We start from the raw sequence: 57,671 nt of genomic DNA, 5'->3' as shown, positions 1-57,671 counted from the left end.
CTTCTGCATGTCCGTCGTATACTTCAAGGGTAGTTTGAAACAATAGCGCCAGTAAACCGCCCGTTAGGATGCTCGCTTTTTCGTTAACGCCACTCCACCGCATCAGCTCATAGCCTCCCCGACTCATGCAATAGGCCGTTGCCGCGTGGCCCACTTTATCCATCTGAAGCCACTCAGCATTATCGTTAAAGCTATGAAACGGTACTTTTTTCTTATACCACTGCTTTCGAAGCATTAATAAGGTAACGGTATAAAATGCGGCTGTACCCACCAAAACGCCAATAAATCGCCCTTGATTAATCCCCCCATGATCGGCTACGACAGGCGTTGGTGGCAGAGGTTGTGCCTGCCCCGCTTGCCAAAGCATAAGCCAACATAATACAACCCAACCCGTACGCCGAATCTGATTTTTCATTCGCCAAAAGTACCCAGAAAATCATTTCACTAACGACGTCCATGCAGGATCATGTAACTTGCAGCGAAATTCACCGCTATTCATGAATCTCGTTCCATCTCCCCCCCTTACTCGCGCTCAGGAGTCGCGCGTTGCTATCGAGCGATTATACATTACCATGCGTCATTTGTTCAATCGGGGGTTTTATAAACCTTCGGGTGTATCAGGTGAAGAAATTCGTCGGGCTCTGCTAACGCTTCAGCCTGAAATTTATGGCCTCGTCGGTGATCCTCAACGGGTTGAATTAGATGGATTGGTCTACGTAATGGATCGGCTTCCCAAAGGAATTGAAGCTTGTCGAGTAATTACGTTAGCCTCCCGCGAAGGTTTCGAACATTCCCATTTCCCGGTACTGGTACCCGCAAAACGTCGTCGAAACTGCTATCGAATTGATAGTGAACAGATGGTAATTGAAGTAACCAATGGCCGCAGCGAAATTTACGATATCCTGACGCACCTGACGTTCATGTTTATGGAAGCCGACAAAATCCGTCGCAACGCATTTCAGGAACGGGGTAGCCGCACCCGCGAATGGGAAAAACTGGAAGCCATTGTGCAATCAGGCGGAACCGTAAACGACGATGAACGGGAACTAGCCCTTATGTATCTCAGCTCGATTTTGGGTCGGACATTTGAAGAGACACAACAGGCGTATCAACGATTTGAGGAAACGGCAGGTACCAATAGTGGTCTATTCCAAATTGTATACGGCCTGGGTAGCGTATCGATACGCGAGATTGGCGAACCGAAACTTGGCCGTGAGATCAATTTTACACCGATGCTCCGCGAACGAATCGGCCAACATCTGTATGGTGAGCGTTGGGCCACCCGTTTGAAGCAATATATCTGGGAGCATAAACTTCAAGATCGCCCGATTCACATCATCAGCGCCAACCCGCATAGTGTGATGAACTCGCTTTATGCGTCGGCGGCTTTGGCGAGTACAACGTCCTGGGACAACCTATACGATCTGGCGTTAAAACTCAGTCAGCCAGGTGGGCGCGACCTTCGGAAACAGGTAAATACTTACGCCCATGAGCACGGCATGCATACGGTGGAAGATCTGGGTGGTACCAGTTTATTAGTTCAACTGATAGACACCGCTCAGTTAGATGCCAAACAATTGCCCCCCGAAATTCCGCATAATGCAAAACACATTCGGGAAACAAAGCCATTGCTGCTCGTTATGGATTATGCATTCGGCGAACAAGCGTTTGAAACGATGGACGAATTATTGAAGCCCTACGAACACAGTGAGGGAACGGCCCCACTAAATGTAGCCTCAATTTCAGTCATTGGGAAAGCCGGAATTTTGACGGGGGGCAAAGGCGACTTAATGATACCGACTGCCCATATTTTTGAAGGTACTGCCGACAATTATCCACTCGAAAATGATTTTAGTAAAGCTGACTTTGATGGAAATGGTATTCCGGTCTATGAAGGGGCAATGATTACTGTATTGGGCACATCACTGCAAAACAAGGATGTACTAAGCTATTTCCGCAATTCGTCCTGGAACGCGATTGGTCTCGAAATGGAAGGCGCACATTACCAAAAAGCGATACAGGCTCAGTCAAAAATCAGAGGTAGTATTCCGGCCTCTGTCAAAGTTCGATACGCTTATTATGCTTCTGATAATCCACTACTGACTGGCGCAACCCTTGCTTCGGGAAGCCTTGGCACTTTAGGCGTCAAACCAACGTATCTGATAACTGTTAAATGTCTGGAAAAGATATTTCAGGCAGATTAGCGGTTTCAACTCATTGCCCTTCAAGGATTAAATGGGATTTATACATGAATAATGAGACGATGAACATCCTGTTTACCAACTTTGCAATTAGTAACGAATACATACCTGCCAATTAGTCGTATGGCGAAACGTAAAAAATCTACTCAAAAAGGTTCCGATGTAGTTTTAATCGGAGCGGGCATCATGAGTGCTACATTGGGCGTGTTGCTGAAAGAACTGCAACCCGACCTGACTATTGATATTTATGAACGGTTGGACAGCGCTGCCGCCGAAAGCTCGGACGCCTGGAACAATGCCGGAACAGGCCACTCGGCATTCTGCGAATTGAATTATACGCCTGAAAAGGAAGACGGCTCCATCGACGTATCGAAAGCGATCAAAATCGCCGAATCGTTTGAGCAATCGAAGCAATTCTGGGCGTATCTGATCGAGAAGGATTTTCTGCATGATGCACCGAATTTCATTCGTTCCATTCCGCATATGAGCTTTGTGTGGGGAGCCGAAAATGTTGATTATCTGCGTAAACGCTTCGATTCACTCCAGCAAAACTACCTCTTCCACGGGATGCAATATTCCGAAAATCCGGCTCAATTAGCAGACTGGATGCCATTGGTTATGGAGGATCGTGATCCGGTTCAACCCGTTGCCGCTACCCGAATGGAAATCGGTACAGATGTCAACTTTGGGGCATTGACCCGAGCCATGTTCCGTCGATTATCCGATATGCCGGGAGTACGTATGTACTTCGCCCACGATGTACACGATCTCTGGCGCTCCAAAAGTTTAGGTGGCTGGAAACTCCGGGTCGAAAATGTAACGACTCGTCAGGAACGCGAAATACAGACTGATTTTCTATTTATCGGGGCTGGTGGGGGCTCACTTCGACTGCTCGAAAAATCTGATATTCCCGAAAGTCGCGGATTTGGTGGTTTCCCGGTTAGTGGCCAATGGCTTAAATGCATTAACCGTGACGTGATTGAACGCCATCAGGCAAAAGTTTACGGAAAAGCATCGGTTGGTGCTCCGCCAATGTCGGTGCCTCACCTCGATACACGAATGATCGATGGAAAACGTGAACTCCTGTTTGGACCATACGCTGGTTTTTCGACCAAGTTTCTCAAAAGTGGATCCTACATGGATTTGCCCAAATCGATTCAGTTGAGCAACATGGCTCCCATGCTAATGGCTGGCCTACATAATATTCCACTGACCCGCTACCTGATTCAACAGGTTATGCAATCGCCCGATGATCGACTCAATGCGTTGAAAGAATATTATCCTGATGCCAAAATGGAAGATTGGGAACTGGAAATTGCTGGCCAGCGCGTACAGGTTATTAAAAAAGACGAAGACGAAGGGGGCGTATTGGAATTTGGTACCGAAGTCGTGAGTGCTGCAGATGGTAGCATTGCCGCATTATTGGGGGCATCACCTGGAGCCTCAACCGCCGTATCAATTATGCTTGATCTGCTCAAACGCTGTTTTCCAGAACAGTTGCAAACAGATGCCTGGCAACAGAAATTGAAAGAAATGATTCCGTCTTACGGTCAGGTATTAGCTAATAATCCTCAACTTGGTCAGGAACTCCGTAAACATACCAGTGAGGTTCTCGGACTAGGTACGTTTGAATATACATTGTAAATCATTCAATAAGGTCTCAGGTCCATTCTCCGGCAGGGCCTCCAAATTTCCAATCATTGAGAACGTTGGAAAGTTGGAGGCCCTGCTTTTTGTTAGCTGGCCACACTGGTATTCCAGATATCCCGATGGAGTTTCCAGACCCCTCCATCCTGTTTCCAGACAACCAGATATTTCCCGGTATCCAGTTGTGCATCGCTTTCGCCAAAGAGAGTGAACTTCCCAATCTCAACAATCTGATCACCAACCGATTCTGTCTTTACGGTATCTAGTTTCGCTTTCTTTATACCAGCGCCAAAGGCCCATTTCCAGAATTCACCAATGGCGGTGTTGCCGGAAATTGTATCTCCGCCGGGTGGGTATATTTCAGCGTCAGCAGTATAAAGGTCTCCCATCGTCTCGGCTCCACCAGCAAAAACATTCATAAATGTCTGATTAGCGGCTATTATTTGTTCGTTCATTGGATAGTAAAGGATTAAATATGAATGCCAAATGTCCAGATTAGTTCGTTGGCGAAATAGAGTAGTTTTCACGCTTTTCATCGACATTATTGAACGTTGAGCGTCAATGCAATTCGGCCTGGAATCTTGACTTGGCGAAACTGGAATTCTATCAGTCATTTCCTTATCTTGTGCCATTGCTTAGTCTGTTTCAGCTCAATTGCTCTCAGAACTTCATACAACCTCCTCATGAAAAAAACCGTACTCATCTTCTTTCTTTTATTCTCTATTCGTGTATTCTCCTTTGCTCAGGACCGGCTGATGGGCAAAGCGTTCACAACACGCAGTGTTGTTATGGCCCAACACGGAATGGCCTGCACATCGCACCCGTTATCGACACAAGCCGCCATTGACGTTTTGCGATCAGGTGGGAACGCTATTGATGCCGCCATTGCCGCCAATGCAATGGAGGGACTTGTTGAACCGCATGTAAATGGCATTGGGGGCGATCTATTCGCGATTGTTTGGGATGCCAAAACGAAAAAACTCTATGGTCTGAATGCTTCTGGCCGATCGCCGTATTCGCTCACGCTGGCGGAGTTTCAGAAACGCGGTCTCAAGCACATTCCATCCGATGGACCGTTGCCCGTATCTACGCCTGGCTGCGTCGATGGCTGGTTTGAACTTCACAAACGATTCGGGAAAACGCCCATGCCCAAAATTCTGTCGCATGCAATCCGCTACGCTCGCGAAGGCTATCCTGTTCACGACGAAGCGTCGATTTCCTGGGCGTCGATGATTGCTCGTTTCGGTAAATATCCCAATGTGAAGGAAACCTATGCGCCAAATGGAGCTGCTCCAAAACGGGGCGAAATCTTCAAAAATCCGGCGTTGGCCAATACGCTGGAGAAAATTGCCAAAGGTGGTCGGGATGCTTTTTACAAGGGCGAGATTGCTCAGACAATTGATGCGTTCATGAAAAAAGTAGGTGGCTACCTCAGTGCCAAAGACTTAGCCGATCATACCTCCGAATGGGTTGAGCCGGTCTCTACGAATTACCGTGGCTACGATGTATGGGAATTGCCACCGAATAGTCAGGGAATTTGTACGTTGCAAATGCTGAATATTCTGGAAGGCTATGATTTTTCAAAGATTCCCTGGGGAAGTCCTGAGCATATTCACCTGTTCGTTGAAGCAAAAAAACTTGCCTTTGAAGACCGGGCTAAATACTATGCCGATCCAGCCTTTGCTAAAATTCCAGTGAAAGAGTTGATCAGTAAGGAGTATGCCGCCGAACGTCGTAAACTCATCGACCCCAATCGGGCAGCCAGCCGTGTCGATGCGGGCAATCCGGCCTTAAAACAGGGTGATACGATTTACCTAACGGTGGCCGATGAAGAAGGAAACATGGTATCACTGATTCAAAGCAATTATCGGGGTTTTGGCTCGGGCATGGTACCCGATGGCTTGGGATTTCAGTTTCAGGATCGGGGAGAACTGTATAGTCTCTATGAAGGCCAGAACAATACATATGCCCCTCATAAACGACCATTCCAGACGATCATCCCGGCTTTTGTGACAAAAAACGGGCAGCCCTTTATGAGTTTCGGCGTTATGGGTGGCAGTTTTCAGCCATTGGGCCACACCGAGATTCTGATGAATATGATCGATTATGGCATGAATCCGCAGGAAGCCGGAGACGCTCCTCGCATCGATCATCTGGGATCATCGGAACCCACAGGCGAGAAAATGGTAGATGCAGGCCAGATTACGTTAGAATCGGGATATCCATACGAAACCATCCGCGACCTGATGCGCAAAGGCCATAAGATTGGTTATGGACTTGGCGGCTATGGTGGTTATCAAGCCATTATGTACGACGCCCAGAATAAAGTATATCATGGGGCTACCGAATCCAGAAAAGACGGGCAGGCAGCAGGATTTTAAGATTATTGATTATTGTTTAAAGTTTCAAGTTGTACTTCCGCGGCCTGTGAGGACACAGGCCGCTCATGCATCACCCAATATAACCGTCTGGTTAGGTAATCTGCGAGGACACAGACCATAGGAAAGGGTAAGTTGTAAATCGTGAACATGAAACCTTAAACTTGAAACAATAAATCATCTCGTATGCAACAACCGCTGATTACGAACGACGCAATCATCCTGGGTATTTTCCTGGTACTGCTTACCTTCATTTTCCAGACTTCTCAGTCGGCGCATCCGTTCTGGCAGCGAGTATACACCTACGTTCCCTCCCTTCTACTCTGCTATATTTTCCCGGCGGGAATGAATAGCCTGGGTATTATTTCGGGAGAACAGTCGAGTTTGTACAAAGTTTCTACGAATTATTTACTACCGGCTGCGCTGGTTCTGCTCACCTCTACGGCCGATCTGCGGGCGATTGCCCGATTGGGTCAGAAAGCGCTCATAACGTTTCTTTCAGGTACTATTGGCATCATTATTGGCGCGCCGATTGCCTTTCAGGCGGTTATGTGGTTGATTCCAGGTTTTCGCGAACAGGCTATTGCCAATGAGTATTGGAAAGGATTGGTAACCATTTCGGGGAGCTGGATAGGTGGCAGTAGTAGCCAGTTAGCCCTGAAAGAGATTTACGGCTGTAGTGAAGAACTATTCGCTATTATTCTGGTGGTCGACGCTGTAGTATCAACCAGTTGGACGGCTTGTCTGATCTATGGTGCAGCTTATCGCGATAAAATTGACGCCTGGCTAAAAGCCGATACCAGTTCTATTGAAGAGGTTAAGCAACGCATTCTAGCGTATAGAGTAGAACCTGACCGGCCAGCTAACTTATTGGATTTGAGCACAATATTAGCTTTAGGTTTTGGCGGAGGTGCCCTCGCACATTCGTTAGCGTACGTTATTTCGACAAATCTCCAGCCGTATAAAGAATCGTTGGTTGTTTACGGACTTGATCCGTTTACGTCCAACTTTCTCTGGGTTGTGATTTTATCAACATCACTCGGGATTGGATTATCGTTCACCCGACTTCGTAAACTAGAAAAACTAGGTACGACTGATTTGGCAACCTTATTCGTCTATTTCCTGATTATGACAATCGGGATGCGACTTAATCTCTCCAATCTAGGGGGCAATTTGGGATTGTTTCTGGTCGCCGTGATCTGGATGCTCATTCACATTGTGGTGATGATTATTACCGCTCGTATCATCCGAGCGCCTTATTTTTTCGTAGCCGTTGGCAGTCAGGCGAATATTGGAGGTGTATCGACAGCGCCAGCGGTGGCCTCAATTTTTCATCCTGCACTAGCTCCCGTTGGCGTTCTGCTGGCGGTTCTTAGTCATGTATTAGGCACGTATGGTGGATTAGTTACCGCCTGGCTAATGCGTTTAATTGCCTAACTAATAATCGAATTATTTGGAGTTTTCTTCCAAATTTCCTGAATGGTCTGATCGAGCAGTTTAGTTAACTCATCTGGTTTTTCGAGCATTGGGAACTCAATTGATCGCGCAAGGCATTTTTTGTTCGCTACTTGCTAAGCAAGTAGCGAACAAAAAAACATCGGATAACGAGTAGTCATCCGATGTCCAAACAACAAACGAACAAAACACTATTCAAAACCTTCTTATTCCATTACCATTTCGGTATGCGCGGGTGCCTGAATTTTCTTACCGATAAAGAGCAGCAGGAACGGGACACAAATCAGGAAGAAAGCCCCAATAATCAGGAATGTATCAGCATACGTCATAACCAATGCCTGTTTCATGACAGTTCCCTGCATCAGCCCATACGCTTTGCCCATAGCCGTCATCAGCGCATCGCCTTTTGACAGAAATAGATTGGTAAACTGTCGTATCCGGTCGGCTGATATCGGATTATAAACTGAAATATTATCCGACAGACGAGATGCATGAAAGACAGTTCGAGTTGAAATGTAGGTCGTCATAATCGCCGTACCGAACGTACCGCCCAATTGACGAATCATGCCTGTCAAGGCCGATCCCTGGGGAATTTCAATGTTTTTCAGATCGGCCAGTGTAATCGTAGTCAGCGGGATAAAAATCATTCCCATCCCAATTCCCCGAACAATGAGCGGCCAAAAGAAGTAATCCGGTCCGGCATCCAGGCTAATAGCTGAAAGATCAAAACAGAAGCCGAAAAATAACAGGAAACCAATAGCTGCGTACCAGACGGGCGAGATGTAATTTTTGCTCATTAATCCCCCAACAACCGGCATCATAAGACCCGTCATGATGGAACCTGGCATCAGCAATAAACCCGTTTGGCTGGCCGTAAATCCGAGAATCGTTTGGCAGAAAACCGGGATAATAAATACAGAAGCAAACAGGCCGAAACCAAGAATAAAGTTAAAAACAGTTCCGACGGCAAATCGACGTTCGCGTAGCAGGCTTAGGTCCAGTATTGGCATTTTAACAATCAGTTGCCGCCAGATAAATCCAATAAGTCCAATTGCCGCGCCAATCGACATGATTACAATAAATTCAGATGTAAACCAGTCTTCTTCCTGGCCTTTTTCCAGTACGATCTGCAGACCACCAATACCCATTGTCAACAGTATGAGCGCAAGCCAGTCCATCTTACCGGCTTCCACTTTTTCGGCAGGTTCCTTGATGTAAGCATAAGTTAGTACCGTGGCCAGAATACCAAAAGGAATATTAATGTAGAACACCCAGTTCCACGATAAATTATCAGTGATATATCCGCCCAGTGTTGGCCCAATTGATGGGCCAATAATTACCCCCATTCCAAAAATCGCGTTAGCAATACCTAACTGCTCTTTTGGAAACGTCTGAATCAGAATCGATTGAGCCGTTGTCAATAAGCCTCCTCCGCCTATCCCCTGTACAACCCGGAAGAAAACCAGTTCCCAAACATTCGTCGATGTACCACAGAAAATGGAAGCAATGGTAAAGAGCACAATCGACGCTGCAAAATAGTTTCGACGTCCTAATTTGGCGGTCAGCCAACCTGACATCGTAATCATAACGGCACTGGCAGCTGCGTAACCCGTTACTACCCAGCTAATATCCCCCAGCGATGCACCCAGGTTCCCCATCATCTGGTTGAGGGTCACGTTTACAATGGACGAGTCGATAGTCTGCAGCAACGCAGCTGTCGTCACCGTCAGAACGACCACCCATTTATCAAATCCTATATTCATAACTGGTTAAGTTTTTATGGTAGTGTCGGATAAAGGACCGGTTACTCCCGTCCGACACCACCAATCTATTTTCCTTGCAAATCCACGGCTACCGTAACGCTCATACCAGGGCGGATCTTCGCATAAACCGGACTGTTCTTTTCAATATCGATCCGTACGGGAATTCGCTGCACCACTTTCACGTAGTTGCCCGTTGCGTTATCCGGAGGAAGCAGGGAGAATTTTGCCCCTGTAGCGCCAGCAAATGAGCCAACTTTACCCGTCAGTTTTTCACCGCCAAACGCATCGACATCAATTTCAACGGTTTGACCAGGCACCATTTGTTTTAATTGCGTTTCTTTGAAGTTGGCTGTTACCCACAGATTCGAGTTGCCAACGACCGAACAAACAGCCTGTCCGGCCTGCACCAACTGACCAATTTGGACAGAACGTTTCGATACAACCCCTGAAATCGGCGCCTTAATGATTGTATAAGACAATTGCAGTTTCGCCATGTCCAGATCGGCCTGACGTTGTTTAATCGCAGCTTGCGATACCGAAATTTGCCCTTCTGTAGCCCGGCGTTGCGAACTCGTTACGCCTGTTTGTGTACCGGCAGCGGCTACCTGCGACTGAGCCGTTTGCAATTGCGCCTGAGCAGCCTGAACTTGAGCCTGTGCGGCATCTCGCTCGGCTTGCACAGCATCAAATTGTTGCTGGGGTACAGTTTTCTCGGCCAACAATCGACTATAGCGGTCAAAATCCTGCGATGCCTTGCGAGCGCGTGCCTGAGCAGCCGCCAAATTCGCCTGAGCGGTAGCGACCTGATCGCGAGCTGTTTGTACGCTTGCCTGCGAGCTTTGGATTGTTGCGGCTGCTACATTTACCTGATATCGCGAAACCCCAGCTGCGGCCATTGCACTTTGTAAAGCAGCTTCAGCCTGATCCAGCCGAATACGGTAATCGGCATCATCCAATACGTAGAGTGTATCGCCTTCTTTTACATATTGGTTGTCTTTGAATTTTATTTCTTTGACATACCCGCTCGCTTTCGGAATAACCGGGTTTACATCCCCATCGATTTGAGCATCGTCGGTCGTTTCGTGACGTTGGAGATACTTAAATTCGCTATATCCAAAAAAGAGGGCAATAGCCAGAACGATAACGCCCCCTATCCGAAAAATTGTTTTCTTATCCATGATTACTTGTCTAGTCGAAATGAGATTAGTTGAGATTTGCGCCCGTCGCTTTTAACAGGCGCTGATAAGCCAACTGTGCATCGACAGTGGCATTAATAACATTGAGTTGTGCTTGTAAGAGAAAGCTATCCGCTTCGAGTAAGTCGGTAGAACCGACCAGGCCATTCCGGAAACGCGATTCCGTCAGACGATAATTTTCCTGAGCTTGCCCAACAGCCGTACGGATTACATTCTGTTGTTCCAATGCTAATTGGTAATTATTGTACGCCGTAACGACTTCTGAGCGAATCTGATCTGACTGTTGCTGCCCCTGAAGATTTGCCTGATCGATAGCATTCTGAGCGGTATGAAGCTTACCTTTCATATTATAGATCGAGCCAATGTTGTAGCTCAGTCCCCCTCCAACATTCCAGGCACTTATAAATGAGCTGGCTTCGGGAATAATCCGAGCCGTGGGATTAATGTAGTTATACCCCAGTGATACGCCCAGATGTGGATACATGGCACTTTTTGTGTTACGGAGCTGCTCCTGAGCCGATTGCACTCGCAACGCATTTGCCTGTACTTCAGGGCGCGTTTGAATCGCCCTATCGATAAACGAACTCAACGACTCAGCGACAGTCGCCGGATTTGTCAGCAATGTATCGATAGCAATTTGCTGATTTTCAGGCAAGCCAACTAACAGATTGAAATTGTATAGGGCAGTTTGTCTAGCCTTCTCAACCTGTAAGCGACTGAGTTGCAGGTTATTTTTCTGAAGTTGAATTTTCAGTACTTCGTTTGCCGTAACTACTCCCTCTTTTTGCAGGTTTTGCGCTTCCCGTTCTTTTTCGTCAAACTGCTTGATATTCTGTTCGATAACGCCAATCGAACGGGCTAATTTAACGATGTTGTAATACGCATCCGTAACGGTGTACACGAGTTCTGAGCGATTCCGTTGCGCGTCCAGGTGGCTTGCTTTGGCCAGCAGTTCAGCCGATTTCTCCGCCGATTTTTCCGCAAATCCACCAAAAACTTCTTTGCTGATCGTTGCACCACCCATTGTTGCACTGAACGCTCCGGCCGGAATGCCAAACAAGGCTTTACCATCATCGCCCTTCCCAAACGAAAACGGTCCGGTCAGGCTATATCGGGAATAACTCAGCGACGCATTGGCGCTGGGTAAACTACGATCTTTAGCCTCCTGAAATCGCGCTTCGGCAGCCTGCGTACGCGAATCGGCCAATTTAATGCCTTTATTATTTTGAAGTGCCAGTTGAACGGCCTGGTTTAGGGACATTGGCGTTGGCTGAGCCAGTGACTGACTCAATCCAGCTGCAACCAATCCAATCCCTAGTATGTACGTTTTCATCTTATTGCTTTCTTATTTTTTCAAGAAGTTTATTCATTACGAGAGCTTCCTCTTCGGTTAAGTGGCTCACTATCGATTCAAAATGTTTGAACTCAGCGGCTACCTTTTCGACAAATTGATTAGACTCGACCGTCAGCCGCAGGTTCACCTGGCGACGATTTAGTGCATTTACCTCCCGAACCACCAGATTCTTGGCAACCAATCGGTCGATCAATCGGGTCATATCGGAGTTCATATCCGTCATTTTCTCTTTCAGTTCACCTGCCGTCAAGCTGTTTGGAAAGACATCTGAAAGCAAGCGAAGGGCCTTATACTGCTGCACCGACAGGTCAAACGGAGCCATTTTCTGCTGGAAGTGATTGAAGATGTATCCGTCCGTTTTGTGCAGATTGATGATGAGTCGGTGGTATTCGTTTCGAAACTGCGGTTCCATGTTTTTGTAGTGCCGTGACAAATGTATAACCAACATTTGTTTAAACAAATTTCGTTTAAACAGTAATAAGTTAATAATATCATCAGCTTAGAAAAGTAAAATCAAAAATTGCTTTGATTAGTCCTATAAGATCATCGTATTAAAATAATACAAATATATATCTTTAATTATCTAGGGAATAAATTATATTTTAACAATATGTTAGTATAATATTTTTAATAAGATTTTAACCGCATCGTTAGCACTATACTTACTCAAATCAATTTGACTATCGGCTGTAGATGTGTAAAATATTAAACGCATCTATTTATGCTGACTACATGTATCAACTAGGCTAGTTGTCCTTAATTTATTCTGTTTGATATCGTTTAGCATTTCTCTAGGTAAACCAGTACACGCAAAGAAGACCTCAACGTTGAGGTCTTCTTTGCGTGTACTATGAAAAAATTAGGGTTAGTTGATCTCACCCACCATATCTTCGGGTTTCACCCATTCGTTAAACTCTCCTTCTGTCAGATAACCGAGTTTTAGGGCGGTTTCTTTTAACGTGGAACCATTCTTATGGGCTGTCTGCGCGATTTCGGCTGCTTTGTAATAGCCAATTTTTGTATTTAGAGCTGTTACCAGCATTAGCGACGAATCGACGTGTTTTTTGATGTTGGCTTCAATTGGTTCGATGCCTTCCGCGCATTTGTCATTGAACGAAACACAAACGTCGCCAATGAGTCGGGCGGAGTGCAGGAAGTTGTAGATCATAACCGGTTTGAACACGTTCAGCTCGAAATGCCCCATCGCACCGCCAAAGTTGATCGCTACGTCGTTGCCCATGACCTGAGCAGCTACCATTGTCATGGCCTCGCACTGGGTTGGGTTTACTTTACCCGGCATAATCGACGAACCAGGCTCATTATCAGGAATATGCAATTCACCAATACCGGCACGCGGGCCAGACGACAGCATCCGAATATCATTACCAATTTTCATCAGGCTGGCTGCTACAGTTTTTAATGCACCGTGCGCTTCGACAATAGCGTCGTGAGCGGCCAGCGCTTCAAATTTATTTTCAGCCGTAATGAAAGGTAAACCCGTTAGATCAGCAATGTGCTTCGCGACATTTTCGGAATAGTTTGGCGGTGTATTAATTCCGGTTCCTACAGCCGTTCCGCCCAAAGCTAGTTCGCTCAGATGGGCCAGAGAATTATTGATGGCTCGCAGACCATGATCCAGTTGCGATACGTAACCCGAAAACTCCTGCCCTACTGTTAAGGGCGTTGCATCCATAAAGTGCGTCCGGCCGATTTTGACGATGTGCATAAATTGCTTCGACTTGGCGGCTAATGTATCGCGCAGTTTGGTGATTCCTGGAATGGTTACGTCAAGCAGAATTTTGTAGGCTGCAATGTGCATAGCCGTCGGAAACGTATCATTCGACGATTGTGATTTATTCACATCATCATTTGGGTGCAGAAATTTCTTCTCATCCGTAAGCTGCCCACCCTGCAATACATGCCCCCGATAAGCGACCACCTCATTTACGTTCATATTCGATTGGGTGCCGGAACCGGTTTGCCAAACGACCAGCGGAAACTGATCATCCAGTTTCCCATCCAGGATTTCGTCACATGCCTGCCCAATCAGATCGCTTTTTTCTTTGGGTAATACACCCGCATCGAGGTTAGTCAAAGCGGCTGCTTTTTTTAGGTAAGCAAATGCCCGGATAATCTCACGCGGCATTTTATTGATATCCTGCGCAATTTTAAAATTTTCAATCGAGCGCTGGGTTTGAGCGCCCCAATACACATTGGCCGGAACCTGTACCTGGCCCATCGTGTCTTTTTCGATGCGATATTCCATAAATAATGAGCAGGGCGCGTAGCCCGAAAGAGTGAATGAGCAAAAGAGCAACTTCCTGAATCAGCGTTATCACTCATTCGCTCTTTTGCTCTTTAAATTCGGCTGCAAAGGTATGCCTCAATAAAACAGCGTTGAAATGAATTTGTATCTTTTATACTCGTCTTTTGGTTGGCATTCACTTATTTTTTCGGTTTTAAATACAATTTTCTAACATATTAAGCCTAGCATAGTTTTACCTACAATTCACCTAATTTCAACGTTAAGAACATTACAATCATGGGCAATCTGCTGTATACCATCGCAGTCGTACTGATTATTATTTGGCTGCTTGGCTTTTTAGGATTCAATAGTTTCGGTATGGGCGGTATTATTCACGTCCTGCTTGTTATCGCCATCATTGCTATACTTCTCCGGCTTATTCAGGGGCGAAGTGTATAAACAAAACGTCCGTTTTCCTATAAAGACAGCCAGCCCAGTAATGAGCTGGCTGTTTTCATATAGCTAGACGCGTAATGATCGTTAACAATACGATTACGATACGTTCAATAGTAATCCCTGACCAGTTCTGCTTTTTATTGAGTAGATCATCAAAATTCCTATACACTTATCTCTTTATGCAGACCCTTAAAATCGCTACGGCTCAGTTTGAAAATGCCAGTGGCGACAAAGCGTACAATCTCTCAATTATCCGGAGTTTGGCAGGAAAAGCAGCTCAGCAAGGAGCCCAGATTGTTGCTTTTCACGAGTGTTCCATCACAGGATACACGTTCGCCCGGCATTTGTCGAAGGAAGAACTTCTAGCTGTTTCTGAATTTATCCCTGAAGGTGAAAGTATGGATGTGCTCCAACAAATTGCCCAGGAGCACCAAATTGTGATACTGGCCGGTTTGTTTGAGAAAGACGAACAGGATCAGATTTTCAAGGCTTATGTCTGTGTCGATAAGAATGGATTAGTTGCGAAATATCGGAAGCTGCATCCGTTCATTAATCCGCATATTTTGCCGGGCAACGAATACGTTGTTTTCGATTTATTTGGCTGGAAATGCGGGATTCTCATCTGTTACGATAATAACATTGTCGAGAACGTACGGGCTACGGCTCTGCTGGGTGCCGATATTATTTTTATGCCGCACGTCACGATGATGACTCCGTCTACCCGGCCGGGCGCTGGCTTCGCGGATCCAACTTTATGGGTCAATCGCAAGAATGACCCTACATCTGTCCGGCTGGAATTTGACGGTATGAAAGGACGAGCCTGGCTGATGAAATGGCTACCCGCTCGTGCTTATGATAATGGCATTTATGTTGTTTTTTCGAACCCGATCGGTATGGACGACGACCAGTTGAAAAACGGCTGTTCGATGATCCTGGACCCTTTTGGCGATATATTGGTCGAATGCCGTCAATTAGGCGATGACGTAGCGACCGCGATCTGTACACCTGATAAACTCCAACTAGCCGGTGGCTACCGATACCGAAACGCCCGTCGGCCCGAATTATACCGCGATATTTTGGGTCAGCCGCATGAATCGGAGCAGAAAGTGGTCTGGCTCACTTCTGAAGAACAATAATTAAATTCAATAAAAGAATTATGTTTTTCACGGTTCATTTTGCGGAATGCTATTGATATACCCGAACGTAATCAACCTCCATTCGCTGCGGCCATATGGATTCGTCTACGCCTTTTTGTCCTCCCCAATTTCCGCCAACGGCTACGTTCAAAATTAGGTAAAAAGGCTGCTCAAAAGGCCATTGAGCCACTTCACTACCTAAGACTGCCTTCTCAACGGTGTAATATTTCTGATCGTCGACAAAAAAATCAATCTTGTCAGCTGTCCATTCAATGGCATATAGATGAAACTCTGTCGATACATTTTTTACGGTAATGGCTTTTCCCTTTTCGGTTTTCTTAGCATGATTGTAGGCTTCAGTGTGAATTGTTCCGTGAACAACGCCTGGATCGAAACCGACATGTTCCATAATGTCGATTTCACCAGAGCGCGGCCAATTAACTGTTGAAATATTTGACCCCAGCATCCAGATGGCGGGCCAGGTTCCACGGCCAGCGGGCAATTTTGCCAGGGCTTCAATCCGCCCATGCTTCCACTCCACAATGCCTTTGGTCAACAATCGGGCAGAGGTGTAATTTTTACCTTCGTAAGCCTCTTTTCGGGCCTCAATAATTAGTTTTCCGTTTTCGACCCGTGCATTTTCGGAACGCTTTGACGTATAATATTCCAGCTCGTTATTGCCCCAGCCATGGCCACCGACTTCATATCCCCATTTCGTCGAGTCGGGTAAACCTGGTTCGTTAAACTCGTCAGACCAGATAAGGGTTTGCCCTGCCTGAGCTGAAGGTACAGAAAGAGTTATGTCTGGACTATTAAAGGTAAAAAAAGCCATAAAAGCTAATCCCTGCATAAATAGCACTGTTTTCATCGAATTGGTAAAGGTTACGGATTATAAGGCCTCGGCATTCATTAACATTGACACGGCTATTTCGCCTTTTTATTCAGTACGACCAAACGCCCAGGTCAGGAAATCAGGCATAATCTTACTCCAGGTTTCCTGATTATGTTCACCTCCCTTTATTTCAACGTAGCGAATATCAGAGTGGCGATTTAGCGAATTCGTATTGGTCTGTTCATAGCGATATCCTTTCTTCACCAACTCATCGATCAAATCCAATGTATCGTCAATCGAGTCGATAACCCCGTTGTTATTGCGATCACTGGTTTCGTCTTCGGTGCCTGTCTCAAACCAGAACTGAGTATGTTTATGATGGGTACCTTTGCGTACCTGATCATGCATAATCCGGTCGGTTTCGTCGCGATAGCCATCTGCCGTACTTTTACTACGCCACCAAAATGATCCCGAAAACACACCAGCTTTGGCAAAATGTTCAGGATGATGAAACACAATATCGAATGCCGATAAGCCACCAAGTGAAAAGCCCGCCAATACACACGTAGCAGGCTCGGTGCTAACCGGATAGTGCTTTTTGATATAAGGCAACAGTTCTGTAAGTACAAAGTCGGTATATAAATTAGCTTTACTCCCCCGATTTAGGTAATCGGCCTGAGCCGCAACACCATACTCCTGAATGCGATCACCAGCGTGAATAGCAACCAGAATAAATGGCTGAATAGCTTCTGTTTGGTAAAGCGAATTCAGCACATCCGACATGTCCAAACGCCCCAGATCCTGCCCATCGTTTAGGTATAGTACAGGCAAAGTTTCTTTGGATTGCTTTTTCTGAGATGCCTGGTAATTCGGGGGCAATAGTATGTCTAAGTGAACGGTTCGATTCAGTGGTACGGAATATAAGGAATCGTCATGTAGCACGGTCACGGTTTGCTTTTCAGCATCGGTAGAGGCTTGTACAAGTTCAGCCATAAGCGCAAAAAATAACAAAAGGATAATCTTCACAATCCACAAAGTAGCTAATTTTTTCGACGTAAATCGCTTTGTTTTTGTCGGGGCCAGCGATTTCTTCTATTTTCAGCGGTAATTTTAAGCACTCATTAAACAAACAACAACGTGCAGGAAGACTATCGAAAATGGTATTCGCACCATTTAGGCCGCGATATAGAAATGCTGGTTTATGGAAACTGGGGGTATCCGGTATTACTGTTTCCAACGTCTATGGGTCACTATTATGAGTACAAAGACTTTGGTCTGACCGAAACCGCTCGCTGGTTTGTGGAAACAGGAAAAGTGAAGTTGTATTGTATTGATAGTATCGACCGCGATAGCTGGTACGCCAAACATTTACACCCCGGAACCCGTATCTGGAATCACGTTCTTTACGATCGTTTTCTCCACCATGAATTGGTGCCGGGTATTCAACGGGAGTGTAATGTTCGAAAAATCGGTGTTTCCGGAGCTTCGTTTGGTGGCTATCATGCGCTGAATTTTGCGTTTCGCCATCCCGAACAGGTGGGGCATCTGCTAACTATGGGAGCAGCTTTTAACATCAAGTCGTTCTTGGGTGGGTATTACGATGATAACGTTTACTTTAACAACCCTCCCGATTTCCTACCGAATGCGCACAACGACGAGTTTTACCACATGAATATCATTCTGGGCACATCGGAATACGATTTCTGCAAAGAGGATAATTATCAGATGTCTGGAATTCTTAGTCGAAAAGGCATCCGGCATCAACTCGATGTTACTCCCTGGGGCAACCACGACTGGCCTGTCTGGAAAGACCAGTTCCCCAGATATTTGAGCACAATATAATATTGTATGGATGATATAAGATGGATGATGTATTTTGTCCTGCATCTTATATCATCCATCTCATGAACCCTCATAATCGACTAAGTAACTACATTGTTGAAGTTCCCAAAAAGCTGAGTGCGTTATCGTATGAGGAACTAACTGGGCACGTTCCTGGAAAATGGTCGCGGAAACAGGTATTGGGTCATTTGATCGATTCGGCCATTAATAATCTGAAACGGTTTACCGATGCACAATTTGCCCCTGAACCTTATCAGGTTATTCCTTACAATCAGAATCAGTTAGTTGTTATTAATCGATATCAGGATTTACCCGTAGAGCATTTACTATCGCTTTGGGCCAGCCTGAACCAGCAAATCTTATTTGTAGCGAATGGTGCTTCAGCCGAAACACTAGACCGGAAAATTAAACCTGGTAATGATAATCAAGCGACCGACTCATGTGAGATTAAAACATTAGGCTGGCTAATTGAAGACTATGTAATCCACCTGGAACACCATCTAAAAACGCTCTTGTAACTTTTACACTATAGCTATAAATTATAGTATTATGATCCAATAAGTTCAACACGCCCCATACATATATTCTTTTTCCCCATTAGTAGTAGGAAACGCACATTTCAAGTAATAAAACCTCTCGAATATGTCGTAAAAAAAATTAATATAATTTTTTACTACTTCAACAAATTAGGCATAGTAGTTGCATTTGATACCAATAATATCAAATCCGACTACTTGCACTATGATAACCTCTACTTTCGTTCGACCAAATTTCCGAGTAACGGCCACCGGGTTGCACCTCTATGTTCAGCGTTATAATGAATATGGATTGGTATTAAGTCAGTACGTTTGCTCGGCTTTTTACAATTAGTGCTTTATCTGATTCTTGGAACTAGCCCAGTCAAAACAGATTGGGCTTTGTAATTTCCAACTTATATCAACACTCACCAGAAGACTAGCTGTTTGCTTATTGAGTATTCACAGTTCGCGTTATCGTATTCTGTTTAAAATCAACAATAGTCAGACAGTCAAAGAGTTGACCTTTGGCAATGCGCTCTAGCGTCATTACCAGATTTGTATCCTGTTTATTGTATTCCTCAACAGCGATCCAAAGACATCCTGTTTCGATTTCTTTTATGCCCTCACAGCGCATACCGGCCTCGTTTAAGCGATTCCTTATTTCACTTTCTGCAATCTGTATATGTTGCTGCCTGGTGTGCAGATCCGTTTTAGTGGTTTCAGTATTGGGTTCCTGCTGTTTTTGCTGCTGAATAAAGCGATTAATGCTTGGTCTACTAAATACCAGAATAATAAAGGATAAGCTGACAACGAGAAGAATAATCGTTGATTTCATGCGGAAACAGGCTGTTCGTTAAATACATATAGTACGGTAGTTTTATAGGTTTATGGGTTAACCCTTTCGGCAAATTCCCTAATAGTTATCAATAAAAGTAAAGATTAACATATTATTTCCTAGAAAATCAATATATATCTTTTCCATTAATATATACTAGCAGAAGAAAACAAACTTACATTATTTAAGATCATCATACAATAGATTTAGGACTGATAAATCACAAAAAAAGGGATCTTTTCGCGCCAAAATCGCGGATTGAATAATTGGGATAAAACCAAATGATTAAGCCAGTTGATGATAATTGAATGGCATTCAGATTAGAAGAATAGAAATTATCAGGAACCCAGTCAATGCGAAGATTAGTTGAGGAAGCTAGTAAACATTCTGAAAATGGCTATGTTTACCCACTTAAAAGCAATATGTTTAACCAATGTGTTTTACTATTGTTAATCGACAAACAGCAAAAAAGCATCTAATCCCTTGGTTATGAGCGCAAAACCTAAAATAGGCATATTGTTTGGCCAGGAAAATACGTTCCCGCAGGCATTCGTTGATCGAGTTAATGAAAAGCAGAGTGCAATCCCGGCTGAATTCGTTAGTATCGAGCAGGTTGAACAAAGTGTACCAACAGAATACGCCGTTATTATCGACCGTATATCACAGGATGTTCCTTTCTACAAGGCATTCCTGAAAAATGCGGCTCTGACGGGTACAGCTGTTATTAATAATCCGTTCTGGTGGAGTGCCGACGAGAAGTTTTTTAATAATGCTCTGGCCGTTCAGCTCGGTGTCCCAGTCCCTAAAACGATTCTACTCCCCTCCAAAGAACGTCCCGACGATACGAACCATAATTCGTTCCGTAACCTAAAACACATGAACTGGGAGGGAATTTTTAACCATATTGGTTTCCCTGCCTTTATGAAACCCCATGCGGGCGGTGGCTGGAAGAGCGTCTATAAAGTGGACAATCCAGAGCAGATGTTTAAAGCTTATGACGAAACCGGGCAACTGGTTATGCTCTACCAGGAAGCCATCGACTTTACTGACTATTTCCGGTGTTATTGCATTGGCGGTAAAGATGTACGTATTATGCCGTATGAACCTCGCAATCCACATCATCTACGGTATGCAGCCGAGATGAAAACAACGGGCGATGCAGGAAAGAAACTACTGGCTACCATGACCGATTATGTACTAAAATTGAACCATGGCTTAGGTTACGATTTCAATACGGTTGAATTTGCGGTGCGAGATGGCATTCCAATCGCTATTGATTTCTGCAATCCTGCTCCAGACGCCGATGTTCATTCCGTCGGTCAGGCCAACTTCGACTGGGTTGTTGAAGCGGCTGCCAACATGGCTATCGAACGAGCTAAAAAGGTACAAAAAGGAAAAGATAATCTGACATGGGGAACATTTGTTCGCGGTTCTGTAACTGCATCGCAGGAAGCTCCAGTCGAAAAAGCAAAACCCTCAAAAGGCGCTAAAACAGAAGAATCACCTAAGGCTGACAAGAAGTCAGAAAAAACAAAAGAAGAAAAACCGAAAAAAGGTAAAAAATAGGGAATTTATAGTCCTATATAAATAATGCCATGGCAAGATTTTGTCATGGCATTATTTATGCACAAAATCCAAAGTGAAAGGACTAGTTTTTTAATTACACCGTAACTACATGAGTAAACAATTACCTATAATTTTACTTTTTAGCTTATTAGTAACTCTTACCGCCTGCGATACACCCAATAATCAACCAAAACCTGTACTGATAAGCTCAAATCAGGTTGTTTTTTACAATAATAGTATCCTGAAATTACTAAGCACAAGCAATGATTCGCTGGCCTATCAACCTGGCGATTATCAGATTAGTATCAATAAACTTATTTATCAGACGACGCTTCAGGATGGCACAAGTATTACAGCTTCAGGCATAGTGTATTTGCCTAGTCAGATAAATGCACCCGGCAAGCAGTATCCATTATTGAGTTTACAGCATTCAACCGCTTTCTCGAATCAGGAAGCCCCCTCAGGACTTAACTTTAGTGCCCTTAATTTCTCGTACCCAATCTATTTTGCGACTCACGGCTATATAGTGGTTTGCCCTGACTACATCGGCTACGGAGAATCGGAGGACTTCCCTCACGACTACGAACACCGCCAAACGCTGGCTCAGGCCACTGCCGATATGCTACTGGCGACGAAAGCGTTCTTGAAAAAGAAAGAGCTTCAATGGACGAACAAGGTTTTCCTGGCTGGCTATTCAGAAGGCGGTTTTGCAACGCTGTCAGCGCAACAGTTAATCGAAGACAGGTACAAAGATGAGCTTCCCCTGGCCGGGTCGAGTTGCGGAGCTGGGCCTTATGCGATGCCTGCTTTTTTCAACTACGTAACGCAAAATAAGACGGTCGGCGGAATCGCTAATTACATTTATGCGTGGGAAATCCTGAGTTACGATCGTATCTATGGGCTGAATAAACCCGTCAGCTACTATTTCAAATCACCTTATGCTGAACGCATTAGCCAATCATTGGATAGCGCCCGATCGATTACGCTTAGCTTCGACAAGATTTGTACAGACCAGTTTCGTGCCGATATCAAAAACCCAACATCGGCCTTCGGCAAAGCCCTTGCTGATAATGATTTGACTAACTGGAAAACCCAAACCGCTACCCAGCTGATTCATAGCGAAGAAGATGAAATTATCCCGTTTCTGACCTCACAGCAAACCTACACTGCGCTTCGAAAACTTGGCTCCACAAAACTTAGTCTGGAAACGATTGCCAGGGGAGGGCATACCCCCACAGAAGTCGTATTTATGCATCGAGCCCTCGCCTGGTTCGACGGCTTAAAAAATTAAGTCTATCATTCATTTGATTAGCCCTAATTTCCAACTGTTTTCTATTGAAAGGAGTCTACAACAGTAAAGCCCTTTCTATGCGCACATTATTTACGCTTCTGCTAGTTGCCTCAGGATTTATGGCCTGTCATTCATCGGATTCAGTTACCCCTCAAACGTTAACGGGAGCATGGGTCGAAATTTCAGCCAGGAGAGACACAATTATTTTCAACCCGACATACAATGGGAGTTTGTTGGAAAATACAATACTTGTCAATCGTGGTAAGGAATTGAACGCCGGAGGTTATCTCGTTCCGAAAATAGGGAGTGGACTTTATCAGTATGAACTACAGGACTCTATGATTGTGGTGCAGAACCTGCTTTCCAGCTCTATGCTGAAGACGGGTTATCGGATTGAGCGCAATGGCAATCAATTACGGTTAGAGAACTTTTTTGAATTAGGTTTCAACAAACCGGCTACGGCTACTCGGACTTTGGTACGGCTGTAATCTTTTCCATCTTTCTAAGGCCTAATTGCCAACTTTGTCAAGTAAAAACCAGGGATTTTATACAGCTAATCTTTGCTTATAGTCCAACTGATTTTGGATCGATACCGGTGTCGCGGGCGGAGGCTCGCAGGATTGCCAGCATTTCGCCGTAGCTAACTAATCGCCCATCGATATAGTCGTGTTCATCCGGATCAGCAAACGTTCGTTTTTCTTCCAAATCGCGGATGTTGGCGTATATTGTTATCAATACATCCTGAATAAACTCCTCAAATCGGCTTTCCTGCATAATTCTATATCGGTTGAGTTGAGAGGCTAAATTCCTAATAAATCAGGTGTATATAGGTATTTTTACCGAATTTTATTAGGTAAAGCTGTTCACATACCGTTTACGATTCTTTATAAATTAACAAGTAGATAGTGTCGCTTCGCCATTTTTTAGGATATTCGTGTTTTCCTACGCGTATTTCTGAATCATCAACGAATAATTCTACAAATTAATCAATCAATGCAAAGACGAGATTTTATCCAGTTGTCGGGCCTGGGGATTGGCGGCCTTCTGACAACCGGGATTCCTGTGTACGGTAGTTCCGTATCGGCTGAGTATTTGCACGAAGCATCGGGCCGGGGCGTAGGCATCGACAATGCGGCAAAAAAACGATTGGCAGACGTTGCCCTTAACACAGCCAAAAGTAAAGGGGCAACTTACACCGACGTTCGGATTGGGCGGTATCTGCAACAATTCATGTTTACCCGTGAAATGAAAGTGCAGAACATTGTCAACGCTGAATCGTTTGGGGTTGGTATTCGGGTGATTGCCAACGGTACATGGGGATTTGCGGCTACCAGCAACGTTACGCCAGATGGCGTTGCCAAAGCTGCCCAAACCGCGGTAGCCATCGCTAAAGCAAACTCCAAACTCCAAACCGAGCCGGTCCAACTTGCCCCTCAAAAAGGCGTAGGCGAAGTAACCTGGAAAACGCCCATCAAAAAAAATGCGTTCGAAATCCCGGTTCAGCAAAAGATTGAGTTGCTGATGAAGGTCAACGGTGAAGCCATGAAAAATGGAGCCGCCTTTATGACCTCGAATCTGTTTTTCGTCAACGAGCAGAAGTATTTTGCGTCTACTGATGGTTCATACATCGATCAGGATATCCACCGGATATGGCCAACCTTTACGGTATCCGTAGTTGACCGGGCTGCGGGAAAATTCAAAACTCGCGATGCCCTTAGCTCGCCTATGGGCATGGGCTACGAGTATCTGGAAGGGCTAGCCTCTGAAAAAATTCCGGCTCCAAATGGGCTGGTTGGCTATCGTAATTCGTACGACATGGTCGAAGATGCCATCTTAGCGGCCAAACAATCGAAAGAAAAATTAACAGCCAAAACCGTTCAGCCAGGCAAATACGATCTCGTCCTCGACCCTAATCACCTCGGCCTGACCATCCATGAATCGGTCGGTCACCCACTCGAACTTGATCGTGTACTGGGCTACGAAGCCAATTATGCCGGAACCAGTTTTGCCACCCTCGATAAATGGAAAAGCAAGACGTTTAATTATGGCAGCAAACTGGTTAATATCGTAGCGGATAAAACCCAACCAAATACACTCGGTACCGTTGGTTACGACGACGAAGGCGTTCCCGGCAAAAAGTGGGATCTGATCAAAGATGGCATTCTGGTGAACTATCAGGCTATTCGCGATCAGGTGGCTATTCTGGGTGAGAAAGAATCAAACGGCTGTTGCTACGCTGACAACTGGGATTCGGTACAATTCCAGCGGATGCCTAATGTATCGCTCCAGCCGGGTACTGAAAAACGCTCCGTATCCGACATGATCAAAGGCGTTGATAAAGGTATTTATATCCTTGGTCGGGGTTCGTATTCGATTGATCAGCAGCGCTATAATTTCCAGTTCGGCGGTCAATTATTCTATGAAATCAAGAATGGCGAAATTGCTGGCATGCTAGATGACGTAGCCTATCAATCGAACACGCAGGAATTTTGGAACTCGTGTGCCCAGCTCTGTGACAAAGACGATTACCGTACATTCGGTTCGTTCTTCGACGGAAAAGGCCAGCCTTCACAGGTCAGTGCTGTATCGCACGGATGCCCCACTACCCGCTTCAACGGGGTAAATGTCATTAACACCGGACGGAAAATATAAGGATTAGTCGAAAGTCGTTACTCATCAGTCCAGAGTGTCTGGTGCAATCTACTAACGACTTTCGACTCTTGACTATCAACTAAATATAATGGCCCTCCTAACTAAAGACGAAGCAAAAAAGATCATTGATAAAGTCCTCTCCTATTCAAAGGCTGACGAGATGAGCGTCAACCTGACGGGCGGACGTACGGGCAATATTCGCTATGCCCGCAATGCAGTATCAACCAGTGGCGAAAGCGTTAATCAGTCACTGTCTATAACGGCCGTATACGGCAAAAAATCTGGTACGGCTACCGTCAACGAGTTTGACGATAAATCGCTGGAAAAAACGGTTCGCCGGGCTGAGGAAATTGCTAAACTGGCTCCCGAAAATCCAGAATACATGCCTATGCTTGGGCCACAAACCTATCTGCCAGCTGATCCATATGCCGAAAGTACCGCCAAGATCGACCCCGATTTCCGGTCTCAGGCAACTTTCGACAGCATTGATCCCTGCCGGAAGAAAAATCTGGTAGCCGCTGGGTATATGGAAGATACGACCCGGTTTACAGCCATTGGTAATACGAAAGGGCTATCAGCTTACAACCGGGAAACGTCGGTTGAATTCTCCATCACCGTCCGTACGTCCGACGGAATGGGTTCAGGATACGCTACCCGCGATGTGACCGACGTTTCGAAACTCAGCACGAAAGACGCGACCGAAATCGCGATGCAAAAAGCGCTGGCATCGAGCAGTGCCCGCGCTCTGGAACCAGGAAAATATACCGTAATTCTGGAACCAGCAGCTCTTCTAGCGAACGTCGATGCCTCGCTGATGGCCGCCATGATGAATTCGTTTGACGCCCGAAGCGCAGAAGAAGGCCGGAGTTTCCTAAGCAAAAAAGGTGGTGGTACACGACTGGGCGAAAAGTTATTCGATGAGCGCGTAACGATCTATTCCGATCCGACGAATCCTGAAGTTCCTTCGGGTGCTTTTGGCGGTGGCGGAGGTGGTCGCTTTGGGGGTGGCGGTAGTGATGGCCGGCCACAAGAGAAAGTAACCTGGATCGAAAAAGGAGTCGTTAAAAATTTATCGTATTCGCGCTATTGGGCTGATAAAAAAGGCGTTAAAGCGATTCCACCTCCGGGTAATTTCATTATGGAAGGCGGTACGCAATCACTTGCCGACATGATCAAAAGCACGGAAAAAGGGATTCTAGTCACGCGGTTTTGGTACATCCGCCCGGTCGATCCACAAACATTACTTTACACGGGTCTTACCCGCGACGGGACATTCTATATCGAAAATGGGCAGATCAAATTCCCAGTAAAGAATTTCCGATTCAACGAAAGTCCAGTCATTATGCTCAACAACCTCGAAGCGTTGGGCAAACCCGTTCGGATGGGAGGCAATCTGATTCCCCCAATGAAAATTCGGGACTTTACGTTTACCAGTTTATCGGACGCCGTATAGTAGCCGTCAGTATTACTCTAGTATTCATCGACTTATAGTTTAACCAATTACATGAATCGTCGAGATTTTAATCAACTATTAGGCATGGGTGCCGCTGGGATCATGATTCCTTCCCTGCCTGCTTTTTCCAAGACTGTTCCGGCTGAAGCCCTTCTGGAGCCCGGTCTGGATGTGTCTATCAAAAAGCGTCTTGCGGACGCTGCACTCAATGCCGCTAAAGCGAAAGGCGCTACCTACGCTGATGTACGTATTGGTCGCTACCTAAACCAATTTGTACTTACCCGCGAAAACAAAGTTCAAGGCATCATCAATTCTGAATCGTTTGGTGTTGGCGTTCGGGTTATTGCGAATGGTTGCTGGGGATTTGCATCGGTAGGCGATGCTCGTGATGAATCGGTAGTGGCCAAAGCCGCCGAAACCGCCGTGAAAATTGCCAAAGCGAATGCTCGTTTACTAACAGAGCCTGTCCAATTAGCCCCGCAAAAAGGCTACGGTGAAGTGAGTTGGAAAGCGCCTATTAAACGAAATGCGTTCGAAGTACCCGTCAAGGAGAAAGTAGATTTGCTTCTGTCGTGCAACGCGGCTGCCATGCAGAATGGCGCAAACTTCGTCAACAACGTATTGTTCCAGATTAACGAACAGAAGTATTTTGCCTCGACTGATGGCACCTATTCTGATCAGGACATCCACCGCATTGGACCAAACTTCACCGTAACAGCCGTTGATCCAGCAAATGGACGGTTTGCGACTCGTAACTCACTAAGTGCCCCAATGGGCATGGGTTACGAATATTTACAAGTCAATCCCGCTGATAAAGTAACCGGCATAACTACCCGCTACAATAAAGGGTACGATATGCTGGAAGATATCACGTTAGCGGCTAAACAGGCTAAAGAAAAATTATCAGCCAAGTCAGTAGAAGCGGGTAAATACGACCTTGTTCTCGACCCTTCGCATACCTGGTTGACAATCCACGAATCGGTCGGTCACCCACTCGAACTCGACCGCGTGCTCGGCTACGAAGCCAACTACGCCGGAACCAGTTTTGCCACCCTCGATAAATGGAAGACGAAAGACTTCGCTTATGGTAGCAAAGCCGTGAACTTCTTCGCCGACAAAACCCAGGTGGGATCATTGGGAGCCGTTGGTTACGATGACGAAGGTGTAAAAACGAAGCGTTGGGATTTGGTAAAAGATGGTATTCTGGTTAATTATCAGGCCATTCGGGATCAGGTACATATCATCGGAGAGAAAGAATCGCAAGGCTGTTGCTATGCCGATAACTGGAGTTCGGTACAATTCCAACGCATGGCCAATGTCTCATTGGCAGCCGGGAAAACGCCTTTATCCGTAGAGAACATGATCAAAGATGTCAAAAAAGGCATTTACATCATCGGCGATGGCTCGTTCTCCATTGATCAGCAACGCTATAACTTCCAGTTCGGTGGTCAGCTGTTCTATGAAATCAAAGACGGTCAAATTGCCGGAATGCTCAAAGACGTTGCTTATCAGGCTAATACCAGAGAGTTCTGGAATTCCTGCGTAGCTGTCTGCGACGAGAGCGATTACCGACTTGGTGGGGCGTTTAACGACGGTAAAGGTCAGCCTTCGCAATCGAGTGCCGTATCGCACGGCAGTGCAACCGCCCGCTTCAATGGGGTAAATGTGATCAATACAGCACGAAAAATATAAGAATTAGTCGATAGTCGTTAGTCATCAGTCGAGAGTGGCTGGTGTAATCGATTACTAACGACTATCGACTCTTGACTATCAACTAAATATAATGGCACTTCTAAGCAAAGACGAAGCAAAAAAGATCATTGATAAAGTCCTCTCCTATTCGAAAGCCGACGAAATGAGTGTCGGTCTGTCGGGTAGTCGAACAGGTAATATTCGGTACGCACGGAACTCCGTATCGACAAGTGGCGAATCTGATAACCTTGGTTTATCAGTAACGGCCGTATTTGGCAAAAAATCTGGTACGGCTACTATCAACGAGTTTGATGATGCCTCTCTGGAAAAAACGGTCCGCCGGGCCGAAGAAATTGCTCGACTGGCTCCCGAAAATCCAGAGTACATGCCCATGCTAGGGCCACAAACTTATCTGGAGACGGGCACCTACTCCGAATCGACCGCTAAAATTGACCCGGAATTCCGGGCTAAAGCGGCTTTCGACAGCATCGATCCCTGTCGTCAGAAAAATCTTACGGCCGCTGGCTACATGGAAGATTCAACCGGTTTTTCTTCAATTGGCAACAGCAAAGGATTGTTCGGCTATAATCGGTCAACGGGCGTTGATTTCTCGATCACCGTTCGTACTGCTGATGGTCTGGGGTCAGGCTATGCGAATCCAGATGTAAATGACATTAGCAAACTGAGTACGAAAGCGGCTACCGAAATCGCGATGGGGAAAGCCCTTGCATCGGTAAATGCACGCGCGTTGGAACCCGGAAAATATACTGTGATTCTGGAACCAACGGCTTCTGTCGAACTACTGCAAAATATGATGCGGAGTATGGACGCTCGAAATGCCGACGAGGGCCGGAGCTTCCTAAGTAAGAAAGGTGGTGGCACACGTTTGGGCGAAAAACTCTTCGATGAACGCGTAACGATCATCAGCGATCCGATGAATGCCGATCTACCTCTATCGCCATTTGGTGGTGGGGGCGGTGGTGGTCGCTTCGGTGGGGGCGGTGGTGGAGATGGCCTTCCACAGGAAAAACGCACCTGGATTGAAAACGGTGTCGTTAAAAATATGACGTATTCCCGTTACTGGGCTGAAAAAAAAGGAGTTAAGCCTATACCAGGTGCTGGTGGATTTATTCTCATGGGCGGAAATCAGTCGTTAGCCGATCTGATTAAAAGTACAGATAAAGGCATTCTGGTTACCCGTTTCTGGTACATACGCGCTGTTGACCCGCAAACGCAACTGTATACGGGTCTTACCCGCGACGGGACATTCTATATCGAAAATGGGCAGATCAAATTCCCGGTAAAGAATTTCCGATTCAACGAAAGTCCGGTCATTATGCTCAATAACATCGAAGCGCTGGGTAAACCCGTTCGGGCAGGTGGCAATTTGATTCCCCCGATGAAGATTCGCGACTTTACGTTCACGAGCCTTTCCGACGCCGTCTAAACTCGTCTATTCTCAATAAGTTAAAAGCATCTGTCTTCTAAGCAGATGCTTTTTTTATGGTCTGTGATTAACTCTTATCATGAGGTCAGCGAAAGTGACAAATTGATAATCAACCATCAATCGCACCTTTTATAACTAAACAATCAATTATTTATCCATTATTAATAATTTAAAATTTAATATCTATAAATCATTGATTTTTAATTTTATATTTTTCATTTTCAACTTATCACAATATAATATTAAAAAAGCTTTTCCATCTATTAGTTGGCTTCTTTCTACACTGATTGCTGAACCGTACGCGTCATTTCACCCAAACTAAACAGGAGGATCACCCCTTGAATCGTCGACAATTTAACCAACTTTTGAGCGCGGGCGCTGCCGGGATCTTATTGCCCTCAATGTCCGCTTTAGGCCGAACCGTCACGGCTGAAGAATTACTGGAACCCGGCCTGGATGTCTCTATTAAGAAACGACTGGCCGATGCGGCTCTAAATGCCGCCAAATCGAAAGGAGCCACGTATGCGGATGTTCGAATCGGTCGATACCTGAATCAGTACATCATGACTCGGGAAGACAAAGTACAGAACATCATTAACACGGAATCCTTTGGCGTAGGCGTCCGGGTTATTGCAAACGGCTGTTGGGGATTTGCAGCTATTGGCGAAACCCAAAGCGAAGAAGATGTAGCCAGAACTGCCGAAAAAGCGGTTGCCTTTGCTAAGGCTCATTCCAGGTTGCAAAAAAAACCTGTTCAGCTGGCCCCGCAGAAAGGGTTTGGCGAAGTAAGCTGGAAGACCAAAGTCACGAAAAATTCGTTTGAAGTGCCCGTTAAGGAAAAAGTTGATTTGCTACTGACGGCGAACGGCACCGCGATGCAAAACGGGGCTAATTTCATTAATAATACGTTGTTCATGATCAATGAGCAAAAGTATTTTGCCTCCACCGATGGCTCCTATATTGATCAGGACGTACACCGTATCTGGCCTAATTTCACGGTTACAGCGGTAGATAAAGCAAGTGGTATCATGGCTACCCGCGACTCGCTGAGTGCACCTATGGGTCGGAGCTACGACTATCTGCAAACCAATCCTTCCGATAAACTAGCAGGTGTCACGACGCTCTATAAACAAGGGTATGACATACTAGAAGATGCAGCCGCAGCTGCCAAGCAAGCGCGTCTGAAACTCAAAGCAAAATCCGTCGAAGCTGGAAAATATGATCTGGTTCTCGACCCTACGAATACATACCTCACCATCCATGAATCCGTTGGACATGCTACCGAGCTGGATCGGGTGTTGGGGTACGAGGCAAATTTTGCGGGCACTTCGTTTGCGACGCTGGATAAATGGCAATCCAAAAAATTCAACTATGGCAGTCCCGTAGTCAACTTCTTTGCCGACAAAGTTCAACCGGGTTCATTAGGCGATGTGGGATGGGATGATGAGGGCGTAAAAACCAAGAAATGGGATATTATTAAAGATGGTATTTTGGTCAGCTACCAGGCCATTCGCGACCAGGCCCACATCATTGGGGAGCAAGAATCGCAAGGGTGCTGCTACGCTGATAGCTGGAGCACCGTTCAATTTCAGCGTATGGCTAACGTATCACTGGCTCCTGGTAAAGAACCGCTTACCGTAGAGGAAATGATCAAGGATGTAAAAAAAGGCATTTACATCATTGGTGATGGCTCTTATTCGATTGATCAGCAACGCTACAATTTCCAGTTCGGCGGTCAGTTGTTCTACGAAATCAAAGATGGTCAGATCGCGGGTATGCTCAAAGACGTTGCGTATCAGTCGAATACGCAGGAATTTTGGAACTCCTGTGTGAAAGTTTGCGATGAACGCGATTACCGTATGGGTGGCACGTTCTTTGACGGAAAAGGCCAACCTTCTCAGATCAATTCCGTATCGCATGGCAGCGCAACCGCTCGCTTCAACGGCGTCAACGTACTTAACACAGGACGGAAAATATAACTAGAAGTATGGTGTATGATATAGGATATATTTTCAATTCACGATACATACATCCTATATCATACACCATACTTCCTACATCAACGATTACAAAGATGGCCATCATATCAAAAGAAGAAGCAAAGAAAATTCTGGATAAAGTATTATCTTTTTCCAAAGCGGATGAAATGAGCGTCAGCTTGAGCGGGGGCCGGACCAGCAATATCCGGTATGCCCTCAACAGCGTCTCGACCGGGGGCGAAGCCGACAACATGTCGCTGGTAATCACGGCAGGTATCGGCAAACGTATGGGTTCAGCAACCGTTAATGAATTCAACGATAAGGCTATTGAACGGACCGTTCGTCGGGCCGAAGAAATTGCCCGACTGGCGCCAGAAAACCCCGAATACATGCCCATGATTGGGCCACAAAACTACCTCGAGCCTCCAATGTATTCAGAGAGTACGGCCAAAATGGACTCTGAAACACGGGCACAAATAGCGTTTGATAGCATTGATGTTTGTGAGCAGAAAAACCTGACCGCATCTGGTTATTTACAGGATACAACCGGTTTTAGCGCCATTGCCAACAGTAAAGGATTATTCGGTTACAACAAAGCCACGTCCGTCGATTTCTCTGTTACGGCCCGAACTGCCGATGCGACGGGATCAGGCTATGTGACCCGTGACTTCAACGATATTTCGAAATTGAAATCACGTTCCGTAACAAGCATTGCCCTGCAAAAAGCCATGGCCTCAACAAATGCCCGAACGCTGGAACCGGGTAAGTACACCGTTATTCTGGAGCCTACGGCCATAGCGACGTTGTTACAGAGTATGATCGGTGGCATGGATACGCGCCTGGCCGACGAAGGTCGAAGTTTTCTAAGCAAAAAAGGGGGCGGAACCCGTCTAGGCGAAAAACTCATCGACGAGCGAATCACTATCTACTCGGACCCCATGAACCCCGAGGCCCCAAGCGACCCCTTCTCCACCGACGGTGGTAGACGTACTGGTTCTTTTCTGGGCGGAGGTGTCACCGGCGATGGACGTCCTCAAGAGAAAATCACCTGGTTCGAGAAAGGGATTGTCAAAAATATGAGTTGTTCCCGTTTCTGGGCGGCTCAGAAAGGACTGAAAGCAACGCCCCCTCCCACTGGATACATTATGGAAGGTGGGAATCAATCCCTAGCCGACATGATCAAAAGTACAGACAAGGGTATTCTGGTAACACGTCTTTGGTACGTTCGGATGGTCGATCCGAAAACGCTGTTACAGACAGGCTTAACCCGCGATGGGACGTTTTACATCGAAAATGGGCAGATCAAATTCCCGATTAAAAATTTCCGATTCAATGAAAGTGCAGTCATTGTTCTTAATAACGTTGAATCGCTGGGAGCGCCGATGCGGATCAATGGTAACCTGATTCCACCCGTAAAAGCCCGCGACTTTACGTTTACCAGTTTATCGGACGCGATTTAAAAAAGCTAGTTAGCTAGTTAAGAAACTGATTTCATAGGAGCTGTACTATCTGTGCAGCTCCTTTATTATTGAGACTATTTATTCGTTTGCTAGTAAACAATACTTTTGTCCTGCTGACGAAGGAAGCATCTTTAGGCATCCTAATGCCCGAACAAGGGAATTTTAAGATGCTTCCTTCGTCAGCAGGACAAAATGGGATATAGCTGAAAACAGTCGCCGTTCACATGCTTCTTTTACCGCTCAAAATTTAACACGAGCAATTTATACCCATTTGGCTTTTATTCGTGATTGGTCTATAATCGTTGGCAATGCAATTAATTCCTGAGGTTAAATTCCATATTATAAGCCTCAGTCCATATATTGCTTTTTGTTACGCTTCATTTAATTCAATAAAATAGGAGAACCAAACCTTGAATCGTCGAGATTTCAACCAACTCTTAGGCATGGGAACTGCTGGTATCCTGCTGCCTAACCTCCCCGCCTATTCCCGGCCTGTCAGTCCCGAAGCGCTGCTGGAACCGGGCCTCGATGTGTCGGTAAAGAAACGGCTGGCCGATGCTGCCATGAACGCAGCTAAAAGCAAAGGCGCATCTTACACCGACGTACGCATTGGGCGCTACCTGAATCAGTTTGTGGTTACCCGCGAAGACAAAGTGCAGAACATTGTCAACACCGAGTCCTATGGCGTTGGCGTTCGGGTAATTGCGGATGGATGCTGGGGATTTGCGGCCGTAGTCGACGCTAAAAACGAAGCCGATATGGCTCAGGCTGCTGAGAAAGCCGTTGCGATTGCCAAAGCGAACGCCAAACTGATGAAGCAACCTGTCCAGTTGGCACCTCAAAAAGGCTACGGCGAAGTAAGCTGGAAAGCACCGATTCAGAAAAATGCGTTCGAGGTACCGATCAAAGAAAAAGTCGATCTGCTAATGTCGGTCAACGGAGCAGCTCTGAAAAATGGCGCTAATTTCGTCAACTCGGTACTGTTCATGGTGAACGAGCAAAAGTACTTTGCTTCGACCGACGGCACATACGCCGATCAGGATATTCATCGCATATGGCCAATTTTTACGGTTACGTCTATCGACGCGAAAACGGGCAAATTTGAAACCCGAAACGCCCTGAGCGCCCCCGTTGGCATGGGTTATGAATACCTGCAAGCAAATCCGGCTGATAAAGTTACTGGCATCACCACCCGCTATAATAAGGGTTACGATATGCTCGAAGACGTGACGGCTGCCGCCCAGCAAGCCAAAGCCAAACACGGAGCCAAATCTGTCGAAGCCGGAAAATACGACCTCGTGCTCGATCCATCGCACCTTTGGCTAACCATCCACGAATCCGTTGGTCACCCGCTCGAACTCGACCGTGTGTTAGGCTATGAAGCCAATTTTGCTGGTACCAGTTTCGCTACGCTGGATAAATGGAAGACAAAAACGTTCAATTACGGCAGCAAACAAGTAAACCTCTTCGCCGATAAAACGCAGGTTGGGTCGTTGGGTGCCGTTGGCTATGACGATGAGGGTGTACAGACAAAAAAATGGGATTTGGTGAAAGATGGGGTTTTGGTGAACTATCAAGCCATCCGCGATCAGGTACATATCATTGGCGAGAACGAATCGCAAGGGTGCTGCTATGCCGATAGCTGGAGTTCGGTTCAGTTCCAGCGCATGGCCAATGTATCGCTGGCGGCTGGTCAAACGCCTTTGTCGGTTCAGGACATGATCAAAGATGTCAAAAAAGGCATTTACATCATCGGCGACGGCTCATTCTCGATCGATCAGCAACGCTACAATTTCCAGTTTGGTGGTCAGCTGTACTACGAAATCAAAGACGGACAAATTGCCGGAATGTTGAAAGACGTTGCCTATCAGTCGAATACGCAAGAATTCTGGAACTCCTGTGTAGCTGTCTGCGATGAAAAAGACTACCGGCTCGGTGGCTCATTCTTCGATGGCAAAGGGCAACCGCCACAATCAAGCGCCGTATCACACGGTAGCTCAACCGCTCGTTTCAATGGTGTTAATGTGATCAATACAGCAAGAAAAATATAAATGGCTATCATCCTAACTGAATCCGAAGCCAAGGCTCTCCTGCAAAAGGTATTGAGCTATTCGAAAGCTGACGAATGCGAAGTCAATCTGCTGGGCGAAGAACGGGGCAATCTGCGTTACGCTCGCAACGAAGTATCGACCAGCGGCTCCCTGATTAATAAGAATTTAGCAGTACAATCAGCCTTTGGCAAAAAGGTTGGTGTGGCTACCATCGACGAGTTTGACGATGCGTCGATTGAAAAAGTCGTTCGGCGTTCTGAAGAATTAGCGCGTTTGGCACCTGAAAATCCTGAGTATGTGGGTGTATTAGGGCCACAGCAATACGTAAAATCGAGTGGTTTCTTTGATTCGACGGCTAAAATTACCCCTAGCACCCGAGCTGATGCCGTTGCGAAAAGCCTGAAATTATCCCGTGATCAGAATCTGGTAGCAGCTGGTTTCTTACAGGATCAATACGGCTACACGGCCATGATGAATTCGAAGGGGTTATTTGCCTACTATCCCAGCACAAATGTCAATTTTTCGCTGACAGTCCGCACGGAAGATGGTAAAGGCTCAGGCTATGTCGCTCGTGGATATAGCGATTTCACGAAGTTAGACACCGAAGCCGCTACCCGAATCGCGATTCAAAAAGGAAAAGGTTCAGCGGAAGCACGCGCTATCGAGCCAGGTAAATATACGGTTATTCTGGAACCAACCGCAGCAGCCGTATTGCTCGAAAACATCTATTTCAATCTGGATGCTCGGTCAGCAGACGAAGGTCGGTCATACTTCAGCAAAGCAGGTGGTAAATCGCGGCTGGGCGATAAAATCGTGGATGAACGAATAACCATTTACTCCGACCCAACGAATCCAGAACTCCCCGCTTCGCCCTGGTCGGGAGATGGGCGGCCACAGGAAAAAACGATGTGGATTGAAAAGGGGGTCGCTAAAAACCTGGCTTATTCACGATTCTGGGCGCAGAAAACGGGCAAAAAAGCAACTCCTTTTCCGGGAAACCTAATCATGATGGGTGGTAATTCGTCGCTGGAAGACATGATCAAAACCACACAGCGTGGTATTCTGGTCACGAAGCTCTGGTATATCCGAACCGTCGATCCGCAAACGATCTTGCTTACCGGCCTTACTCGCGATGGTACTTTCTACATCGAGAACGGAAAAATCAAGCACCCGATTAAAAACTTCCGGTTCAACGAGAGTCCGATTATCATGTTGAACAATCTGGAATCGCTAGGCAAACCAGAACGCGTTGTCAGCACCGAAACCGACCAGAACTATCTGATTCCTCCGATGAAGATTCGGGAGTTTACATTCACAAGTCTCTCCGACGCCGTTTAGTTTTAATTATCATAAGTCGGCCATTTTCGAGGTAAAATGGCCGACTTATTTATTGATAATCAGTAGCTAACTACTAAAATGGTCAGTATTCGAAAAGCAAGGCCGAACGATAAAAATGCAATTATGGACTTGCATCGGTCAGTTGCCCGAATTAGTCAGGGAATCGCCCGGACAGAAGCTGAACTTACTGAAAGCTATTTCGACACGCTGTTTAGGACTGTAGATATTATGCTGGTTGGAACCAACGAAGCGAATCAAGTCATTGCCGAAATTCACGCTTCGAAATATGGGCTCCGCATTTTCGACCATATCCTAACTGGACTTACCATTGCAGTTCATCCTGATTATCAGGGCAAAGGAATTGGCAAAAAACTATTCCAGGCATTCCTCGAAGAAATTCAGCAAACCTTTCCCGAAGTCATTCGGATCGAATTAGAGTCAAGAGCATCGAACCAGAAATCGATTGGGTTGTATCGTAGTATCGAATTTGTAGAAGAAGGCCGAATGAAAAATAAAACCCGGAATATAGATGGATCTTTTGAAGACAGTCTATTGATGGCCTGGACCAAGCCCAGTTTTGATTTTACAAACTAACAAATGATTACCATTACAGAAGCGACTGAAACTGACTTACCGATTATTCAGGATATTGCGCATCGCACCTGGCCTACTACATTTGGAGAAATCCTGTCGCCCGATCAGATCAGTTATATGCTGAAAATGATGTACAGCCTGGATTCGCTCAAGACACAGATCGCTGACAAACATCATGTTTTCCTACTTGCCAGAGATGAGTCTACTCAGGAGTTTCTTGGCTATAGTTCCTATGAGTTGAATTACCAAGGCCTCCCCATCACCAAGATTCATAAAATTTACCTGTTACCCGCCAGCCAGGGGAAAGGCGTTGGTCGATTACTAATTGATCATATTGCTGAAATCGCCAAAACACACAACAATGACCGACTTGGGTTGAATGTAAATCGGTTTAACAAAGCGATTCAATTTTATGAACGCATGGGCTTTTCAGTTGTTAGCCACGAAGATATTGACATCGGCGACGGTTTTCTGATGGAAGATTTTGTTATGGAAAAACCATTGTCTTAGTAGCGAATTAGCCATAGAAAATGTATTTTTAAGGGTAAAACGCCAATTTTCCGTTGGTTTTACGAGCCAAACGACAAAATTCTAAAATGAATATAATATTAACCGTCAATAGTAATATCGAGCTAATTTTTTAACAGAATCGATTACCCTATTGATTTTTTGACTTCTCAACAAACCAGTTTGAAACCGTTTTTTTTCACCCGACTCCAATACACCTCCGGCGATTGGGATACTGACCAGCGAATGCCATCGAATCTGATGCACTCTCTGGTTGAGTATACGACGTTGCCGGTCGACCAGAAGGAGAAGGTCGTTCAATTGAGTAGTCCGGATTTATTTAAAAGTCCGTTTTGCTACCTCAGTGGTCACAAGCTGGTTGAATTCTCAACCCAGGAGCGTGATCATTTCAAACGCTACGTTCAAAACGGTGGCTTTGTGTTTGTTGACGACTGCAATCACGATATCGACGGGCTATTTGCGAAATCGTTCGAACAGGAAATGGCCCGAACATTTGGCGCGAAAACCCTGCAGAAAATTCCGAATACGCATCCAATTTATACCTGTTTCTTCAAATTTGACGAAGGCCCCCCAACCACGTCTTTCGAGTTGAATGGCTGGGGAGATGACCTGGTTCATGATTACCTGAAAGCCATCACCGTCAACGGACGAATTGGTGTGCTTTATAGCAACAAAGACTACGGCTGCGAATGGGATTACGATTTTCGGAACAAACGCTTCCTGGCCGAAGACAATACCAAATTTGGTGTCAACATAGTAACGTACGCATTAACAGCGTGAATTATATATGATGTAATCATACATCTTCATTATACAACCTGACTGAAAGTATTTTGGAATCAACAGACTTAACCCGCTACAAAAAACTGGTGGCGAAGCTGCCCCAGCTACGAAACGAAATTGGTAAAGTAATCATCGGTCAACAGGAAGCGATCAGCGAAGTACTTATTGCGCTGTTAGCGGGTGGGCATTGCTTGCTTGAAGGCGTACCTGGTTTAGCTAAAACGCTGATGGTTAAGACCATGTCGGATGCACTGGCGATGAAATTCAAGCGTATCCAGTTTACGCCCGACCTGATGCCCGGCGATATCGTCGGTACAGAAATTCTGGAAGACGACCATGAAACTGGCCGTAAAGTTTTCGTCTTCAATCAGGGACCAATCTTCGCAAACGTGGTGCTGGCCGATGAAATCAACCGGACTCCGCCCAAAACTCAGGCGGCCATGCTGGAAGCCATGCAGGAATATAAGGTTACGTACGGTGGTAAAGATTATCCACTGCCCAAACCGTTCCTGATTATTGCCACCCAAAATCCGATTGAACAAGCCGGTACCTATCCCCTACCCGAAGCACAATTAGACCGATTTCTGCTTTATATTAAATTAAGCTATCCCGCAGAGAATGAAGAATTAAACGTGTTAAAAAGCACGACTGGCACAAGCCGTCCGGTTTTACAAACAGTATTATCCGATCAGGAAATCACTGAGTTACAATCCCTGACTCGCCAGGTACACATCAGCGATGAGTTGATCGATTATATTAATAAACTCGTACGGGCTACTCGACCTGATGGTTCTCCATCAGCTTTTGTGAAACAGTGGAGCCAATGGGGAGCGGGTCCTCGGGCTGGTCAAGCGTTGGTCTTGTGCGCCAAGGCCAGAGCGGTACTCAACGAACGTTTCTCGGTTATTCCTGAAGACATTCAGACTCTGGCCTATCCGATCCTTCGCCACCGAATCGCGCTGAACTTCCGTGCCGAAGCCGAAGGCATCACTACCGACCGAGTAATCAAGCAATTGCTCACGGAACTGCGTCTTGCTTAACATGTCAGGTTGGCTACTGCATCACAACATGACGCGTCCGTAAACTTGACATAGTAAACCTGGAACCGCTCCGGCGGCCCGGCTGAAATTATTAATTATGCTCACCACCGATCTCATCAAACTAAATAATTTACAACTGGCTGGAAAACTAGTCAGCGATGAGTCGTTATTGGGTATTCAGGCGAGTCAACGGTCGGGAATTGGAACTGAGTTTGAGCAGTTTCGGCATTATACGCCGGGCGACGATCCGAAGCGGATTGACTGGAAATTATTCGCCAAGTCGAACCAATATTTAGTACGTGAATCGGCTACGGAAAGCAATCAGCAGATTCGGTTTGTGATCGATTTATCTGGCTCAATGAATTATTCGGAAGCGGGAGTTAGCCGATTACAGTATGCGAAAATTCTCCTGGCGTCCATGGCTTATCTGGCCAATCGGCAGAGTGATCAGATAAGCTTGTATAGTTTGCATGATGGGGCTGTTCAAACGCTGGTTCCAGCGGGTAAACAAGCTTTTTTAAAGATTGTCGCTACGCTCGAAGCGGCCAAAGCATCGGGGCCTTGGTCTAGTAATGCTACGTCGTTTCCGGAATTTAGCCGCAAGCAAAGCGAGATACTCATTATAGTTTCTGATTTTCTTCAGGTCGATGACGAGTGGGTGAACTTGATTCAACGAGTAGCGGGACCTCGGCGGGAGATTGTCATTTTTCAATTGCTGGGCGATCAGGAGATGCAATTCTCGATGAGTGGATTCTACCGATTTCAAGACTTAGAAACCGGTAAAGAGCTTGAATTGCAAGCGGATGCGATTCAGGATATTGTGCGCCAACGGGCATCGACGTACCTAAGCGAGCTGGAAACCAATTTACGGATTCCTCACGTCCGACTGATCCGAGTCCTATTGAGCGAACCGATCGCACTCGTGTTAAAACAGTTTTTCTTGAGCTAATGGATATTAATCTTTGTTTGCTGACGAAGGAAACATCTTAAACTTCCGTAATGCACAAACAAGGATAAGCCAAGATGCTTCCTTCGTCAGCATGACAAAAAATTAGTAATGTCAAAGAATTAACTAATGCAGTTCATTGAGCCATATTTCTTGTGGGGAGCACTGGCCGTTGCGATTCCGGTCGCGATTCACTTCTGGCACCAGAAGCAGGGAAAACCGTTGCCTTGGGCCGCTACACAATGGCTTCTCGAAAAAGAGCAACAGCAAAGCCGTGGGATTCGGCTTGATAAACTTTGGTTGCTAATTGTTCGTTGTTTGTTGCTCGTTGTTTTAGCCATTTTATTAGCCCAACCGCTTCTGCAATGGGCATCCCAAACACCAACTATTCAACGGACGCATCTCGTACAACCAAGCTCAACCATTGTCGATAATTTCCGCTTCGAATTGACGGAAGCGCTCAAAAAAGGGGATCGGGTAGTTTGGGCAAATGGGACATTAGACCCCGCAACCACCGACCTGAAATTACCAGAAAGATTAGCTGTATTAGGACCTTTATCGCTACAAACAGCAGTGAATCAGGCAGATGCACCAAACACTGAATTGCATCTGTATATCAGCAATAACCAGAATCTGGCAGATGTTCCGGCTATCACGGTTCCAGCTCTATTTCAATTACACGTCACTATTGATTCAATCCGACAATCAAGTGCTTATCTAGATGTAAAAGGTGGACGAAAATTATTTATTAACCGACTCGGTCGATTAGTCAGTGCTCCGACTCTAGATCCAGGTCTGAAATTTGGCACAACACCGGTGCATTCAGGTCCCATTCGAGCGCTGATTTCGTATAAAAATCCACGGGAGCAGCAAACGGTGAAAGCGTCGGTAGCCGCGTTGACCGATGTTTATGGACTTGATCTTCAGATCGATGAGAAATCCATCCCTTCCCAAACCTATGACTGGGTATTGACGGATCAGCTGCCCCAGACTCCATTATCTCAAACCTTATACGTCGTTTCGGGGGCATTGCAACGTCCTGCTTATGCAAACGTCATTGGTACGGATGAATCGCTAACTCCTCAAACGTCTACGCGAGTGGCAAACGGAGAATTGCCAGAGTGGTTGGGCGAGCAATTACTGACACATTATGGTCTGGATCGGTCGATACAACCACTCAGTCGCCAGGATTTGAACGCACTATTCGTCCCCGTCACGAAACCAAAAACCGAGCAGCAGGCCAGTCTGCAAAATGGACTTTTTCTGTTGTTTATCGTTCTATTAGTAATCGAACGCTGGATGGCTTTAACCAAAAACGCATGAACGAACTAAAACGCCTTATTTCGTCGGTCACGTACCAGCTGTATGCCAACGCGCTACTGCGCTGTATACTGCTTGCGGCAACGGCTTATTTGCTGACGGCTACGTTTATGGGCTCAGCAATGTGGTCAGCTCTGTTAGGGTTGGCTGGATTTGGAGTTGGTGCTTTTATCAACAAGCTTTATCAGGACAAAAAACCACAGGCTATCCGACTCATCCACCAAACCGTCGGCGACACGGAATACAGTCTACCTCTACTGACCAAACCCGAACTTAATCTGGCCGAGCAGCTTCAGCTCGATCGGCTAAACAGTCAGATACAGCAGGTTCAGATACCGATGGTTATCCTGTCGAAAGCAGGAATTTATGGCTTGGTTTGCTTGCTGGCCCTAGTCATTTATTGGGGCTATCCAAAATTGCAAAGTACGTCAACCGGTGACCCGAAAAAGAAAAGCTTTCTAGCCTCCATTCTCCCAGAGAAAAAAGCAGATACCCCACCTACGTTTGAATCGGCATCATTGCGCATTCAACCACCGGCATACACGCAACTGCCCGAAATCAATTCCCGTAATTTAAATGCATCGTCGGTAGTCGGATCTACGCTTACCTGGCAAGTTGCGTTTAGTGATCAGGATCGGTTATCAGTACGGTTGGTCGGTAGTCGCGGACAGGAGTTAGCGTTCAAGAAATCAGGAGGATACTTCTCCTATCAGGATCGACTAATTAATTCGGGGCTCTATGCGATTAAAGCTTATTGGCGTACAGAAGCCGGACGCGATTCGATTGTCTATCAGTCTGATTTCTACCGATTGGAAGCTCGCCCGGATTTAGCGCCGAAGATCGAACCGGATTCAAAAGAGCTATATAAGTATCATTACCTCAAAGATCCAAAAACGCTACATATTAGCGCGCATTTCTCCGACGATTTCAGGATTACTCAAGCCTATATCGTTGCAACGGTTGCGCGTGGATCGGGGGAAAATGTAAAGTTTCGGGAAATGAAACTGCCCCTTTCACCGGGCAATTTCAAAGAAGCTAAACTGACCAAAAGCATTGACCTTAATGCGCTGAGTTTTGCGCCCGGCGACGAACTCTATTACTATTGGGCCGCCTTCGATAATCGCCAACCCGAGCCTAATTTTACAAAATCAGACACCTATTTTGTAGTTTATAAAGATACGACAAAGGCTGAAGAGAGTGAACTGGCAACGATGGCGGTGAACATCATGCCAGAGTATTTCCGAAGTCAGCGGCAGATTATTATCGATACGGAAAAGCTGATTGCCGGTAAGAAAAAACTAGCTGCTCAGGCCTTTAAAAGTCAATCGAACGAAATCGGCTTCGACCAAAAAGCCTTAAGATTACGGTATGGGCAGTTTTTGGGCGAAGAATTTGAAAAAGCAATTGGAGGTGGTAGTCCATTACCAACCAATGGCGATGGGGCTGTCGTATCGGGAATGGCGGCTATTCAGGCCTACATGCACAAACATGACGAGGGCGAAGGCGATCATAGCACGCCAACTCCCCCACCACCAACCCACAGTGCCGACGACGGCCATAATCACGGTGGCGGAGGAAACAGTGACGACAAAGACCCATTAGCTGCCCTGATGGAACAATATGTTCACAATCACGACGATGCCGAAACAAATACGTTCCATGAGCAATCGACTCGATCGTTGCTAAAAATGGCGCTGGAAAACATGTGGCAGTCGGAATTGCATTTGCGGCTCTATGAACCCGAAAAAGCCCTCCCTTTTGAGCAGGAAGCACTTAAATACCTGAAATTATCACAGCAAAAAGCGCGGTCATACGTCAAGAAAACTGGTTTCGATCCCCCACAAACGAAAGAGAAAGAAACCCGGCTTACAGGCGAGTTTAAGAATGTCACAGAAGGTTTCAAACTGGAGCGAACGTATAGTCAACAACGTCTCGAATCGTTAGTTGCTGCCGTGATTGGCTACCTGGACCTTCCCAAATTGACTAGTCAGCAGCAACAAACAACTCAGCAACTTGGCAACATGCTGACCGACCGGGTGGTGAGTAGTGGATTGGCGAACTGGTCGGTGCTGGCGACGTTACAGAAATTGATTACGGGAAAACCGATTTCGTTAGCGGAAAAGTCAGCACTTAAAACCCGTTTGCACACACTTGTGGGCGCATCCGAACGAACGGGTTCGGCTTATGTAAGCGACCGTAAACTGCAACAAGCTTTCTGGCAACATCTGAAGTAAAGAATCACCCATGCATACAAACGTTAACTGGACGAGTCCGATTAGCTGGTTAATTGCGGTAGCCCTAGTCGCTTTATTGCTGGTTCAGATCTGGGTCATTATCCGAAACCAGTCTCTATCGCCGATCCGAAAATGGGTACGGGGAGGCTTAAATGGATTGCTTTGGCTTTTGGTGGTAGGGTATTTTCTTCGGATTCAATGGACAGTCGAAAAGCCATCGAAGCACGCTCTTCTGGTTGACGATGATGTTCCTTCAGCCACTGTTCGGCAGGTGAAAGACAGTTTGCACATTCAGGAGAATTTTACGGCTCGGAACGTCAACGCGAAGTATGATTCGATAACCTTACTTGGCCAGCGTTTTCCGACAGAACTTTTGGCAAAGTTGAGTAATAGCCACATTCAATGGATTCCATACAATCAAGCAGATCAACTGCACGTGATTCACTGGGATGGAATTGTGCGACAGGGGGAGATGCAGCGAGTGAGGGGACTTGTTCAGTCCAGTAAAGAACAATCGCTTCGGCTACGGTTTGGTGGACGAACCTTGGATAGTATATCGGTCCATGAAGGCCATAACGAGTTTGCACTCCAATTTCCTGCATTTGCACGGGGACGTAGTCAGGTCGAGTTAATACTTGGCAACAAATTACTCGATACTCTTCACTTTTTTGCCCGCCCAAGCGACCCTATTACGGTTCAATTCCTATTGAACAGCCCTGATTTTGAAAGCAAAACCCTAGCTGACTGGTTTGGGAAACAGGGGCATACAGTAAATCTCTCCGCTACATTATCAAAAAATATCGGTAGCAGCGTCAGCATCAACAAAGGAGGAAAAGCAGTGCCTGATTTGATTGTGACTGAACCGGCTAATGCGGCTAATACCGCGATCAAGAAAGCCGTAGCTGACGGGAAAGCCGTTTTATTTATCAATCTGACAAATCCGGAAGCCGATCTGCGGACTATTAACCTAGCCTTAGGAAGTCGCTGGCAAGTCCGTAAAGTTTCGAACGAGCCCTTGATTCCAGTGAGTAATGGACTGAATTCGCTGCCGTATCGTTTCGCTGAAACTGTTACCCAGTTCACTGTTCCAAACTATCCGGTGGCCGTTCAGCGAACTATTGGGCGCGTAGGTGTCAGTTTGCTGAGCGAAACGTATCCGCTGTCGTTAAGTGGTGATAGCTTGACCTATAATCGTCTTTGGACATCAGTTTTAGCGCGTTTATCGTCCTCCAATCTAAATACAGTTCAGGTTGACGCTCCCGTTTATAGTGGCATTCAGCAAGCGATTACGATCAACAATCCGTCTAAGCGATTAGCAACCTTGAAAATTGGTCAGGATACGCTTCGGCTAACCTATTCACCGATCAACGAGCGTTCGGCTACTGGACAGTCGACGTTCAGTAAATCAGGGTGGCAAACAGTGCAGGATTCGTTAGCCATGTACGTTTCGCCCATTAAAGCTGATGACCCTACGGCCAGTAGAGTGCTTGTTAGTCAGTTTATGCTTGCTCATTCGCTGGCTGAATCAGCGGCCGGAACGATTGAAAAAGCAACTACCGCCCAATTGCCTGACTGGGCCTGGCTAGTTTTGTTGGTTGCCTGTTTTACCGCTTTATGGGTGGAACCAAAAGTGTAATTGCTCCCCCAATCACTTCGGAAGCATTGTGAGCAACAATTCGGGTTCGTTGGTTGTGATGTAATCAACCTTCTGCGATAACAACCAATCTAGCTCGGCTTTGTCATTAACAGTCCAGACGTTACTTGTCAGCTTCAGTTTTTTGGCTTCCTGAATCCAGGCTTCGTTTTTACGAACGACAGTCTGATGATAATCAAAGCCATCTAAATGATCGGCAGCCAATTGTTCTGGCGTTTTATTGCCGGTGAGATAGGAGACTTTCGCTTCGGGGCTTAACTCTTTTGCCTTTTTACACACATCGTAATCGAAGGCAATGTAATCAACCCAGGCTTGTGCTTTCAGGTCGTGAACCATCTTCACCACTCGCTCCGTCAGGGCCAGTGAACGTTCTTTCCCAACGGTAGAGGTTTTTATCTCCAGTATCAGGCGAGTGCGCGTCTGTTTCATACCTTCCTTAAGATAAGCCTCCAGCGTAGGCATCGATTCGCCATTGCTTAATTTTAATTTGGCGAGTTCGGGTGCCGATGTTTTTTCGATCGCTAGTCCCTGAATAGCTGGATCGTGATTTACAACCAAAACAGAATCGGATGACATGTGAACATCGAACTCGCTTCCCATGCATCCCAATTTGACAGCGTTCTGAAGAGACGTTAGCGAATTTTCCGTTGTCCCCGACTGTTTCCAGGCTCCCCGGTGGGCAATGACCTGATTCCGAATAAACGTATCTTTTACGACCCGAAACGTATCCCGAACCGCCCCATTACCGACTGTACCCGTAATGACAACATCGAACCAGGGCAAGTCGGAGTTAGCGGCTGCGGCACTGATTATAAGTTGATTTGACTTATCCAGTGAGAACATTTTGGCATTAGGTCCCTGTACAGTATATCGTTTAACAGGCGATTTAGTTTGTACTTTGCCAACGGTCAACTGGGTAGGTGTATAGGTATAATTCGTAAGCGACAATATAGATTGCGACATAACCGATTGCGTTTCTAAACAGGCAACCAGTACTGAACAGACAAAAACGATAAAGTTGCGTTTCATGGATAAATACGAACGTTGATTCTGATAAGAAAGTGGATTCGCCAGGGGAGTTACTTGATCTATTGTTTCTGATAGGCGCAAAAATAGAAAAAGGTAATCCTTCGTGGATTACCTTTTTATTATCATTGACTTTCGAACCGCCAATGTTTTACTGAAACGAACTAGTGTCAGCACGTTCATTTGTCCGATCACTTTTACGACTATCGCAGTCACCGTGGTGGTAACGATGCTGGTGACCGTAATGGCCATGTCTTTCCCAGCCATAATGTTCTAAGCCATGATAGCCATAAGAACGAGGACCAACGAAAGCCATCAGACTCCCGAAAGTTATGGCAGCGGTAATCACGACCGCCCAAGGGTTTAAGCGCTGTCTCATAAGTATTTATTGTTTAGATATTCGTTGTTTCTGACGATGTTTCGTTCACTGATTTATCAGCTGGTTTCGGCGATTCATAACCACCACAGCGACCGTATTCGTACCGCTGTTTGAACTGACTGTACTCTTCATCGCTCATTTGCCGGATTCGGTCGGCAAACGCAGGCATGTATCCGTAACCCCGGCCGGGTCTCCAGCCACCTCGACCATATCGTCGTCTGCCAAAGAGTCGGAACAGAGCGCCAATAATCAGGAAAAAGACGAGCACGCGGAGCAGGAAAAAGGGCATAATAAACAGGGCTGCACCTAGAAGAGCGCCGGCTAAAATGGATCTTAACAGGTTATTGTTCATTGGGTTTGTGTTTTTATTGTTCGTATATATGGGATGACGAACAATTTCAGAAATTACTTTAACGATTTTCATTTTTTTTGCACAGCCCTTAATCGCATTTCATGATCAGCTGCTCCGGGCCGGTCATTCAATCACGGATACTGTGTATCTGGTGGGCTTTGATAGCCCTGCTTATTTCACTAAATGTTTCCGGGAAGTTTATCAGCAAACACCGGGAAAATTCGCTGCACAGCGTTTGTAATCGTCATTTTTTACGGATTTTGGCTTATCTGGAACATCCGTTATAGTATTTGGAACATTTGTTATAGTCCCTTCCGTCATCTAAGGCCAATTTTGTACCGAGTTTGTGACACACAAATTCAGGTTGCTTTCACCGATATAATTTAGGTTGATTTCGCAGTACAGTTTCCTTTTTAACCAACTCTCAAATCATCTATTTCTACAGCCTACTTCCATCATTACATGAAAAAATTCGCCTTCCTCGTTCACATGCGTAGTAGTTACAGTTTCGATCTAAGCCACATGGCGTCACCGCTCGGCTGGATTCCCGATTCTGCTTACCGCTACGCGTTTCGAAACCGCCCTTTCCCTCCTTTTATCTGGAGCGACGTTACCCTCACTCCGGGTGCGACAGAACCGGAAGGCTATATCATCATGTTGCCTTATACCGGTCGCCAGCTTCTTGAGCAACAAAAACCCATGTTGCCCTTAGTTGAAAAAGCGATAAAACTTGCCGCCAGTAAAGGAGCCGAAATCTTAGGGCTGGGTGCTCTTAGCTCGCCTATTACGCTTGGGGGGAAACTTGTCGCTAACAATCCTTATTTGTCTGTTACAAATGGTAATGCCTACACAGCCGTGATTACGCATGAACGTGTTGCTCAACTAATCGAAGAATCACCGGCTTATCGACCAGTTGTGGCGTTAGTAGGTGCTACGGGTAGTGTTGGCACGTTGGTTAGCACCATGCTGGCAAAGAACAATCCTGAAGCGGAATACATGCTGGTCGCTCGGAATGAACGTCGGCTGGTCAATCTAGCGAACGAAATGAAGCAGACAAATTATGGTGTGCAGGTCAGCACGTCGCAAAATATTGATGACATCAAACGAGCGGATATTATTGTATTACTCACGAGTGCCGCTGATTGCCTGCTTGAATCTCACCATCTGAAAGCGAATGCTATTGTTCTGGACGATACTGTTCCCCGCAATACTCACCCTCGCCTGCTCACTCAACGTCCCGATGTAAAAATTATCGACGGGGGAATGGTAAGTGTACCAAACCTGAAAACCAACAGTCGCGGTATTGGCTTACCAAGAGGTCTTTCATACGCTTGCTTAGCTGAAACAATGTTACTGGCCAAGGCAGGTTACAATGGCGATTTCAGCGTTGGCAATCCAACGTTAGAGCAAGCAGAATATATTCGTTCGGTTGCGTACCGTTTTTCGCATCTGGGCTTTGACGTCGCTCCTGACCATAGCTTTGGCCGACTCCTGACCAACACCCCTGCTTCTTCCGCTGAGTTAGCCGAAACACTGGCCGTTTAGCTCCCAATAAATCATCGACTTTCAACCAACCTCTTTATGCAATCGTCCCCTATTCAAGTTGTTCTGCTCGGCGGTGGCTACGTATCCGTTTGGGCGTACCGTTCACTAGTCAGCAAACTTCGCTCCCGGATTGATTCGGGTCAGGTTGTACTAACAGTCATATCACCCTATCCTTACCATTGCTATCATGGCTGGACCGCCGAGGGACTGACAGATATCATCGATAACCAGAATCGTCTTAGCCCGTTAACCGAGATCATGCCCAAAGCCAAGCTGTTACTGGCCGAAGCAGAAAGGCTTGACTCAGAGGCTCAGGTCGTTTATATACGTACCAAAAACGGCGAACGGCAGGGCATTCATTTCGATCATTTATTGCTGGGCATTGGGTCATTTGATAGCGAGTCCGTCGAAGGAATTCTCACCTATGGCTATCAAATAAAAGCCCCGGAAGCTTTTCAGCGTACACAGGAGCACATGCATGATCTGGTGAAACAAGCCGCCCAGTCTGATCCAGAAACGGCTCGTCAACTATTGAGCTTTACGGTCGCCGGTGGTGGTTTTGCAGGTGTAGAGCTGGTGACTAATCTTGCTGAGTGGGTCGAGATGATGAAGAAATCCTATCCGAATCTGCAAAACATTCAACCACAGATTCGTCTGGTTAATCGGGGGGCTCAGGTACTGACAACGCTTCAACCCGATTTCAAACGACTTATCCATTATACGGAAAAAGTCATGCATCGGTATGGAATTCAATTACTTAACAATGTTAAGTTAACAAAAGTAACACCACAAGGTGCTTACTTAAGTGATGGCACGTTTCTGGAAAGTAGCTTGGTCTTGTCGACGGTTGGGCAAAGCCGGTTTGTTTTATCGGGAACCGAGCAGATGCCTCGTGATTCGATAAAACGTCTGCTGACCAATGCGTATCAGCAAGTGAACAACATTGCCAATATCTGGGGAGGAGGCGATGCCTGTAATGTGCCACATTATCAGTCTGGTTTGCCGTGTCCATCCAACGCTTTATGGGCTATTAAACATGGCGACTACGCTGGTCGAAATATTGCCCGCGCTATCAAAGGTAAACCCCTCAAACCATTTACGTACAGAGGATTAGGACAAGCGGCCAGTTTAGGGTTAGGCAAAGGAATTTCCGAATTGTATGGCATTCAGTTTACCGGAGTCATTTCCTGGGTAATGCGCTGGTTTTTCTTCCACTATTTCATGCCTTCCCGTCGATTAATGATGAATTCCGTTGGCAACTGGCTCCATCTGGCTTTCCGCAGGCAACGAAAACCAGTGGCGTCTTCACTAGAGGGAGTCCAACCAATAGTTGCGCAAACGGTGTCAACGGTCTGAATTATTTATGATCGCTTCCATCCTCGGCTTCGCCATTCCCGCCATTCGTTTTTGAATTTCGCACGGTCTTCCTCGCTCATCTGATGCCACTTTTCCCGCCAGTTGGGGCCGCCCTCAAACGGAGGTCGCCCCCTCGGTGGACCAAATTTGAATCCGCCAAATAGAATGCGGAATAGCACCAGTATTCCCATTGCCTGCCAAAACGTAACGGCCCGAACAGAAGTAACGGGTACCAATACATGATTCCAGAGCCAGTAGACTATATACGTAATACCCATCAGGGCTGCGAGTATAACCACCGGAAAAAATAGTCTAAATCGTCTTCGTCCGTAAGGCCTTCTCATCGTTTTAGAGGTTATCAAGTTCGTCGTATAGATTTTTGAGTCGTTTGCGCAGGTGCTGAACAGCGTACCGTTTTCGGGAAATAATAGTTTTCAGGTTCTCGCCCGTTTCATCCGCAATTTCCTGTAAGGTGCGATCTTCCAGCTCATTCTGCACAAAAACCGTACGCTGATTTTCGGGAAGTTCGTCAAGGGCTCGCATAAGTTCCTCCCAGAAAAGCTCTTTAAAAAACTGATCATCTGGCGTTTGCGGATCAGACAACAGAATGTCTCGAAAACCACTATCTTCTTCGTCTCCTTCAAACATCAACTCGGAGAGCGGATCTTCTTTTTTCTTCCGGTACGAATCCGTTATTCGATTTCGGGCCACCTGAAACAGCCAGCCACTTATACTTTCAATTCCATCCAGATCCACTACTTTACTCAGCTGATACCAAACGTCCTGTAAAATATCTTCTGCATCTTCGTCGCTTCTTACTTGCCCACGAATAAACCGCGACAGCCGACTGCCGTACTGCTTAACGGTTTCAATAATATTTCGTTTGGGCGTGTCAGCCATATATACTATCCTTAGGGCTTATCTTCAGCTTCGCCCGACGTCAGGCGATCAAAGGCTTCAAATATCCTGACTTTGGCTGGATTGTCGTGTCGAATAATGATAGAGGTCAAATAAAGCTCGCCAGACGGATCAAGGATGTTACGAAAATGATGCTATCCTTTAATTTTTTGTCATTCTTCACTTCGTTCAGAATGACAAAAGCGCCTAGAATTTAGGGGTAATAACAAGGTTTAATATTATCTAGTCGGCCTTTTTCGGCATAGAAAAATGAATAGGGTATCGACTTCATTCCTGAGTGATAGGCAGTACGTTTTTCTTCACGAAGCTTTATAATTTATTTCATACTCCTCCTCTATACGCTTCTGTTCAGCGCATTTTCGAGCCATCATCCGGCGTGCCCAGGCAACGGCCCGTTCGTTGCTGGCTTCAACTGATTTTTCGGGATTGGTTTCCTGTACCATGACTTTATTGGTTTTAATTCGTCAAAACTATTGGTATTTGTGAAACAAAAAAATGGCCTGACTGTGCCAAGTTTAGTGCGTCAATCGAAAAAACTAGTATATTCCATTTTTCGTTTTCCAACTGAACAGAAGCTCTATTTTTCTAACCCGCACGACTAATGCCTGTATTCACCCTCGGTATCGAAGAAGAATTCCAAACCATTGATCCCAGCACCGGCGAGTTGCGTTCACATATGTCGAAGATTGTCGACGGTGGCCAAATAGTCCTTCAGGAGCGCGTAAAGGCCGAAATGCACCAAGCCGTAGTTGAAGTAGGTACTAACATTTGTAACACCATTCAAGATGCTCGCCAGGAGGTCACTTATCTTCGAAAGATGATTATTGAACTGGCGGAGAAACAAAATTTAAAAATAGCCGCTGCCGGTACGCACCCCTTTTCCGATTGGCAGGAACAACTCATTACCCCCAACGAGCGGTACGACCGACTCATCGAAGAGATGCGCGATGTAGCTCGTTCCAACCTGATTTTTGGCTTACACGTTCACGTAGGCATAGAGAGTCGGAACGAAGGCATTCAGATTATGAATGCCGTACGCTATTTTCTCCCACATATCTACGCCTTGTCGACCAACTCACCCTTCTGGCGGGGACGAAATACGGGGTTCAAATCCTACCGTTCAAAAGTATTTGATAAATTCCCACGAACGGGTATCCCCGACTTTTTCTCGTCGGCGGCCGAATATGACGAATACATTAATCTGCTGGTAAAAACCGGTTGTATTGATAACGGCAAAAAAATCTGGTGGGATATTCGGCTGCATCCGTTCTTCGATACAATTGAATTCCGCATTTGCGACGTGCCTATGCGAGTGGATGAAACCATTTGTTTAGCCGCTATTATGCAGGCACTGGTCGCCAAAATTTACAAGCTACACAAACAAAATTTAAATTTCCGCCCGTATCGACGCATACTGATTAATGAAAATAAATGGCGCGCTGCTCGGTATGGTATTGAAGGAAAACTGATCGATTTCGGGAAACAGGAAGAAGTACCTACGCACCATCTAATCCACGAGTTGCTCAGTTTTATCGACGACGTCGTTGATGAATTAGGTAGCCGGGCAGAGTGTGAGTACGTCCTGAAAATCCTGGAAATGGGTACGGGTGCCGATCGGCAACTGGCTGTTTTCCAGCAGACCAGCGACTTAAAGCGTGTTGTCGATTATATCGTGGAGGAAACTTCTTTCGGCATCCTGTAGTTATTTTTAACCACCGTCATCAACAAATAAACTGTAATACAACCACCTATGAACTTAATTAAAATTGCGGTATTAGATATGAATAACGGCCATCCGAATGAGGGTATGCGCTGTATTCTGCAAACGATCAGAAACGTACAGGGGGCTGATTTTGGAGCCGATCTTCACGCTGAACTTTCTTTTGATGTTTTTAACGTTAGAGCTAACAACGATCTACCTGATTTGGAGTACGATATTTATGTTTCGTCGGGAGGACCGGGCAGCCCCTTAGCGTCGACCGATGAATGGGAAGCTCGCTATTTTGACCTCATCGACCAGATTATTGAGTGGAATAAGCACAATGACCGAAAGAAATTTGTTTTCCTGATCTGTCACTCGTTTCAATTAGTTGTTCGGCATCTGGAGTTAGGGTTATTGAGTCGACGAAAGTCAACGTCGTTTGGTATTTTTCCGGTACACAAAACCGAAGAAGGTGAGCATGAATCGCTTCTGGAAGGTTTACCCGATCCGTTCTATGCGGTCGATTCGCGTGATTATCAGATTACGGAACCGAATCAGGAACGTCTGGATGATATCGGTGCTACAATTTTGTGTCTGGAAAAAATCCGTCCTCATGTGCTGCTCGACCGGGCTGTGATGGCCATCCGGTTTTCATCTGAAATGATAGGAACCCAATTCCATCCGGAAGCCGACAACGAAGGAATGTTACGTTACTTTCTAAAGCCCGAAAAACGGAATCACATTGTTCTGAATTTCGGTCAGGAAAAGTATGACGCCATGGTTTCGTATCTGCAGGACCCCGATAAAATTGCATTAACTGAGTCAGTTATTCTGCCAGGATTCTTGCGGCAAGCTATTCAGGCATTAACCAGTCAGCTTGAAGAACCTCAGGCAGCCTAATCAATAGTTAAAAATCGTTTTGTTATGCTGACGAAGGAAGCATAACAAAACGATTTAGTAGATAATTCTGAGAAAAGTCTCTTAACGTTCTCACCCATTCCAGCCCACACGATACCTAAGTTATGATTAAACCTGTTCGTCAAGCCTTTAATGAAGCTTTTAGCCCGGAGCGCTACCGGGCTTTTTTGGATCAAATCCACACCGATTTTCCGGATCAACTGGATTTTCGGGTGGCCGAAACACCCGTTTTCGTTCCGAAAGCACTTACTGATAAGCTTTTAACTGCCTGCGATGATATTGTAAAGGCAATTACGCGTCCTAATTTTAAGATACTCACCGAACGGTCAATTCCGAAGGGGCAGGAAGTACCAAACGAAGATGCGCATACGCAATTTCTGGCTGTCGATTTCGCCGTTTGTAAGTCCGAACTTAGCGGCCCTTCTTACGACGAGCTAACACCACAACTCATTGAATTACAAGGATTCCCCTCGCTTTATGGGTTTCAGCCTTACGTAGCCAATCTATTTCGAACAAGTTACCCCATTCCTGATAATCTTACGCATTTGTTTAACGTAGATACCAATGCGGATTATCTGGAAAAGCTCCGGCAATTGTTAATTGATGATTGCCTGCCGGAAGAGGTTATACTACTGGAAATCTTCCCCGAAAAACAAAAAACCCGAATCGATTTCACACTAACGGAGATCGCGACTGGCGTTCGGGCAGTTTGTCTGACGAAAATAAAAAAAGAAGGTCGAACTTTATATTATGATCGAGATGGTCGTAAGGTTCAAATTAAACGTATCTATAACCGACTGATATTCGACGACTTACGCAATTTTCCGGATCTTGAAACGGAATTTCATCTCACTGATGATGTCGATGTAGAATGGGTTGGGCACCCTAACTGGTTTTTCCGGATTAGCAAATACACATTGCCACTTCTGAAAAGCCCGTATGTACCCGAAAGCCATTATTTGTCCGTACTCAGCGAGTATCCGGACGATCTGGAGAATTACGTGCTAAAACCCCTCTTTTCATTTGCCGGTAGTGGGGTTAAACTTAACATTACCCGCGAGGATCTTGATGCCATACCGATTGATGAACGAGACGGCTACCTACTTCAGCGTAAGGTTCGATATGCGCCCATTATTCAATCGCCGGATGGGCTGGTAAAATGTGAAATCCGGATGCTATTTATCTGGCCTAAAGGCGATCCAAAACCCACTCTGATTACCAATCTCAGTCGATTGAGCCGGGGCGAAATGATTGGCGTTAATTTCAATAAAAACAAAGATTGGGTAGGTGGTTCAGTTTGTTTTTTTGAAAAGTAAATAAATAGTTTGACGTTTGATGTTCGAACACTAAACGTCAAATTATTTATCTGAATGGAACCCACTACCCCACTCGTAGCCGAAAAAGCCTTATTTAACCTTAGTGGAAAAGTCGCCATCATTACTGGTGCCAGCAAAGGCATTGGCGAAGATATCGCTCGTGTATTTGCTCGCTTCGGCGCTAACGTGGTGATTAGTAGTCGTAAACAGGATGCCTGCGACGCATTAGCTAATGACATACGAGCCGAGGGTGGTGAAGCAACAGGCATCGCTGCACACGTTGGCGATTTAGAACAACTTAAACAGCTTGTCGATAAAACCATTGAAACCTATGGTGGCATCGATATTCTGGTCAATAACGCGGCCTCCAATCCTGTTTTCGGTCCTTCTCTTGATTGCGACGGACTGGCTTTCGACAAGATTATGCAGGCAAATGTTAAAGCGCCGTTTGAGTTAAGTAAACTCTGTTATCCAAGTATGAAAACACGGGGAGGTGGGAGTATTATTATGCTCAGCAGTATTGCTGGCCATACTCCCGACCCAGGCTTAGGTATTTACAGTGTCAGCAAAGCTTCCCTAAACATGCTTACGAAAGTACTAGCAAAAGAATGGGGGACGGATGGTATTCGGGTTAACGCAATTTGCCCCGGTCTGATAAAAACCAAATTCAGTCAGGCGCTTTGGCAAGATGAAAGCGTTCTATCCCGCTTCACTAAACATATACCTATTGCTCGAATGGGCACCACCGACGAAATCAGCCCCCTCGCCCTATTTCTAGCCTCTGATGCTTCATCGTATAGCACTGGAAGTTTGTTTTATGCCGATGGCGGAACTGTGATTTAAGTTGCTATCAGCATTTATGGCGAATACTAGTCAGCATTCAATAAGCTTCATATTCCAGAGTTTGTATCAGGCTTCCATCAAAGGCAGAATTAATTTTCGTTAGTAAACCATTCGCATCATAACTGTATAAATAGCTATTAACCAAAACGTTATTTTTGCTAAAGGTTCTAATTTCAGGCTCGCCTACAATTAATCCATAATAGGGATTTGGCTTATTATCATATTGAAACGTTTGTATTGAACTACCAAAGTCATACCCTGCATTATCAGTAATTCGTGTTTTTGTCTGAATAAGAGAGAAAATGATTAAAAAGAGCAATAAAACTCACGCAGGCGGCAAAATTGTTTTCCATAAAGAATAGTTAAATAAGTATACAAATTCGACATTTTTAACTATATATACCTGTACTAAAAAAGGTAAGTAAGAACCTGAAAGATTTTTTATTTCTGCCTTATTTCTATATCTACTATATAACGAAAGCCTATCAACTTCGGCATAAAATGACTAGTTGATAGGCTTAAGATGGTATTCCTTTAACAAATTGAATTAGTTACGCTGTTTCAAGAAGTGCGTTCTCATACATTCCGTTACTACGCGTTAAGGCGCTATTGCCGTAAAGGCTATTACTTTTCACAAGGCTATTCCCAATAAAGCCATTTACGTAGCCACTACCTGGCGAAGTGCCCCCTTCTTTTAGCTTTGTCTTTGCGCGTTTATTACTGATGAATTTATAAATCCCGTAGCCAGCAGCGGCCAATAGTGAAGTGCCTAGTGCGATTCCCAGGCTCGTTGTCAGTTTCTTATCCATTATTCATTCGAGGCTGTTTGCAGAAGTAACCCACATTCGATAAAATAGTTTTTATTTCCCCCTCCCGATAAACCGGGTAAAACCGACAACTTATCTGACCGAGCCTGGACCCAATAATAAATTTGCGCTCCAGTTACTAAGTTATCCATCCAGATTTCTAACTCTCTGTGTAGCTTTTAGCCTAGCTTTATTAACCTATTTAACTGATCTATAATACTCCTCTTAAAAATCCAATTTACTAATACATAAAGCCCTATTTAACCAATTTTACATCTCGATGAAAAACACCTCCTCTCCTTATTTGCTGACTTTACTAGTCGTCGTCAGCCTTCTTTTAACTGTTATAGGTTGTATGGTACAGGATCACCGCATCCCCACGCCAACTTCCTTTTCAGCTGCTCAGGGACCACCTTTTGCTACTGGCCTTCGCTCGCCAATCGGCCTAACCGATGACCCAAAAGGCAATGTTTGGGTTACGGAAGCGGGCAGTGGCACCGTCAACAATGGGCAAGTTTCGGTTATTACACCCACCGGAACGGTTTATCCGGCAATTACTGGTTTTGTCTCAGCGATTAGTCCTGAAAACTCTCCCGAAGGATTAAATCATCTCGTTTATAAAGA

At 45.7% G+C, this 57,671-nt stretch carries 53 protein-coding genes (2 of these 53 running past the window's edge); 35 read left to right on the top strand and 18 right to left on the bottom strand.

The genetic code is table 11. The features are described from left to right. On the bottom strand, positions 1-415 hold the beginning of the coding sequence (locus ACYVE4_RS26285) for a DUF2279 domain-containing protein (RefSeq protein ID WP_461043268.1). The gene continues 530 nt to the left of window position 1, outside the view; 415 of the gene's 945 nt are visible here — the first part of the coding sequence; it begins with the start codon at positions 413-415; its stop codon lies beyond the left edge, outside the window. Positions 416-497: 82 nt separating this feature from the next. Here ACYVE4_RS26285 and ACYVE4_RS26280 point away from each other — a divergent pair, with 82 nt between their 5' ends. Continuing rightward, on the top strand, positions 498-2,204 hold the full coding sequence (locus ACYVE4_RS26280) for a DUF6909 family protein (RefSeq protein ID WP_461043267.1): 1,707 nt from the start codon (positions 498-500) through the stop codon (positions 2,202-2,204). Between the two features lie 120 nt (positions 2,205-2,324). After that, positions 2,325-3,845, top strand: a complete 1,521-nt coding sequence (locus ACYVE4_RS26275) for a malate:quinone oxidoreductase (protein WP_461043266.1) — start codon at positions 2,325-2,327, stop codon at positions 3,843-3,845. Positions 3,846-3,937: 92 nt separating this feature from the next. Here the strand turns inward: ACYVE4_RS26275 and ACYVE4_RS26270 are convergent, their stop codons facing one another. Continuing rightward, positions 3,938-4,303, bottom strand: a complete 366-nt coding sequence (locus tag ACYVE4_RS26270) for a YybH family protein (RefSeq protein ID WP_461043265.1) — start codon at positions 4,301-4,303, stop codon at positions 3,938-3,940. A 228-nt stretch (positions 4,304-4,531) separates the two neighbouring features. Between ACYVE4_RS26270 and ggt the strand changes: the two genes are divergently transcribed. Beyond that, a complete protein-coding gene (gene ggt, locus ACYVE4_RS26265) occupies positions 4,532-6,229 on the top strand; it encodes a gamma-glutamyltransferase (protein WP_461043264.1) in 1,698 nt (565 codons plus the stop codon). A 183-nt stretch (positions 6,230-6,412) separates the two neighbouring features. After that, the gene (locus tag ACYVE4_RS26260) at positions 6,413-7,663 is read left to right on the top strand and encodes a DUF819 family protein (RefSeq protein WP_461043263.1); all 1,251 of its coding nucleotides are present in this window, start codon (positions 6,413-6,415) and stop codon (positions 7,661-7,663) included. A gap of 224 nt (positions 7,664-7,887) precedes the next feature. On the opposite strand, the gene ACYVE4_RS26255 is transcribed toward ACYVE4_RS26260, so the two are convergent. From ACYVE4_RS26255 to fumC, 5 genes are all read right to left on the bottom strand, one after another. Beyond that, on the bottom strand, positions 7,888-9,444 hold the full coding sequence (locus ACYVE4_RS26255; protein ID WP_461043262.1) for a DHA2 family efflux MFS transporter permease subunit: 1,557 nt from the start codon (positions 9,442-9,444) through the stop codon (positions 7,888-7,890). 65 nt (positions 9,445-9,509) lie between these two features. After that, positions 9,510-10,622: an HlyD family secretion protein gene (locus ACYVE4_RS26250; RefSeq protein WP_461043261.1), complete on the bottom strand. Its 1,113-nt coding sequence runs from the start codon at positions 10,620-10,622 to the stop codon at positions 9,510-9,512. A gap of 25 nt (positions 10,623-10,647) precedes the next feature. After that, a complete protein-coding gene (locus ACYVE4_RS26245; protein ID WP_461043260.1) occupies positions 10,648-11,973 on the bottom strand; it encodes a TolC family protein in 1,326 nt (441 codons plus the stop codon). Between the two features lies 1 nt (position 11,974). Next, positions 11,975-12,406: a MarR family winged helix-turn-helix transcriptional regulator gene (locus ACYVE4_RS26240; RefSeq protein ID WP_461043259.1), complete on the bottom strand. Its 432-nt coding sequence runs from the start codon at positions 12,404-12,406 to the stop codon at positions 11,975-11,977. A gap of 453 nt (positions 12,407-12,859) precedes the next feature. Further along, complete coding sequence (gene fumC / locus ACYVE4_RS26235; protein ID WP_461043258.1) at positions 12,860-14,260, bottom strand: class II fumarate hydratase; 1,401 nt, start codon at positions 14,258-14,260, stop codon at positions 12,860-12,862. A 276-nt stretch (positions 14,261-14,536) separates the two neighbouring features. On the opposite strand from fumC, the gene ACYVE4_RS26230 reads away from it, so the two are divergent. Continuing rightward, positions 14,537-14,698, top strand: coding sequence for a lmo0937 family membrane protein (locus ACYVE4_RS26230; RefSeq protein WP_461043257.1), 162 nt, complete (start codon positions 14,537-14,539; stop codon positions 14,696-14,698). A gap of 176 nt (positions 14,699-14,874) precedes the next feature. Beyond that, positions 14,875-15,831 (top strand): nitrilase family protein, encoded by a 957-nt coding sequence (locus tag ACYVE4_RS26225; RefSeq protein ID WP_461043256.1) that lies wholly within the window; start codon positions 14,875-14,877, stop codon positions 15,829-15,831. Between the two features lie 49 nt (positions 15,832-15,880). Here ACYVE4_RS26225 and ACYVE4_RS26220 read toward each other — a convergent pair whose 3' ends face one another. Both ACYVE4_RS26220 and ACYVE4_RS26215 read right to left on the bottom strand, forming a co-directional pair. Beyond that, a complete protein-coding gene (locus ACYVE4_RS26220; RefSeq protein ID WP_461043255.1) occupies positions 15,881-16,699 on the bottom strand; it encodes a glycoside hydrolase family 16 protein in 819 nt (272 codons plus the stop codon). A 69-nt stretch (positions 16,700-16,768) separates the two neighbouring features. Beyond that, positions 16,769-17,656 (bottom strand): alpha/beta hydrolase, encoded by an 888-nt coding sequence (locus ACYVE4_RS26215; protein ID WP_461043254.1) that lies wholly within the window; start codon positions 17,654-17,656, stop codon positions 16,769-16,771. 144 nt (positions 17,657-17,800) lie between these two features. Here ACYVE4_RS26215 and ACYVE4_RS26210 point away from each other — a divergent pair, with 144 nt between their 5' ends. Together ACYVE4_RS26210 and ACYVE4_RS26205 are read left to right on the top strand one after the other, a co-directional pair. After that, positions 17,801-18,505, top strand: coding sequence for an esterase family protein (locus tag ACYVE4_RS26210; protein WP_461043253.1), 705 nt, complete (start codon positions 17,801-17,803; stop codon positions 18,503-18,505). A gap of 62 nt (positions 18,506-18,567) precedes the next feature. Further along, positions 18,568-19,023 (top strand): DinB family protein, encoded by a 456-nt coding sequence (locus tag ACYVE4_RS26205; RefSeq protein WP_461043252.1) that lies wholly within the window; start codon positions 18,568-18,570, stop codon positions 19,021-19,023. 448 nt (positions 19,024-19,471) lie between these two features. Here the strand turns inward: ACYVE4_RS26205 and ACYVE4_RS26200 are convergent, their stop codons facing one another. Beyond that, complete coding sequence (locus tag ACYVE4_RS26200) at positions 19,472-19,858, bottom strand: hypothetical protein (RefSeq protein ID WP_461043251.1); 387 nt, start codon at positions 19,856-19,858, stop codon at positions 19,472-19,474. Positions 19,859-20,347: 489 nt separating this feature from the next. Between ACYVE4_RS26200 and ACYVE4_RS26195 the strand changes: the two genes are divergently transcribed. From ACYVE4_RS26195 to ACYVE4_RS26185, 3 genes are all read left to right on the top strand, one after another. Then, complete coding sequence (locus ACYVE4_RS26195) at positions 20,348-21,424, top strand: ATP-grasp domain-containing protein (protein WP_461043250.1); 1,077 nt, start codon at positions 20,348-20,350, stop codon at positions 21,422-21,424. 109 nt (positions 21,425-21,533) lie between these two features. Beyond that, positions 21,534-22,715, top strand: coding sequence for an alpha/beta hydrolase family protein (locus ACYVE4_RS26190; protein ID WP_461043248.1), 1,182 nt, complete (start codon positions 21,534-21,536; stop codon positions 22,713-22,715). Between the two features lie 77 nt (positions 22,716-22,792). Next, the gene (locus ACYVE4_RS26185) at positions 22,793-23,203 is read left to right on the top strand and encodes a hypothetical protein (RefSeq protein ID WP_461043247.1); all 411 of its coding nucleotides are present in this window, start codon (positions 22,793-22,795) and stop codon (positions 23,201-23,203) included. Positions 23,204-23,279: 76 nt separating this feature from the next. Here the strand turns inward: ACYVE4_RS26185 and ACYVE4_RS26180 are convergent, their stop codons facing one another. Then, a complete protein-coding gene (locus tag ACYVE4_RS26180; protein WP_461043246.1) occupies positions 23,280-23,489 on the bottom strand; it encodes a hypothetical protein in 210 nt (69 codons plus the stop codon). 219 nt (positions 23,490-23,708) lie between these two features. Here ACYVE4_RS26180 and ACYVE4_RS26175 point away from each other — a divergent pair, with 219 nt between their 5' ends. From ACYVE4_RS26175 to ACYVE4_RS26100, 16 genes are all read left to right on the top strand, one after another. Continuing rightward, positions 23,709-25,367 (top strand): TldD/PmbA family protein, encoded by a 1,659-nt coding sequence (locus ACYVE4_RS26175; RefSeq protein WP_461043245.1) that lies wholly within the window; start codon positions 23,709-23,711, stop codon positions 25,365-25,367. Between the two features lie 88 nt (positions 25,368-25,455). Beyond that, the gene (locus tag ACYVE4_RS26170) at positions 25,456-26,820 is read left to right on the top strand and encodes a TldD/PmbA family protein (protein ID WP_461043244.1); all 1,365 of its coding nucleotides are present in this window, start codon (positions 25,456-25,458) and stop codon (positions 26,818-26,820) included. Between the two features lie 51 nt (positions 26,821-26,871). Continuing rightward, positions 26,872-28,512, top strand: coding sequence for a TldD/PmbA family protein (locus ACYVE4_RS26165; RefSeq protein ID WP_461043243.1), 1,641 nt, complete (start codon positions 26,872-26,874; stop codon positions 28,510-28,512). 91 nt (positions 28,513-28,603) lie between these two features. Further along, complete coding sequence (locus ACYVE4_RS26160) at positions 28,604-29,959, top strand: TldD/PmbA family protein (protein ID WP_461043242.1); 1,356 nt, start codon at positions 28,604-28,606, stop codon at positions 29,957-29,959. 338 nt (positions 29,960-30,297) lie between these two features. Further along, on the top strand, positions 30,298-31,938 hold the full coding sequence (locus tag ACYVE4_RS26155; protein WP_461043241.1) for a TldD/PmbA family protein: 1,641 nt from the start codon (positions 30,298-30,300) through the stop codon (positions 31,936-31,938). Positions 31,939-32,033: 95 nt separating this feature from the next. Next, positions 32,034-33,398, top strand: coding sequence for a TldD/PmbA family protein (locus ACYVE4_RS26150; RefSeq protein ID WP_461043240.1), 1,365 nt, complete (start codon positions 32,034-32,036; stop codon positions 33,396-33,398). Positions 33,399-33,808: 410 nt separating this feature from the next. Next, positions 33,809-35,449, top strand: a complete 1,641-nt coding sequence (locus ACYVE4_RS26145) for a TldD/PmbA family protein (RefSeq protein WP_461043239.1) — start codon at positions 33,809-33,811, stop codon at positions 35,447-35,449. Continuing rightward, positions 35,450-36,787, top strand: coding sequence for a TldD/PmbA family protein (locus tag ACYVE4_RS26140; protein WP_461043238.1), 1,338 nt, complete (start codon positions 35,450-35,452; stop codon positions 36,785-36,787). It begins immediately after the preceding gene. 78 nt (positions 36,788-36,865) lie between these two features. Beyond that, entirely contained in the window at positions 36,866-37,381 is a 516-nt protein-coding gene (locus tag ACYVE4_RS26135; protein WP_461043236.1) for a GNAT family N-acetyltransferase, read from the top strand. A 3-nt stretch (positions 37,382-37,384) separates the two neighbouring features. Continuing rightward, complete coding sequence (locus ACYVE4_RS26130; RefSeq protein WP_461043235.1) at positions 37,385-37,891, top strand: GNAT family N-acetyltransferase; 507 nt, start codon at positions 37,385-37,387, stop codon at positions 37,889-37,891. Between the two features lie 180 nt (positions 37,892-38,071). After that, entirely contained in the window at positions 38,072-38,689 is a 618-nt protein-coding gene (locus ACYVE4_RS26125) for a DUF4159 domain-containing protein (protein WP_461043234.1), read from the top strand. Positions 38,690-38,742: 53 nt separating this feature from the next. Beyond that, positions 38,743-39,732, top strand: coding sequence for an AAA family ATPase (locus ACYVE4_RS26120; RefSeq protein ID WP_461043233.1), 990 nt, complete (start codon positions 38,743-38,745; stop codon positions 39,730-39,732). Between the two features lie 97 nt (positions 39,733-39,829). Continuing rightward, positions 39,830-40,681, top strand: a complete 852-nt coding sequence (locus ACYVE4_RS26115) for a DUF58 domain-containing protein (RefSeq protein WP_461043232.1) — start codon at positions 39,830-39,832, stop codon at positions 40,679-40,681. A 126-nt stretch (positions 40,682-40,807) separates the two neighbouring features. Further along, positions 40,808-42,001: a BatA domain-containing protein gene (locus ACYVE4_RS26110; protein WP_461043231.1), complete on the top strand. Its 1,194-nt coding sequence runs from the start codon at positions 40,808-40,810 to the stop codon at positions 41,999-42,001. Then, complete coding sequence (locus ACYVE4_RS26105; RefSeq protein WP_461043230.1) at positions 41,998-44,232, top strand: hypothetical protein; 2,235 nt, start codon at positions 41,998-42,000, stop codon at positions 44,230-44,232. The genes ACYVE4_RS26110 and ACYVE4_RS26105 overlap by 4 nt, the downstream gene beginning before the upstream one ends. A 10-nt stretch (positions 44,233-44,242) precedes the next feature. Beyond that, on the top strand, positions 44,243-45,868 hold the full coding sequence (locus tag ACYVE4_RS26100; protein ID WP_461043229.1) for a hypothetical protein: 1,626 nt from the start codon (positions 44,243-44,245) through the stop codon (positions 45,866-45,868). 12 nt (positions 45,869-45,880) lie between these two features. Here ACYVE4_RS26100 and ACYVE4_RS26095 read toward each other — a convergent pair whose 3' ends face one another. From ACYVE4_RS26095 to ACYVE4_RS26085, 3 genes are all read right to left on the bottom strand, one after another. Then, a complete protein-coding gene (locus ACYVE4_RS26095; RefSeq protein WP_461043228.1) occupies positions 45,881-46,915 on the bottom strand; it encodes a glycerophosphodiester phosphodiesterase in 1,035 nt (344 codons plus the stop codon). Between the two features lie 148 nt (positions 46,916-47,063). Beyond that, complete coding sequence (locus tag ACYVE4_RS26090; RefSeq protein WP_461043227.1) at positions 47,064-47,291, bottom strand: hypothetical protein; 228 nt, start codon at positions 47,289-47,291, stop codon at positions 47,064-47,066. Positions 47,292-47,304: 13 nt separating this feature from the next. Continuing rightward, positions 47,305-47,643: a hypothetical protein gene (locus ACYVE4_RS26085; protein ID WP_461043226.1), complete on the bottom strand. Its 339-nt coding sequence runs from the start codon at positions 47,641-47,643 to the stop codon at positions 47,305-47,307. A gap of 43 nt (positions 47,644-47,686) precedes the next feature. Here ACYVE4_RS26085 and ACYVE4_RS26080 point away from each other — a divergent pair, with 43 nt between their 5' ends. The 3 genes from ACYVE4_RS26080 to ACYVE4_RS26070 all read left to right on the top strand — a co-directional run bounded on the left by ACYVE4_RS26080 (position 47,687) and on the right by ACYVE4_RS26070 (position 50,544). Next, the gene (locus ACYVE4_RS26080; protein ID WP_461043337.1) at positions 47,687-47,884 is read left to right on the top strand and encodes a helix-turn-helix domain-containing protein; all 198 of its coding nucleotides are present in this window, start codon (positions 47,687-47,689) and stop codon (positions 47,882-47,884) included. Positions 47,885-48,105: 221 nt separating this feature from the next. Continuing rightward, a complete protein-coding gene (locus ACYVE4_RS26075) occupies positions 48,106-49,188 on the top strand; it encodes a shikimate dehydrogenase (RefSeq protein WP_461043225.1) in 1,083 nt (360 codons plus the stop codon). A 36-nt stretch (positions 49,189-49,224) separates the two neighbouring features. Further along, entirely contained in the window at positions 49,225-50,544 is a 1,320-nt protein-coding gene (locus tag ACYVE4_RS26070; RefSeq protein ID WP_461043224.1) for an NAD(P)/FAD-dependent oxidoreductase, read from the top strand. 5 nt (positions 50,545-50,549) lie between these two features. Here ACYVE4_RS26070 and ACYVE4_RS26065 read toward each other — a convergent pair whose 3' ends face one another. From ACYVE4_RS26065 to ACYVE4_RS26055, 3 genes are all read right to left on the bottom strand, one after another. Further along, the gene (locus tag ACYVE4_RS26065; protein ID WP_461043223.1) at positions 50,550-50,888 is read right to left on the bottom strand and encodes a hypothetical protein; all 339 of its coding nucleotides are present in this window, start codon (positions 50,886-50,888) and stop codon (positions 50,550-50,552) included. Between the two features lie 4 nt (positions 50,889-50,892). Then, the gene (locus ACYVE4_RS26060) at positions 50,893-51,444 is read right to left on the bottom strand and encodes an RNA polymerase sigma factor (RefSeq protein WP_461043222.1); all 552 of its coding nucleotides are present in this window, start codon (positions 51,442-51,444) and stop codon (positions 50,893-50,895) included. Positions 51,445-51,761: 317 nt separating this feature from the next. Further along, positions 51,762-51,905, bottom strand: coding sequence for a hypothetical protein (locus ACYVE4_RS26055; RefSeq protein WP_461043221.1), 144 nt, complete (start codon positions 51,903-51,905; stop codon positions 51,762-51,764). Positions 51,906-52,063: 158 nt separating this feature from the next. On the opposite strand from ACYVE4_RS26055, the gene ACYVE4_RS26050 reads away from it, so the two are divergent. The 4 genes from ACYVE4_RS26050 to ACYVE4_RS26035 all read left to right on the top strand — a co-directional run bounded on the left by ACYVE4_RS26050 (position 52,064) and on the right by ACYVE4_RS26035 (position 56,241). Further along, positions 52,064-53,164 (top strand): carboxylate-amine ligase, encoded by a 1,101-nt coding sequence (locus ACYVE4_RS26050; RefSeq protein WP_461043220.1) that lies wholly within the window; start codon positions 52,064-52,066, stop codon positions 53,162-53,164. 48 nt (positions 53,165-53,212) lie between these two features. Next, a complete protein-coding gene (locus ACYVE4_RS26045) occupies positions 53,213-54,064 on the top strand; it encodes a type 1 glutamine amidotransferase (protein ID WP_461043218.1) in 852 nt (283 codons plus the stop codon). 122 nt (positions 54,065-54,186) lie between these two features. Further along, positions 54,187-55,398 (top strand): hypothetical protein, encoded by a 1,212-nt coding sequence (locus tag ACYVE4_RS26040; protein WP_461043217.1) that lies wholly within the window; start codon positions 54,187-54,189, stop codon positions 55,396-55,398. 54 nt (positions 55,399-55,452) lie between these two features. Beyond that, positions 55,453-56,241: a glucose 1-dehydrogenase gene (locus tag ACYVE4_RS26035; protein ID WP_461043216.1), complete on the top strand. Its 789-nt coding sequence runs from the start codon at positions 55,453-55,455 to the stop codon at positions 56,239-56,241. Positions 56,242-56,792: 551 nt separating this feature from the next. Here ACYVE4_RS26035 and ACYVE4_RS26030 read toward each other — a convergent pair. Next, positions 56,793-57,050: a hypothetical protein gene (locus tag ACYVE4_RS26030; RefSeq protein ID WP_461043215.1), complete on the bottom strand. Its 258-nt coding sequence runs from the start codon at positions 57,048-57,050 to the stop codon at positions 56,793-56,795. A 277-nt stretch (positions 57,051-57,327) separates the two neighbouring features. Between ACYVE4_RS26030 and ACYVE4_RS26025 the strand changes: the two genes are divergently transcribed. Next, positions 57,328-57,671: the beginning of a ScyD/ScyE family protein gene (locus ACYVE4_RS26025; protein ID WP_461043214.1), read on the top strand. It continues 727 nt past the right edge of the window; only the first 344 of its 1,071 coding nucleotides appear in the window; its start codon is at positions 57,328-57,330; the stop codon falls past the right edge of the window.

The sequence above is a fragment of the Spirosoma harenae genome, from assembly GCF_054776975.1.
Note: the sequence above shows the minus strand (reverse complement) of the source record. Positions and strands in the feature narration are given on the sequence as shown.

What these genes read in the sequence shown, in the direction of transcription:
- ACYVE4_RS26280 (WP_461043267.1), top strand. Translation starts at nt 498, where the DNA reads ATGAATCTCGTTCCATCTCCCCCCCTTACTCGCGCTCAGGAGTCGCGC.
- ACYVE4_RS26275 (WP_461043266.1), top strand. Translation starts at nt 2,325, where the DNA reads ATGGCGAAACGTAAAAAATCTACTCAAAAAGGTTCCGATGTAGTTTTA.
- ACYVE4_RS26270 (WP_461043265.1), bottom strand. Translation starts at nt 4,303, where the DNA reads ATGAACGAACAAATAATAGCCGCTAATCAGACATTTATGAATGTTTTT.
- ggt (WP_461043264.1), top strand. Translation starts at nt 4,532, where the DNA reads ATGAAAAAAACCGTACTCATCTTCTTTCTTTTATTCTCTATTCGTGTA.
- ACYVE4_RS26260 (WP_461043263.1), top strand. Translation starts at nt 6,413, where the DNA reads ATGCAACAACCGCTGATTACGAACGACGCAATCATCCTGGGTATTTTC.
- ACYVE4_RS26255 (WP_461043262.1), bottom strand. Translation starts at nt 9,444, where the DNA reads ATGAATATAGGATTTGATAAATGGGTGGTCGTTCTGACGGTGACGACA.
- ACYVE4_RS26250 (WP_461043261.1), bottom strand. Translation starts at nt 10,622, where the DNA reads ATGGATAAGAAAACAATTTTTCGGATAGGGGGCGTTATCGTTCTGGCT.
- ACYVE4_RS26245 (WP_461043260.1), bottom strand. Translation starts at nt 11,973, where the DNA reads ATGAAAACGTACATACTAGGGATTGGATTGGTTGCAGCTGGATTGAGT.
- ACYVE4_RS26240 (WP_461043259.1), bottom strand. Translation starts at nt 12,406, where the DNA reads ATGGAACCGCAGTTTCGAAACGAATACCACCGACTCATCATCAATCTG.
- fumC (WP_461043258.1), bottom strand. Translation starts at nt 14,260, where the DNA reads ATGGAATATCGCATCGAAAAAGACACGATGGGCCAGGTACAGGTTCCG.
- ACYVE4_RS26230 (WP_461043257.1), top strand. Translation starts at nt 14,537, where the DNA reads ATGGGCAATCTGCTGTATACCATCGCAGTCGTACTGATTATTATTTGG.
- ACYVE4_RS26225 (WP_461043256.1), top strand. Translation starts at nt 14,875, where the DNA reads ATGCAGACCCTTAAAATCGCTACGGCTCAGTTTGAAAATGCCAGTGGC.
- ACYVE4_RS26220 (WP_461043255.1), bottom strand. Translation starts at nt 16,699, where the DNA reads ATGAAAACAGTGCTATTTATGCAGGGATTAGCTTTTATGGCTTTTTTT.
- ACYVE4_RS26215 (WP_461043254.1), bottom strand. Translation starts at nt 17,656, where the DNA reads ATGGCTGAACTTGTACAAGCCTCTACCGATGCTGAAAAGCAAACCGTG.
- ACYVE4_RS26205 (WP_461043252.1), top strand. Translation starts at nt 18,568, where the DNA reads ATGAACCCTCATAATCGACTAAGTAACTACATTGTTGAAGTTCCCAAA.
- ACYVE4_RS26200 (WP_461043251.1), bottom strand. Translation starts at nt 19,858, where the DNA reads ATGAAATCAACGATTATTCTTCTCGTTGTCAGCTTATCCTTTATTATT.
- ACYVE4_RS26195 (WP_461043250.1), top strand. Translation starts at nt 20,348, where the DNA reads ATGAGCGCAAAACCTAAAATAGGCATATTGTTTGGCCAGGAAAATACG.
- ACYVE4_RS26190 (WP_461043248.1), top strand. Translation starts at nt 21,534, where the DNA reads ATGAGTAAACAATTACCTATAATTTTACTTTTTAGCTTATTAGTAACT.
- ACYVE4_RS26185 (WP_461043247.1), top strand. Translation starts at nt 22,793, where the DNA reads ATGCGCACATTATTTACGCTTCTGCTAGTTGCCTCAGGATTTATGGCC.
- ACYVE4_RS26180 (WP_461043246.1), bottom strand. Translation starts at nt 23,489, where the DNA reads ATGCAGGAAAGCCGATTTGAGGAGTTTATTCAGGATGTATTGATAACA.
- ACYVE4_RS26175 (WP_461043245.1), top strand. Translation starts at nt 23,709, where the DNA reads ATGCAAAGACGAGATTTTATCCAGTTGTCGGGCCTGGGGATTGGCGGC.
- ACYVE4_RS26170 (WP_461043244.1), top strand. Translation starts at nt 25,456, where the DNA reads ATGGCCCTCCTAACTAAAGACGAAGCAAAAAAGATCATTGATAAAGTC.
- ACYVE4_RS26165 (WP_461043243.1), top strand. Translation starts at nt 26,872, where the DNA reads ATGAATCGTCGAGATTTTAATCAACTATTAGGCATGGGTGCCGCTGGG.
- ACYVE4_RS26160 (WP_461043242.1), top strand. Translation starts at nt 28,604, where the DNA reads ATGGCACTTCTAAGCAAAGACGAAGCAAAAAAGATCATTGATAAAGTC.
- ACYVE4_RS26150 (WP_461043240.1), top strand. Translation starts at nt 32,034, where the DNA reads ATGGCCATCATATCAAAAGAAGAAGCAAAGAAAATTCTGGATAAAGTA.
- ACYVE4_RS26140 (WP_461043238.1), top strand. Translation starts at nt 35,450, where the DNA reads ATGGCTATCATCCTAACTGAATCCGAAGCCAAGGCTCTCCTGCAAAAG.
- ACYVE4_RS26135 (WP_461043236.1), top strand. Translation starts at nt 36,866, where the DNA reads ATGGTCAGTATTCGAAAAGCAAGGCCGAACGATAAAAATGCAATTATG.
- ACYVE4_RS26130 (WP_461043235.1), top strand. Translation starts at nt 37,385, where the DNA reads ATGATTACCATTACAGAAGCGACTGAAACTGACTTACCGATTATTCAG.
- ACYVE4_RS26115 (WP_461043232.1), top strand. Translation starts at nt 39,830, where the DNA reads ATGCTCACCACCGATCTCATCAAACTAAATAATTTACAACTGGCTGGA.
- ACYVE4_RS26110 (WP_461043231.1), top strand. Translation starts at nt 40,808, where the DNA reads ATGCAGTTCATTGAGCCATATTTCTTGTGGGGAGCACTGGCCGTTGCG.
- ACYVE4_RS26105 (WP_461043230.1), top strand. Translation starts at nt 41,998, where the DNA reads ATGAACGAACTAAAACGCCTTATTTCGTCGGTCACGTACCAGCTGTAT.
- ACYVE4_RS26100 (WP_461043229.1), top strand. Translation starts at nt 44,243, where the DNA reads ATGCATACAAACGTTAACTGGACGAGTCCGATTAGCTGGTTAATTGCG.
- ACYVE4_RS26095 (WP_461043228.1), bottom strand. Translation starts at nt 46,915, where the DNA reads ATGAAACGCAACTTTATCGTTTTTGTCTGTTCAGTACTGGTTGCCTGT.
- ACYVE4_RS26090 (WP_461043227.1), bottom strand. Translation starts at nt 47,291, where the DNA reads ATGAGACAGCGCTTAAACCCTTGGGCGGTCGTGATTACCGCTGCCATA.
- ACYVE4_RS26085 (WP_461043226.1), bottom strand. Translation starts at nt 47,643, where the DNA reads ATGAACAATAACCTGTTAAGATCCATTTTAGCCGGCGCTCTTCTAGGT.
- ACYVE4_RS26075 (WP_461043225.1), top strand. Translation starts at nt 48,106, where the DNA reads ATGAAAAAATTCGCCTTCCTCGTTCACATGCGTAGTAGTTACAGTTTC.
- ACYVE4_RS26070 (WP_461043224.1), top strand. Translation starts at nt 49,225, where the DNA reads ATGCAATCGTCCCCTATTCAAGTTGTTCTGCTCGGCGGTGGCTACGTA.
- ACYVE4_RS26065 (WP_461043223.1), bottom strand. Translation starts at nt 50,888, where the DNA reads ATGAGAAGGCCTTACGGACGAAGACGATTTAGACTATTTTTTCCGGTG.
- ACYVE4_RS26060 (WP_461043222.1), bottom strand. Translation starts at nt 51,444, where the DNA reads ATGGCTGACACGCCCAAACGAAATATTATTGAAACCGTTAAGCAGTAC.
- ACYVE4_RS26055 (WP_461043221.1), bottom strand. Translation starts at nt 51,905, where the DNA reads ATGGTACAGGAAACCAATCCCGAAAAATCAGTTGAAGCCAGCAACGAA.
- ACYVE4_RS26050 (WP_461043220.1), top strand. Translation starts at nt 52,064, where the DNA reads ATGCCTGTATTCACCCTCGGTATCGAAGAAGAATTCCAAACCATTGAT.
- ACYVE4_RS26045 (WP_461043218.1), top strand. Translation starts at nt 53,213, where the DNA reads ATGAACTTAATTAAAATTGCGGTATTAGATATGAATAACGGCCATCCG.
- ACYVE4_RS26040 (WP_461043217.1), top strand. Translation starts at nt 54,187, where the DNA reads ATGATTAAACCTGTTCGTCAAGCCTTTAATGAAGCTTTTAGCCCGGAG.
- ACYVE4_RS26035 (WP_461043216.1), top strand. Translation starts at nt 55,453, where the DNA reads ATGGAACCCACTACCCCACTCGTAGCCGAAAAAGCCTTATTTAACCTT.
- ACYVE4_RS26030 (WP_461043215.1), bottom strand. Translation starts at nt 57,050, where the DNA reads ATGGATAAGAAACTGACAACGAGCCTGGGAATCGCACTAGGCACTTCA.